General features: G+C 71.1%; 53 protein-coding genes, 1 other RNA gene and 1 pseudogene (1 of these 55 only partly in view). 6 read left to right on the forward strand and 49 right to left on the reverse strand.

Annotated elements, in window-relative coordinates:
- Positions 1–108 precede the first annotated feature (108 nt).
- The 3 genes from ACE3Q2_RS02040 to ACE3Q2_RS02050 form a co-directional block, all read right to left on the reverse strand.
- Positions 109–1,059 carry a Nudix family hydrolase gene (locus tag ACE3Q2_RS02040; RefSeq protein WP_374472375.1) on the reverse strand — a complete coding sequence of 317 codons (951 nt, stop codon included), beginning with the start codon at positions 1,057–1,059 and terminating at the stop codon, positions 109–111.
- Positions 1,060–1,077: 18 nt separating this feature from the next.
- The gene (secA, locus tag ACE3Q2_RS02045) at positions 1,078–3,822 is read right to left on the reverse strand and encodes a preprotein translocase subunit SecA (RefSeq protein ID WP_231695558.1); all 2,745 of its coding nucleotides are present in this window, start codon (positions 3,820–3,822) and stop codon (positions 1,078–1,080) included.
- 130 nt (positions 3,823–3,952) lie between these two features.
- Positions 3,953–4,867: a M23 family metallopeptidase gene (locus ACE3Q2_RS02050; RefSeq protein WP_374472377.1), complete on the reverse strand. Its 915-nt coding sequence runs from the start codon at positions 4,865–4,867 to the stop codon at positions 3,953–3,955.
- Between ACE3Q2_RS02050 and ACE3Q2_RS02055 the strand changes: the two genes are divergently transcribed.
- Positions 4,851–5,357, forward strand: a complete 507-nt coding sequence (locus ACE3Q2_RS02055) for a DciA family protein (protein ID WP_374472379.1) — start codon at positions 4,851–4,853, stop codon at positions 5,355–5,357. The two genes, ACE3Q2_RS02050 and ACE3Q2_RS02055, sit on opposite strands and share 17 nt — an antisense overlap.
- Before the next feature lie 69 nt (positions 5,358–5,426).
- Here the strand turns inward: ACE3Q2_RS02055 and lpxC are convergent, their stop codons facing one another.
- The 18 genes and pseudogenes from lpxC to rsmI all read right to left on the reverse strand — a co-directional run bounded on the left by lpxC (position 5,427) and on the right by rsmI (position 24,115).
- On the reverse strand, positions 5,427–6,338 hold the full coding sequence (gene lpxC / locus ACE3Q2_RS02060) for a UDP-3-O-acyl-N-acetylglucosamine deacetylase (RefSeq protein WP_043804737.1): 912 nt from the start codon (positions 6,336–6,338) through the stop codon (positions 5,427–5,429).
- 501 nt (positions 6,339–6,839) lie between these two features.
- Positions 6,840–7,883 (reverse strand): annotated as a pseudogene (gene ftsZ, locus ACE3Q2_RS02065) (cell division protein FtsZ); the annotation flags it as partial.
- 82 nt (positions 7,884–7,965) lie between these two features.
- Positions 7,966–9,201: a cell division protein FtsA gene (ftsA, locus tag ACE3Q2_RS02070; RefSeq protein WP_043804740.1), complete on the reverse strand. Its 1,236-nt coding sequence runs from the start codon at positions 9,199–9,201 to the stop codon at positions 7,966–7,968.
- Positions 9,198–9,923: a cell division protein FtsQ/DivIB gene (locus ACE3Q2_RS02075; RefSeq protein WP_374472382.1), complete on the reverse strand. Its 726-nt coding sequence runs from the start codon at positions 9,921–9,923 to the stop codon at positions 9,198–9,200. The genes ftsA and ACE3Q2_RS02075 overlap by 4 nt, the downstream gene beginning before the upstream one ends.
- Positions 9,920–10,885 carry a D-alanine--D-alanine ligase gene (locus ACE3Q2_RS02080; protein ID WP_374472384.1) on the reverse strand — a complete coding sequence of 322 codons (966 nt, stop codon included), beginning with the start codon at positions 10,883–10,885 and terminating at the stop codon, positions 9,920–9,922. The genes ACE3Q2_RS02075 and ACE3Q2_RS02080 overlap by 4 nt, the downstream gene beginning before the upstream one ends.
- A complete protein-coding gene (murC, locus tag ACE3Q2_RS02085; RefSeq protein ID WP_231695563.1) occupies positions 10,882–12,315 on the reverse strand; it encodes a UDP-N-acetylmuramate--L-alanine ligase in 1,434 nt (477 codons plus the stop codon). Before murC ends, ACE3Q2_RS02080 begins: the two co-directional genes overlap by 4 nt.
- The gene (gene murG / locus ACE3Q2_RS02090) at positions 12,312–13,397 is read right to left on the reverse strand and encodes an undecaprenyldiphospho-muramoylpentapeptide beta-N-acetylglucosaminyltransferase (RefSeq protein ID WP_374472387.1); all 1,086 of its coding nucleotides are present in this window, start codon (positions 13,395–13,397) and stop codon (positions 12,312–12,314) included. Before murG ends, murC begins: the two co-directional genes overlap by 4 nt.
- Positions 13,394–14,704: a putative lipid II flippase FtsW gene (gene ftsW, locus ACE3Q2_RS02095; RefSeq protein WP_374472389.1), complete on the reverse strand. Its 1,311-nt coding sequence runs from the start codon at positions 14,702–14,704 to the stop codon at positions 13,394–13,396. The genes murG and ftsW overlap by 4 nt, the downstream gene beginning before the upstream one ends.
- A 1-nt stretch (position 14,705) precedes the next feature.
- Positions 14,706–15,788: a phospho-N-acetylmuramoyl-pentapeptide-transferase gene (mraY, locus tag ACE3Q2_RS02100; RefSeq protein WP_231695566.1), complete on the reverse strand. Its 1,083-nt coding sequence runs from the start codon at positions 15,786–15,788 to the stop codon at positions 14,706–14,708.
- Entirely contained in the window at positions 15,778–17,160 is a 1,383-nt protein-coding gene (gene murF / locus ACE3Q2_RS02105; protein WP_374472391.1) for a UDP-N-acetylmuramoyl-tripeptide--D-alanyl-D-alanine ligase, read from the reverse strand. The genes mraY and murF overlap by 11 nt, the downstream gene beginning before the upstream one ends.
- A complete protein-coding gene (locus ACE3Q2_RS02110) occupies positions 17,157–18,632 on the reverse strand; it encodes a UDP-N-acetylmuramoyl-L-alanyl-D-glutamate--2,6-diaminopimelate ligase (protein ID WP_374472394.1) in 1,476 nt (491 codons plus the stop codon). Before ACE3Q2_RS02110 ends, murF begins: the two co-directional genes overlap by 4 nt.
- A complete protein-coding gene (locus ACE3Q2_RS02115; RefSeq protein ID WP_374472396.1) occupies positions 18,629–20,398 on the reverse strand; it encodes a peptidoglycan D,D-transpeptidase FtsI family protein in 1,770 nt (589 codons plus the stop codon). Before ACE3Q2_RS02115 ends, ACE3Q2_RS02110 begins: the two co-directional genes overlap by 4 nt.
- Positions 20,395–20,658, reverse strand: coding sequence for a cell division protein FtsL (gene ftsL / locus ACE3Q2_RS02120; RefSeq protein ID WP_374472538.1), 264 nt, complete (start codon positions 20,656–20,658; stop codon positions 20,395–20,397). Before ftsL ends, ACE3Q2_RS02115 begins: the two co-directional genes overlap by 4 nt.
- Positions 20,659–20,660: 2 nt before the next feature.
- On the reverse strand, positions 20,661–21,605 hold the full coding sequence (rsmH, locus tag ACE3Q2_RS02125; RefSeq protein ID WP_374472541.1) for a 16S rRNA (cytosine(1402)-N(4))-methyltransferase RsmH: 945 nt from the start codon (positions 21,603–21,605) through the stop codon (positions 20,661–20,663).
- A gap of 14 nt (positions 21,606–21,619) precedes the next feature.
- Positions 21,620–22,063, reverse strand: a complete 444-nt coding sequence (gene mraZ, locus ACE3Q2_RS02130) for a division/cell wall cluster transcriptional repressor MraZ (RefSeq protein ID WP_043804759.1) — start codon at positions 22,061–22,063, stop codon at positions 21,620–21,622.
- 304 nt (positions 22,064–22,367) lie between these two features.
- Positions 22,368–22,721: RNase P RNA component class A (gene rnpB, locus ACE3Q2_RS02135), an RNA gene on the reverse strand.
- Positions 22,722–22,760: 39 nt separating this feature from the next.
- A complete protein-coding gene (locus ACE3Q2_RS02140; RefSeq protein ID WP_374472399.1) occupies positions 22,761–23,285 on the reverse strand; it encodes a hypothetical protein in 525 nt (174 codons plus the stop codon).
- Positions 23,282–24,115 (reverse strand): 16S rRNA (cytidine(1402)-2'-O)-methyltransferase, encoded by an 834-nt coding sequence (rsmI, locus tag ACE3Q2_RS02145; RefSeq protein WP_374472401.1) that lies wholly within the window; start codon positions 24,113–24,115, stop codon positions 23,282–23,284. The genes ACE3Q2_RS02140 and rsmI overlap by 4 nt, the downstream gene beginning before the upstream one ends.
- A gap of 61 nt (positions 24,116–24,176) precedes the next feature.
- On the opposite strand from rsmI, the gene ACE3Q2_RS02150 reads away from it, so the two are divergent.
- The 4 genes from ACE3Q2_RS02150 (at position 24,177) to ACE3Q2_RS02165 (ending at position 28,436) form a co-directional block, all read left to right on the forward strand.
- A complete protein-coding gene (locus tag ACE3Q2_RS02150; RefSeq protein ID WP_374472403.1) occupies positions 24,177–25,913 on the forward strand; it encodes a penicillin-binding protein activator in 1,737 nt (578 codons plus the stop codon).
- Entirely contained in the window at positions 25,897–26,265 is a 369-nt protein-coding gene (locus tag ACE3Q2_RS02155; protein WP_374472405.1) for a YraN family protein, read from the forward strand. The genes ACE3Q2_RS02150 and ACE3Q2_RS02155 overlap by 17 nt, the downstream gene beginning before the upstream one ends.
- 189 nt (positions 26,266–26,454) lie before the next feature.
- Positions 26,455–27,843, forward strand: coding sequence for an FAD-binding oxidoreductase (locus ACE3Q2_RS02160; RefSeq protein WP_374472407.1), 1,389 nt, complete (start codon positions 26,455–26,457; stop codon positions 27,841–27,843).
- On the forward strand, positions 27,840–28,436 hold the full coding sequence (locus ACE3Q2_RS02165) for a uracil-DNA glycosylase family protein (RefSeq protein WP_374472409.1): 597 nt from the start codon (positions 27,840–27,842) through the stop codon (positions 28,434–28,436). Before ACE3Q2_RS02160 ends, ACE3Q2_RS02165 begins: the two co-directional genes overlap by 4 nt.
- Before the next feature lie 151 nt (positions 28,437–28,587).
- Here ACE3Q2_RS02165 and ACE3Q2_RS02170 read toward each other — a convergent pair whose 3' ends face one another.
- The 10 genes from ACE3Q2_RS02170 to glyA are packed head-to-tail and all read right to left on the reverse strand — an operon-like array spanning position 28,588 to position 36,033.
- Positions 28,588–29,076, reverse strand: coding sequence for a phosphatidylglycerophosphatase A (locus ACE3Q2_RS02170; protein WP_374472411.1), 489 nt, complete (start codon positions 29,074–29,076; stop codon positions 28,588–28,590).
- On the reverse strand, positions 29,073–30,035 hold the full coding sequence (gene thiL / locus ACE3Q2_RS02175) for a thiamine-phosphate kinase (protein WP_231695578.1): 963 nt from the start codon (positions 30,033–30,035) through the stop codon (positions 29,073–29,075). Before thiL ends, ACE3Q2_RS02170 begins: the two co-directional genes overlap by 4 nt.
- A complete protein-coding gene (gene nusB, locus ACE3Q2_RS02180) occupies positions 30,035–30,496 on the reverse strand; it encodes a transcription antitermination factor NusB (RefSeq protein ID WP_374472413.1) in 462 nt (153 codons plus the stop codon). Before nusB ends, thiL begins: the two co-directional genes overlap by 1 nt.
- Positions 30,493–30,960, reverse strand: a complete 468-nt coding sequence (ribH, locus tag ACE3Q2_RS02185; RefSeq protein WP_374472415.1) for a 6,7-dimethyl-8-ribityllumazine synthase — start codon at positions 30,958–30,960, stop codon at positions 30,493–30,495. Before ribH ends, nusB begins: the two co-directional genes overlap by 4 nt.
- A 28-nt stretch (positions 30,961–30,988) precedes the next feature.
- Positions 30,989–32,089, reverse strand: coding sequence for a 3,4-dihydroxy-2-butanone-4-phosphate synthase (gene ribB, locus ACE3Q2_RS02190; RefSeq protein WP_374472417.1), 1,101 nt, complete (start codon positions 32,087–32,089; stop codon positions 30,989–30,991).
- The gene (locus ACE3Q2_RS02195; protein ID WP_374472419.1) at positions 32,086–32,691 is read right to left on the reverse strand and encodes a riboflavin synthase; all 606 of its coding nucleotides are present in this window, start codon (positions 32,689–32,691) and stop codon (positions 32,086–32,088) included. The genes ribB and ACE3Q2_RS02195 overlap by 4 nt, the downstream gene beginning before the upstream one ends.
- Before the next feature lies 1 nt (position 32,692).
- Positions 32,693–33,784: a bifunctional diaminohydroxyphosphoribosylaminopyrimidine deaminase/5-amino-6-(5-phosphoribosylamino)uracil reductase RibD gene (ribD, locus tag ACE3Q2_RS02200; RefSeq protein ID WP_374472421.1), complete on the reverse strand. Its 1,092-nt coding sequence runs from the start codon at positions 33,782–33,784 to the stop codon at positions 32,693–32,695.
- Positions 33,781–34,260, reverse strand: a complete 480-nt coding sequence (locus ACE3Q2_RS02205) for a GNAT family N-acetyltransferase (protein ID WP_374472423.1) — start codon at positions 34,258–34,260, stop codon at positions 33,781–33,783. The genes ribD and ACE3Q2_RS02205 overlap by 4 nt, the downstream gene beginning before the upstream one ends.
- Positions 34,257–34,772, reverse strand: coding sequence for a transcriptional regulator NrdR (gene nrdR / locus ACE3Q2_RS02210; RefSeq protein ID WP_043805047.1), 516 nt, complete (start codon positions 34,770–34,772; stop codon positions 34,257–34,259). Before nrdR ends, ACE3Q2_RS02205 begins: the two co-directional genes overlap by 4 nt.
- Positions 34,773–34,782: 10 nt before the next feature.
- Positions 34,783–36,033, reverse strand: a complete 1,251-nt coding sequence (gene glyA / locus ACE3Q2_RS02215; RefSeq protein WP_374472426.1) for a serine hydroxymethyltransferase — start codon at positions 36,031–36,033, stop codon at positions 34,783–34,785.
- 242 nt (positions 36,034–36,275) lie between these two features.
- On the opposite strand from glyA, the gene ettA reads away from it, so the two are divergent.
- A complete protein-coding gene (gene ettA / locus ACE3Q2_RS02220; RefSeq protein ID WP_290977212.1) occupies positions 36,276–37,940 on the forward strand; it encodes an energy-dependent translational throttle protein EttA in 1,665 nt (554 codons plus the stop codon).
- Positions 37,941–38,046: 106 nt separating this feature from the next.
- Here ettA and ACE3Q2_RS02225 read toward each other — a convergent pair whose 3' ends face one another.
- The 18 genes in view from ACE3Q2_RS02225 to gspE are tightly spaced (at most 54 nt apart) and all read right to left on the reverse strand, a layout consistent with a single transcriptional unit that may run on beyond the window.
- Entirely contained in the window at positions 38,047–38,979 is a 933-nt protein-coding gene (locus ACE3Q2_RS02225) for a radical SAM/SPASM domain-containing protein (protein WP_231695587.1), read from the reverse strand.
- Positions 38,976–39,875, reverse strand: a complete 900-nt coding sequence (locus ACE3Q2_RS02230; protein ID WP_231695588.1) for a glycosyltransferase family 2 protein — start codon at positions 39,873–39,875, stop codon at positions 38,976–38,978. The genes ACE3Q2_RS02225 and ACE3Q2_RS02230 overlap by 4 nt, the downstream gene beginning before the upstream one ends.
- On the reverse strand, positions 39,872–40,711 hold the full coding sequence (locus ACE3Q2_RS02235) for a class I SAM-dependent methyltransferase (protein ID WP_231695589.1): 840 nt from the start codon (positions 40,709–40,711) through the stop codon (positions 39,872–39,874). Before ACE3Q2_RS02235 ends, ACE3Q2_RS02230 begins: the two co-directional genes overlap by 4 nt.
- 10 nt (positions 40,712–40,721) lie before the next feature.
- Positions 40,722–41,576 carry a glycosyltransferase gene (locus tag ACE3Q2_RS02240; protein ID WP_231695590.1) on the reverse strand — a complete coding sequence of 285 codons (855 nt, stop codon included), beginning with the start codon at positions 41,574–41,576 and terminating at the stop codon, positions 40,722–40,724.
- Complete coding sequence (locus tag ACE3Q2_RS02245; protein ID WP_231695591.1) at positions 41,573–42,763, reverse strand: ABC transporter ATP-binding protein; 1,191 nt, start codon at positions 42,761–42,763, stop codon at positions 41,573–41,575. The genes ACE3Q2_RS02240 and ACE3Q2_RS02245 overlap by 4 nt, the downstream gene beginning before the upstream one ends.
- The gene (locus ACE3Q2_RS02250) at positions 42,760–43,533 is read right to left on the reverse strand and encodes an ABC transporter permease (protein ID WP_231695592.1); all 774 of its coding nucleotides are present in this window, start codon (positions 43,531–43,533) and stop codon (positions 42,760–42,762) included. Before ACE3Q2_RS02250 ends, ACE3Q2_RS02245 begins: the two co-directional genes overlap by 4 nt.
- A gap of 54 nt (positions 43,534–43,587) precedes the next feature.
- Positions 43,588–44,958: a hypothetical protein gene (locus tag ACE3Q2_RS02255; protein ID WP_374472431.1), complete on the reverse strand. Its 1,371-nt coding sequence runs from the start codon at positions 44,956–44,958 to the stop codon at positions 43,588–43,590.
- Between the two features lie 31 nt (positions 44,959–44,989).
- Entirely contained in the window at positions 44,990–47,194 is a 2,205-nt protein-coding gene (gspD, locus tag ACE3Q2_RS02260) for a type II secretion system secretin GspD (RefSeq protein ID WP_231695594.1), read from the reverse strand.
- Positions 47,195–47,198: 4 nt separating this feature from the next.
- Positions 47,199–47,909: a hypothetical protein gene (locus tag ACE3Q2_RS02265; protein WP_231695595.1), complete on the reverse strand. Its 711-nt coding sequence runs from the start codon at positions 47,907–47,909 to the stop codon at positions 47,199–47,201.
- Complete coding sequence (gspM, locus tag ACE3Q2_RS02270; RefSeq protein ID WP_231695596.1) at positions 47,902–48,495, reverse strand: type II secretion system protein GspM; 594 nt, start codon at positions 48,493–48,495, stop codon at positions 47,902–47,904. The genes ACE3Q2_RS02265 and gspM overlap by 8 nt, the downstream gene beginning before the upstream one ends.
- Positions 48,479–49,612 carry a PilN domain-containing protein gene (locus tag ACE3Q2_RS02275; RefSeq protein WP_231695597.1) on the reverse strand — a complete coding sequence of 378 codons (1,134 nt, stop codon included), beginning with the start codon at positions 49,610–49,612 and terminating at the stop codon, positions 48,479–48,481. Before ACE3Q2_RS02275 ends, gspM begins: the two co-directional genes overlap by 17 nt.
- Positions 49,612–50,490: a type II secretion system protein GspK gene (locus tag ACE3Q2_RS02280; protein WP_231695598.1), complete on the reverse strand. Its 879-nt coding sequence runs from the start codon at positions 50,488–50,490 to the stop codon at positions 49,612–49,614. The genes ACE3Q2_RS02275 and ACE3Q2_RS02280 overlap by 1 nt, the downstream gene beginning before the upstream one ends.
- Positions 50,490–51,170, reverse strand: a complete 681-nt coding sequence (locus ACE3Q2_RS02285) for a prepilin-type N-terminal cleavage/methylation domain-containing protein (protein WP_231695599.1) — start codon at positions 51,168–51,170, stop codon at positions 50,490–50,492. Before ACE3Q2_RS02285 ends, ACE3Q2_RS02280 begins: the two co-directional genes overlap by 1 nt.
- Positions 51,167–51,622: a prepilin-type N-terminal cleavage/methylation domain-containing protein gene (locus ACE3Q2_RS02290; protein WP_231695600.1), complete on the reverse strand. Its 456-nt coding sequence runs from the start codon at positions 51,620–51,622 to the stop codon at positions 51,167–51,169. The genes ACE3Q2_RS02285 and ACE3Q2_RS02290 overlap by 4 nt, the downstream gene beginning before the upstream one ends.
- Positions 51,619–52,071: a GspH/FimT family protein gene (locus ACE3Q2_RS02295; RefSeq protein ID WP_231695601.1), complete on the reverse strand. Its 453-nt coding sequence runs from the start codon at positions 52,069–52,071 to the stop codon at positions 51,619–51,621. The genes ACE3Q2_RS02290 and ACE3Q2_RS02295 overlap by 4 nt, the downstream gene beginning before the upstream one ends.
- Before the next feature lie 19 nt (positions 52,072–52,090).
- Entirely contained in the window at positions 52,091–52,507 is a 417-nt protein-coding gene (gspG, locus tag ACE3Q2_RS02300; protein ID WP_374472436.1) for a type II secretion system major pseudopilin GspG, read from the reverse strand.
- A 3-nt stretch (positions 52,508–52,510) separates the two neighbouring features.
- Positions 52,511–53,725, reverse strand: coding sequence for a type II secretion system F family protein (locus ACE3Q2_RS02305; protein WP_374472438.1), 1,215 nt, complete (start codon positions 53,723–53,725; stop codon positions 52,511–52,513).
- Positions 53,726–53,729: 4 nt separating this feature from the next.
- Positions 53,730–54,957 carry the 3' portion of a type II secretion system ATPase GspE gene (gene gspE / locus ACE3Q2_RS02310; RefSeq protein ID WP_374472441.1) on the reverse strand. It continues 485 nt past the right edge of the window, so the window shows 1,228 of its 1,713 coding nt (coding positions 486–1,713); its start codon lies off the right edge, out of view; the stop codon is at positions 53,730–53,732.

The following is a 54,957-nucleotide window of genomic DNA, read 5'->3' on the forward strand; positions in this document are numbered from 1 at the left end:
CCCCCCCCCCCCCCCCAACCCCCCCACAAAACCCAACCACCGCGGGGATCCCCCCGCCCCCCCCGCCGGGATCCGGGGGGGGCCACCCCCCGCTCCTACAGGGGGCCCTCAACGCGGCCAGAAGGCCCGGATGCCCGCCACGCCCTGCCCGCCGTGCCGGCGCGCCGTGGCCACGTCGGCGGGGCGCATTCCGCCCAGGGCGTAGATCGGCAGCGACACCGCTTCGCGCAGCGCCGCGAACCGGTCCCAGCCCAGGGGCGCGGCCCCCGGATGGCTCTCGGTGGCCCGCACGGGGCCAAGGACGGCGAAATCCAGGCCCAGGCGCTCCGCATGGGCCAGTTCGTCCGCATCGTGGCAGGAGGCTCCCACGAGCTGCCCTGGCGGCAGCGGACGCGCCTGCAGGCCCATCAGCTGGCTGGAGCGCAGGTGCAGGCCCAGGCCCAGGTCGGCGGCCAGGCCGGGTTCGCCGTTGACCAGCAGTTCGGCGCCGGCGGCGTGGCAGCGGGTGCGGGCGTCCATGGCCAGGTCGGCCAGGGCGCGCGGCGGCAGGCCGCGGGCGCGCAACTGGATGCGGCGGATGCCGGCCTTCAGCGCCTTCTCCAGCTTGGCCAGCCACGCGGCCGGGTCTTCCGGCTCCGGGCTGATGAGGTAGCGCGCCGGGCTGGTCAGGGCCGCCACGACGGGGCGGTCGGCCGGGGGCATGGGGTAGTCGCGCAGCTTCTCGGGCGGGGTCCAGGCCAGGGCCTGGCGCTCGCGGCCGCGGGGCGTGCCCTCGAAGGCGGTGACGGTGTAGACGTCCAGCACGATGCGTTTGGACGGGTAGGCCTGGGGCACCGCCACCAGCGGTTCGGCCCCCACCACGCGGATGCCCAGCTCTTCGTGCAGTTCGCGGTCGAGCGCCTGCAGCGCGGTTTCGCCCGGCTCCACCTTGCCGCCCGGGAACTCCCAGGCGCCGGCCAGGTCGCGCCCGGCGGTGCGCCGGGCCAGCAGGATCCGGCCGCGGGCGTCCCGGAGGACGGCCGCGACCACGTGCACGGGCTTAGGTCGGTCGGCGGGCATCCGGCCGGGGTTCCTCGGTCAGTCGAGCTTGCCGTGGCACTGCTTGAACTTCTTGCCGCTGCCGCAGGGGCAAGGGTCGTTGCGGCCGACCTTGGGCTCGTCGCGGGTGAAGGTGCCGGCCAGCACGCCCTGGCCTTCCGCGGCCAGCGCCTGGGCCTGGGCGGCCTCGTCCTCGGTGCCGTAGCCGCCCGTCTCCGGGTGCTGGAACTGCATCTTGCGCTCCTGCGCCGCCAGGCGCTGGCGCTCGGCGGCCTCCATCGCGGCGACCTCCTCCTCGTTGCGGATGCGCACGCGGGCCAGCAGCGACACCACTTCCAGCTTCACCTTGTCGAGCATCTCGGTGAACAGCTCGAAGCTCTCGCGCTTGTACTCCTGCTTCGGCTGCTTCTGCGCGTAACCGCGCAGGTGGATGCCCTGGCGCAGGTAGTCCATGCGCGCCAGGTGCTCCTTCCAGTTCTGGTCGAGCACGTTGAGCATCAGGTGCTTTTCCAGGTGGCGCATCATCTCGGGGCCCAGCTGGGCCTGCTTGTCGGCGAACAGGCGCTCGCCGGCCTGCTGCACCAGCTCGAGGATGCGGTCGGCGTCGATCGCCTCCTCGGTCTTGGCCGGGCCCTGCAGGTCGACCACCAGGCCGTATTCGTCGGCCAGGGTGCGCTCGAGCAGCGGCAGGTCCCACTGCTCGTCGATGGAATCGGCCGGCACGTGGCGGCGGGTGATCTCGGCCAGAACGTCCTCGCGGATGGCGTTGACCGCCTCTTCCACCGAGTCGGACTCCAGCAGCTCGTTGCGCTGCTGGTAGATGACCTTGCGCTGGTCGTTGGCGACGTCGTCGAAGTCGAGCAGGTTCTTTCGGATGTCGAAGTTGTGCGACTCGACCTTGCGCTGGGCGTTCTGAATCTGCTTGGTGACCAGGCCCGACTCGATGACGTCGTCTTCCTTCATGCCCATGCCGCGCATCGCCTTCTGCACCCAGTCGGCGGCGAAGATGCGCATCAGGTTGTCTTCGAGCGAGAGGTAGAAGCGCGACGAACCCGGGTCGCCCTGGCGGCCGGCGCGGCCGCGCAGCTGGTTGTCGATGCGGCGGCTCTCGTGGCGTTCGGTGCCGATGATGTGCAGGCCGCCCAGGGCCTTCACCTCGTCGTGGCGCTTCTGCCAGTCGGCCTTCACGCGGGCCTTGTCGGCGTCGCTGGCGCCTTCGCCGAGCGCGTGCAGCTCGGCCTCGAGCGAACCGCCGAGCACGATGTCGGTGCCGCGGCCGGCCATGTTGGTGGCGATGGTGACCGCCTTCGGGCGGCCGGCGTTGGCGACGATCTGCGCCTCGCGCTCGTGCTGCTTGGCGTTGAGCACCTCGTGCGGGATGCCGGCCTTCTTGAGCTGGGTGGCCAGCAGTTCCGAGGTTTCGATCGAGGTGGTGCCCACCAGCACGGGCTGGCCGCGCGAGTAGCAGTCCTTGATGTCCTCGATCACCGCGTTGAACTTGGCCGGGCGGGCCAGGTAGACCAGGTCGGCGTGGTCCTTGCGCACCATCGGGCGGTGGGTCGGGATGACCACCACTTCGAGGCCGTAGATGGTCTGGAACTCGTAGGCCTCGGTGTCGGCCGTGCCGGTCATGCCGCCGAGCTTGGCGTACATGCGGAAGTAGTTCTGGAAGGTGATCGAGGCCAGCGTCTGGTTCTCGCGCTGGATCGGCACGCCTTCCTTGGCCTCCACCGCCTGGTGCAGGCCGTCGGACCAGCGGCGGCCCGGCAGGGTGCGGCCGGTGAACTCGTCGACGATCACCACCTCGCCGTCGCGGACGATGTAGTCCACGTCGCGCTGGTAGATGGCGTGCGCGCGCAGCGCGGCGTTGAGGTGGTGCACCACGGCCAGGTTGTTGCCGGAGTACAGGCTGTCGCCCTCGGCGATGATGCCGGCCTCGCGCAGCAGCTCCTCGGCGTGCTCCATGCCCTGCTCGGACAGGTGGGCCTGCTTGCCCTTCTCGTCCACCCAGAAGTCGCCCTCGCCGGTTTCCGATTCCTGCTTGATCAGCTTGGGAACGACGCGGTTGACCTTGATGTAGAGCTCGGGCGATTCGTCGGCCGGGCCGGAGATGATCAGCGGGGTGCGGGCCTCGTCGATGAGGATCGAGTCCACCTCGTCGACGATGGCGAAGAACTGGCCGCGCTGGAAGCGGTCTTCCTTGGCCAGCGCCATGTTGTCGCGCAGGTAGTCGAAGCCGTATTCGTTGTTGGTGCCGTAGGTGATGTCGGCGGCGTAGGCGCCCTTCTTGTCGGAATGCGGCATGCCCGGGTAGACCACGCCGACGCTCATGCCCAGGAAGTTGTACAGGCGGCCCATCCAGGCCGAGTCGCGCTTGGCCAGGTAGTCGTTCACCGTCACCACGTGCACGCCCTTGCCGGCGAGCGCGTTGAGGTAGGTGGGCAGGGTGGCCACGAGGGTCTTGCCTTCGCCGGTGCGCATCTCGGCGATGCGGCCCGAGTGCAGCACCATGCCGCCGATCAGCTGCACGTCGTAGTGGCGCAGGCCGAGGACGCGGCGGGACGCCTCGCGGCAGACCGCGAAGGCTTCCGGCAGCAGGTCGTCGAGGCTGGCGCCGGCGGCGATGCGGGCGCGGAATTCATCGGTCTTGGCCCGGAGGGCGTCGTCGTCGAGCTTTTCCAGCCCCGGCTCGAGTGCGTTGATCTTGGCGACGTTCTTCTGGAACTGGCGGAGCAGTCGTTCGTTGCGGCTGCCGAAGATGCGGGTGAGCAAGCTGTTGAGCATTGGAAAAGCCGGTTGGTGGCGGGACGCGCAAGGCGCGCAAGCAAAAAGGCCGCGGCTGCCCGGGGGGCGTCGCGGCCGTCTAGTCTAACTTGGGGACGGTGGCCGGGGTATCAAGCCCCGGCCCGGAACCTCAGCCGCGCGCCTTGTCCAGGTACTGGCGCGGGTTCACCTGGCGGCCGTTGAGCTGCACTTCGAAGTGCAGGTGCGAGCCGGTGGAGCGGCCGGTGGAGCCGACCCTGGCGATCTGCTGGCCGGCGCGGACGATGTCGCCCGAGCGCACCAGGTTGGCGGAATTGTGGGCGTACAGCGTCTTGTAGCCGTTGCCGTGGTCGATTTCGACGACGTTGCCATAGCCGCTGCGCACGCCGGAGTAGCTCACCACGCCCTCGGCGGCGGCGGTCACCGGGTCGCCGGTGTTGGCGTCGATGTCGATGCCGGCGTGGTGGGCGCGGCCTCGGCCGAAGGGGTCGTTGCGGCCGCCGTAGCGCGACGAGATGTAGCCCGGCGCCGGCATGCCGGCCGGGGTGCGCTTGTTCTCGAGCTTCTGGTTGAACAGCATCGATTCGAGCACGGAGAGCTGGCGGCCCGAGTGCGCGAACTGCGCTTCCAGCGCGTCGAGGCTCGAGAGCAGGTCGCCGGCGGGCACGTCTTCGGCGGATTCGGCGCCGCCCTGGCCGGGCAGCTCGTTGAAGTTGAATTCGCCGTCCTTGAGCTTGCCCACCTGGGTCAGGCGGTCGCCAAGGGCGTTGAGGCGGTTGGCCTGGGCCTGCAGCTCGCCGACGCGGGCGGCGATGGCGTTGACCTCGAGCTGGGCCTCGTCGCGGGCGGCGGCGAGTTCACGCGCCTGCTGGTCGAATTCGGCCTGGAGCTTGGCGATCTCGGCGCGGGCCGCGCCATCGGCGCCGCGGGCCAGGAAGCCGGCGGTGAAGGCCAGGCCCAGGACCAGGGCGACGACGCCCAGCGCCGTGGCGGCCACCTTGGGCTGGTCGAACGCCAATTTCTTTGGCGAACGGAGGAAATTTGCTGCGATGATGACATTCATCATGTCTAAGCCACCCAAACCTTTCGTCCGCGGCGCCGCGCCACCGACCACCCTGCCCCCGCGCGCCTTGGAAGCGCTGTCCGGGACCGGGTTGGCCAGCGTGGTCGAACGCGCCCGTTGGCTGGGCGAACTCGACCCCGTGCTGCGCCAGAGTCTCCCCGCCACCTTGGCCGACCAGTGCAGGCTGGCCAACGTGGATGAAAAGAACGTGGTGTTCCTGGTCAGCGCGCCGGTCTGGAAGGCCAAGCTGCGGCTGCATGCCGATGCCCTGCTGGGCGCGGCGGCCGCGGCTGGGCTCAAGGCCAGGACGCTGGTGGTGAAGGTGGTGCCGCCGGAACCCGCCATCCCCGCAGGAACCGGCTCGTCGAAACCACTTTCCGAGGAGGTCCGCGATTCACTGCGGGCCACCGCCCAGTCGGTTTCGGACCCGGGGCTGAAGGCCCAGCTTCTGCGGCTGGCTGCCTCGACCCGGCCAAAGGCCGACGGGGCATGATGCCCCGTGGAACGTAGCGTGTCGTTAACCGGGCGTTAAATCCGCGTTAAGGCGCGGACGAAGCGGTGCTCAGACCGCCTGGGCCGGGTGCGCGTAGGAGATCGGCGCCAGGGCCGGGTCCTCGAAAGTCACTTCTTCCCAGGCCGAGGTGTCGGCGAGGAGGGCGCGCAGCAGCTGGTTGTTGAGCGCGTGGCCGGACTTGTAGCCGTAGAAGGCGCCGATCAGGCTGTGGCCCAGCAGGTACAGGTCGCCGATGGCGTCGAGGATCTTGTGCTTGACGAACTCGTCCTCGTAGCGGAGGCCGTCGTCGTTGAGCACGCGGTAGTCGTCGAGCACGATGGCGTTGTCCATCGAGCCGCCCAGCGCCAGGTTGCGCTCGCGCAGGAACTCGATGTCCTTCATGAAACCGAAGGTGCGGGCCCGGCTGACTTCCTTCACGAACGAGGTCGTGGAGAAGTCGATCTCGGTGCTCGAGGTCGCCTTGTTGAAGATCGGGTGCTGGAAGTCGATGGTGAAACCGACCTTGAAGCCCTCGAAGGGCTCGAAGCGGGCCCACTTGTCCCCGTCCTCGACCTTGATCGGCTTCTTGATGCGGATGAAGCGCTTGGCCTTGTTCTGCTCCTCGATGCCCGCCGACTGCAGCAGGAACACGAAGGGACCGGCCGAGCCGTCCATGATGGGCACTTCGGCCGTGGACAGGTCGACATAGGCATTGTCGATGCCGAGGCCGGCCATGGCGGAGAGCAGGTGCTCGATCGTCATGACCCGGACATTGCCCTCGACCAGCGCGGTGCAAAGGCTGGTGTCCCCGACGCGCTCGGCCTTGGCGTGGATCTCGACCGGCTGGTCGAAGTCGACGCGGCGGAACACGATGCCGGTGTCGGGCGCAGCCGGGCGCAGGGTCATGTAGACCTTTTCGCCGCTATGCAGGCCGACGCCGGTGGCGCGGATGACGTTCTTGAGGGTTCGCTGTCTGATCATTTTTGTGGCGGTCTCCGGGGCGGGAGCGCGCAAAACCGTCGAGGACGATAACACACCGGCCAACAAACGAAAACCTAACATTCAAACGCTTGTCTCGATTCTGCAACGATATTGGCATTTCCGGCCGGTCGTTGCACACCGGGACCCTCCCCTCCGGCCCGGAAAAGGGCCCGCCGGCGGACCGGCGGGCCAAGGTTTCCCGACCCCTGGGGACACTGCCCGCGGGCCCGGGGCCCGCGGCTGAAGCCCGGCCACCCGTCCCGGGCGACCGGTGGTGGCGGCCTGGCGCCTGGTCGGGCGCCGGCGGCCGCCGGGTACGGCTCAGTCCGCCTGGCGGCGCAGGAAGGCCGGGATGTCCAGGTAGCTGTGGTCGTTGCCCAGGCCCGACAGCGCCGTGTCGGCACCCGACACCGGCTCCGAGGCCCGGCCCGCCCGCAGGCCCAGGTGGCCGCCGGCGGTCGGCGCGGCGTTCACGTTGGCCATGGCGCTGTCGTCGTACATGCCGGTGGTGGCATTGCGGACGAGCTTCACCGGCGCCCGGTAGGTTTCCTTCTCCGGGGTCCGGACCGGCTGGCGCACCACGCCGCGGTTCAGGCCGGTGGCCACCACGGTCACGCGCACCTCGTCCTGCATCTCCGGGTCCAGCGAGGTGCCGATGACGACGGTGGCGTCCTCGGAGGCGAAGTCCTCGATGGTGCGGCCGATCTCGTCGAACTCGGCCATGGTGAAGTCCGGGCCGGCGGTGATGTTGACCAGCACGCCGTTGGCACCCGACAGGTTGACCTCGTCGAGCAGCGGGTTGGAGATGGCGGCCTCGGCGGCGGCCTGGGCGCGGTCGTCGCCGCGGGCGATGCCGGTGCCCATCATGGCCAGGCCCATCTCGGACATGACCGTGCGCACGTCGGCGAAGTCGACGTTGATCAGGCCCGGGCTGACGATCAGGTCGGCGATGCCCTTCACGGCGCCCAGCAGCACGTCGTTGGCGGCGCGGAAGGCCTGCACCATGGTGGCCTGGCGGCCGAGCACGGTGATCAGCTTCTCGTTCGGGATGGTGATCAGCGAGTCGCAGTGGTGGCTCAGCTCCTCGATGCCCTTGAGCGCCACCTGCATGCGGCGGCGGCCCTCGAACGGGAACGGCTTGGTGATGACCGCGACGGTCAGGATGCCCATTTCCTTGGCCAGCTGGGCCACGACCGGGGCCGCGCCCGTGCCGGTGCCGCCGCCCATGCCGGCGGTGATGAACACCATGTCGGCACCCTCCAGGGCCTCGACGATGCGCTCGCGGTCCTCGAGCGCGGCCTGGCGGCCGACCTCGGGGTTGGCGCCGGCGCCCAGGCCCTTGGTGACGTTGCTGCCCAGCTGCAGCTGCAGCTTGGCGCCGCACTGCTTGATGGCCTGCGCGTCGGTGTTGGCGGTGATGAACTCAACGCCCTCCACGCCCGCGTTCACCATGTGCGCCACGGCGTTGCCGCCGCCGCCGCCCACGCCCACCACCTTGATCACCGCATTGGGTGCCAGCTTCTCGATCAGTTCGAAATGTGCCATGTCCTCGTCCTCCGTGATTCGAATCCAGGGATTGCTATAGGTTGTTGTTATTCGGGTGTCGCGGTTGTTGCATCGACGCGGTTCAGAACTCACCTCGGTACCAGTTCTTGAACTTCGTCCAAATCGTCCCGGCCTTGCCGGCCGACAGGGCCGGGCGGCGCGGGTTTTCAATCTGGCTGCCCCAGAGCAGCAGGCCGACGCCGGTGGCGTGCACCGGGTTGCCGACCACTTCGCCCAGGCCGGACACGTGCTGGGGAATACCCACCCGCACCGGCATGTGCAGCATTTCCTCGGCGAGCTCGACCACGCCTTCCATGCGCGAGGCGCCGCCGGTGAGCACCAGGCCGGCGCGCACCAGCTCCTCGAAGCCGGAGCGGCGCAGTTCGGCCTGCACCATCTCGAAGATTTCCTCGTAGCGGTTCTGCACCGCCTCGGCCAGCGCCTGGCGGGCCAGGCGGCGCGGCGGGCGGTCGCCCACGCTGGGCACCTGGATCGATTCCTCGGCGGTGGCCAGCTGGGCCAGGGCGCAGGCATAGCGCACCTTGATCTGCTCGGCTTCCGGCGTGGGCGTGCGCAGCAGGTGGGCGATGTCGTTGGTGACCTGGTCGCCGGCGATCGGCAGCGAGGCGGAATGGCGGATCGCGCCCTGCACGAACACCGCGATGTCGGTGGTGCCGGCGCCGATGTCCACCAGCACCACGCCCAGCTCCTTCTCGTCGCTGGTGAGCACGGCGGTGCTGGACGCCAGCGAGCTCAGGATCAGGTCGTCCACCTGCAGGCCGCAGCGCTGCACGCACTTCATCACGTTGCTGGCGGCCGACTGCGCGCCGGTGACCAGGTGCGCGCGCACTTCCAGGCGCACGCCGCTCATGCCCACCGGGTTGCGGATGCCTTCCTGGGAGTTGTCGACGATGTATTCCTGCGGGATGGCGTGCAGGATCTTCTGGTCGGCCGGCACGGCCACGGCCTTGGCGGCCTCGAGCACGCGGTCGAGGTCGGCGTAGGTCACCTCGCCGCCCGCCACCGGCACGATGCCGGGCGAGTTGCGGCACTGGGTGTGGCTGCCGGAAATCGAGGCGTAGACCGAGCGGATCTCGCAGCCGGCCATCAGCTCGGCTTCTTCCACCGCGCGCTGGATGGACTGCACGGTGGATTCGATGTCCACCACCACGCCGCGCTTCATGCCGCGCGATTCGTGCGAGCCGATGCCGATCACCTCGATCTCGTGGCCGGGCGAATATTCACCCACCAGCGCGGTGACCTTCGAGGTGCCGATGTCGAGGCCGACGATCAGCGACTTGTCGCCCTTGCGATTCATGTGTTTCCTTCCTGCGGGGTGGGCGCGGGAGCGTCCTGCCAGACGATCGCGAAGCCATTGGTGTAGCGGAGGTCGGCACGCGCCACGCGGCGGGCCTGGTCGGCGCGCAGCTGCGGCAGCATCCGCGCGAAGCGGGCCAGGCGGGCCTGCGGGTCGCCGCGCCCTGCCTCGATCTCGGTGCCGTCGTCGAGCAGCAGCGTCCAGCTGCCGCGGGCGCTCAGGCGCACCACCTCGACCTTCAGGCCCAGCGGCAGGAACAGCGGCCGCGCCAGGCTGTAGAGCGACATCAGTTCGGAGGCGCGGTCTTCCGGGCCTTCGAAACGCGGCAGGCCGGCACCGGCGCCTTCCGGCGCGGCGAACAGTTCACCGTCCTCGGAGAGCATCCGGTCCTCGCCCCAGCGCGCCACCGGGGTGTGTTCGCTCAGGCTCACTTCCAGGCGGTCGGGCCAGCGCTTGCGTACCTCGACCTTCTCGACCCAGGGCAACGCGGCCACGGCGGCGCGCACGCGGTCGAGGTCCACGGCGAAGAAGCCGTCGCGCACCATCGGCAGCACGGCCTCGCGCACGGCGGCCTCGTCCACCTGACGGAACTCGCCGGTGACGGCGAGGCGGCGCATCGGCCAGCGCTCGCCGGCGATCCAGCCATTGAGCACCGCCACCACGGGCAGGGCCACCAGGCCGATCGCCAGGATCCACGCAGCGATGCGCAACAGGGCGTTCATGCGCCGGCGCCCTCCTTCGGCAGGCTGGTCTCGAGCACGCGCCAGCACAGCTCCTCAAAGCCGATGCCGAGCTGGCCGGCGGCCTTGGGCACCAGCGAATGGCTGGTCATGCCCGGCGCGGTGTTCACCTCGAGCAGGTAGTTGTTGCCGGCGGCGTCGCGCATCACGTCCACGCGGCCCCAGCCGCTGCAGCCGGCGGCGCGGAAGGCGGCCAGCGCAAGCGCGCGGATGCCGGCCTCGGCCTCGCCTTCCAGGCCCGGGCACAGGTACTGGGTGTCTTCGGCCTGGTATTTGGCGTGGTAGTCGTAGTACTCGCCGGCCGGCACGATGCGGATGCTCGGCAGCGCGATGTCACCCAGGATGCCGACGGTATATTCGCCACCCACGATGAGCTGCTCCATCAGCAGTTCGCCCGGGTAGGCCGCGGCCAGCGCGACGGCGGCGTCGAGGCCGGCGTCGTCGAACACGCGCGACACGCCCACGCTGGAGCCTTCGCAGGAGGGCTTCACGATCACCGGCAGGCCCAGCGAACGGGCGGCGGCGTGCACGTCGTCGCCCTTGGCCAGGCGCACGTAGCGCGGCGTCGGCAGGCCCAGCGCCAGCCACACCTGTTTGGTGCGGATCTTGTCCATGCCGAGCGCCGAGCCCAGCACGCCGGAGCCGGTGACCGGCACGCCCAGCGCCTCGCACAGGCCCTGCAGCACGCCGTCTTCGCCCCCGCCCTTGTTGCCGTGCAGGATGTTGAACACGCGGTCGAAGCGCTTGGCCACCAGCGCCTGCACCAGCGCCGGGATGCCGTCCACGGCGTGCGCGTCGACGCCGCGGGACTGCAGCGCGGCCAGCACGTTGCGGCCGGAATCAAGCGACACCTCGCGCTCGGCGCTGGTGCCGCCCATCAGCACCGCCACGCGGCCGAAGGCGCGGGCGTCGGTGCAGCGCAGCGGGGGAACGGTCGGCGTCATGCCTGGGTCACTCCTTTGATGCCGTGGGCCGCGAGTTCCGCGGCGACGTGGCCGATGTCGCCCGCGCCCATCACCAGCAGCAGGTCGCCGTCGGCCAGCACGTCGGCCAGCACGCGCGGCAGCTCGCGGGCGGTGCCCGCCAGGACGGGGTCGATGCGGCCGCGGGCGCGGATGGCGCGGGCCAGCGACTTGGCGTCGGCGCCGGCGATGGGCGCCTCGCCCGCCGGGTAGACGTCGGTGAGCAGCACCGCGTCGGCGCTCGAAAGCACGGCGGCGAAATCGTCGAACAGGTCGCGGGTGCGGCTGTAGCGGTGCGGCTGGAAGGCCACCACCAGGCGGCGCTCCGGCCAGCCACCGCGGGCCGCGGCGAACACGGCCTCGAGCTCGCGCGGGTGGTGGCCATAGTCGTCCACCAGCAGCGCCTTGCCGCGGCCGAAGTCGAGTTCGCCCTTGAGGTTGAAGCGGCGGCCGATGCCCTGGAACTTCTCCAGCGCGGTGGCGATGGCGGCCGGCGTGACGCCCAGCTGCCAGCCGATGGCGGCGGCGGCCAGCGCGTTGAGCACGTTGTGCGCGCCCGGCAGGTTGAGCGTGACCGCCTGCGGTTCGGCCTCGGGCAGGTGCAGGGTGAAACGCATGCACGGGCCGTCCTGGCGCACGTCGGTGGCGCGCACGTCGGCCGGCTCGCGGATGCCGTAGGTGACCAGGTGGCGCGGCGTCAGCGCGGCCAGCGCGGCCACTTCCGGGTCGTCCACGCACAGCACGGCCAGGCCGTAGAACGGCAGGCGGTGCAGGAATTCGTTGAAGGCAGCCTGCACCCGGGCGAAGTCGCCGCCGTAGTTCTCGAGGTGGTCGGCGTCGATGTTGGTGACCACGGCCACCAGCGGGTTCAGGCGCAGGAAGCTGCCGTCGCTCTCGTCGGCCTCGGCCACCAGCCACTGGCCGCCGCCCAGGCGCGCGTTGGCGCCGGCAGAGAGCAGCTGGCCGCCGATCACGAAGGTCGGGTCCAGGCCGCCCTCGCTGAGCACGCTTGCGACCAGCGAGGTGGTGGTGGTCTTGCCGTGGGTGCCGGCGATGGCGATGCCGCGCTTGAAGCGCATCAGCTCGGCCAGCATCTCGGCGCGCGGCACCACCGGGATGCGGCGCGCGTGGGCCGCCACCAGCTCCGGGTTGTCGGCCTTGATGGCGCTCGAGACCACGACCACGTCGGCGCCTTCCACGTGCGCGGCGGCGTGGCCTCGGTGGATGCTGGCGCCCAGAGAAGCGAGGCGGCGGGTGGCGGCAGAATCGTTCGCGTCGGAGCCGGACACCTGGTAGCCCAGGGTCACCAGCACTTCGGCGATGCCGCTCATGCCGACGCCGCCGATGCCGATGAAGTGCACGCGCGGGAAGGCGCGGGCCAGGTCGCCGGTGTTCTGCAGGCGGCGGATCATGCGCGGGCCTCCTCGAGCACGATGCCGGCGACGCGCGCGGCGGCGTCGGCGTGGGCGATGCCGCGCGCGGCGCGGGCCATGGCCAGGCGCGCGCCGGCGTCGGGCAGCAGGCGCGCGGTGGCAGCGGCCATGCGCTCGGCGAAGCCCTCGCCTTCCGGCACCAGCACGGCGGCGCCGGCTTCGACCAGGTATTCGGCGTTGCGGGTCTGGTGGTCGTCCACCGCGGCCGGGAACGGCACCAGCACCGAACCGACGCCGGCGGCGCAGAGCTCGGCCAGGGTCAGCGCGCCGGCGCGGCAGACCACCAGGTCGGCCCAGGCGTAGGCGGCGGCCATGTCGGCGATGAAGGGTTCGACGCTGGCGGCGACGCCGGCTTCGGCGTAGATCGCGCGGGTGGCCTCGGCGTGGCGCTCGCCGCACTGGTGGCGAACTTCCGGGCGCTGCGTGGCGGGCACGCCCGCCAGCACCTTCGGCAGCACCTTGTTGAGCGCGTGCGCGCCCTGGCTGCCGCCCAGCACCAGCAGGCGCGCCGGGCCGGCGCGGCCCTGCAGGCGTTCGGCCGGCGCGGGCACGGCGGCGATCTCGGGGCGCACCGGATTGCCCACGACTTCCGCGCGGCCGGCCGGGAAGGCGCCGGGGAAACCACACAGCACGCGGCGCGCCAGGCGCGATAGCACGCGGTTGGTGAGGCCGGGCGCGCGGTTCTGTTCGTGCACCAGCAGCGGGCGGCGCAGCAGCCAGGCGCACAGGCCGCCCGGGCCCGCGGCGTAACCACCGAAGCTCAGCACCGCGCGCGGGCGCAGCCGGCGCACGATGGCCAGCGCCTGGCCGATCGAACGCAGCAGCAGGAACGGCGCCTTGAGCAGGGTCAGCGCGCCCTTGCCGCGCAGACCCGAGACGCTGATGGTTTCGATGGCGATGCCGGCGGGCGGCACCAGCCGGGTTTCCATGCCGCCGGCCGAGCCCAGCCAGACCACCGGCACCGCGCGCTCGCGCAGCGCCGCGGCCACGGCCAGGCCGGGGAAGATGTGGCCGCCGGTGCCGCCGGCCAGGATCAGCACGGGTGCGTTCGCGGCCGTCATGCCACCGCCCCGATCTTGGGTTCGATGCGCGGGCGCGAGCCGCGCGGGCCCGCGGCCACCGGGGCCGCCGCGGCAGGCGACGGCGACGGCAGCGGTTCCTCGCGGCCTTCGCCGTCCGGCATCGCCGCGCCGGCACCGCGCAGGCGCGCCACCTGGCGCTCGGCGCGGTCGAGCTCGTAGCTCACGCGCAGCAGCAGGCCGATGGCCACGCAGGTGCCCAGCACGCTCGAGCCGCCCGAGGACACCAGCGGCAGGGTCAGGCCCTTGGTCGGCAGCAGGCCCAGGTTCACGCCGATCGAAACGAAGGCCTGCAGGCTGATCCACAGGCCCACGCCGAAGGCGCAGAAGCCGGCGAAGTAGCGGCGCATCTCCACGGCGCGCAGGCCCAGGCGGAAGGTGCGCCAGGAGAACAGCGCGAATACCGCGATGATGCCCACCGAACCCACGAAGCCGAGCTCCTCGGCCGTGACCGAGAAGATGAAGTCGGTGTGCGCCTCGGGCAGGTAGAACAGCTTCTGCACGCTGCCGCCCAGGCCCACGCCGAACCACTCGCCGCGGCCGATGGCGATCAGCGCCTGCGTCAGCTGGAAGCCGTCGTCGAACGGGTCGGCCCAGGGATTGAGGAAGGACTTCAGGCGCGCCACGCGATAGGGCGCGGCCACCGCGATGGCGGCCAGCGCCGGCAGCGCCAGCGCGGCGATCGCCAGCAGGTGCTGGATGCGCGCGCCGCCCAGCCAGACCATGCCGCCGGTGATGGCCAGGATCAGCGCGGCCGAGCCGAAGTCCGGCTGCACCAGCAGGAAGGCCACGATCAGGCCGGCGATGCCCAGCGGCTTGAGCAGGGTGGACCACTTCTGGCCGATCTCGTCGCGGTAGCGCACCACGTAGCTGGCCATCCAGATGATCAGCAGCACCTTCACCGCCTCGACCGCCTGGAACTTCGACACGCCCAGGTTGATCCAGCGCTGGGCGCCGTTGACGCTGTGGCCGATGCCCGGCAGGAACACCGCCAGCAGCAGCAGGAAGCAGCCCAGCAGAAGCACGTGGTTGTACTTCTCGATCAGCTTGAGCTCGGTGCGCATCACCGCGAAGGCCAGGCCCATGCCGAGGCCCAGGAACAGCACGTGGCGGGTGACGAAATAGAACGGCCCGACGTTGAGCCCCTCGGCGATGGCGATCGAGCTCGAGGCCACCATCACCACGCCGAAGGCCGCCAGCAGCAGCGACAGGCCCAGCAGCACCGGGTCGTAGCGGCCGCCGATGGCGTCGAGCTTGGTGGCCTGGGTGCGGTCGTCGGTGAAGGCCATGTCAGCGCACCTTCAGGGTGGCGAGGCCGACCAGCACGAGCATCACCGAGATGATCCAGAAGCGCACGATCACGCGCGGCTCCGGCCAGCCCTTGAGCTCGAAGTGGTGGTGGATGGGCGCCATGCGGAACACGCGCTTGCCGGTGAGCTTGAAGCTGGCGACCTGGATCATCACCGACAGCGTCTCGATCACGAAGATGCCGCCCATCAGCACCAGGATGGCTTCCTGGCGCACGATCACGGCGATGGTGCCGAGCACGGCGCCCAGCGCCAGCGCGCCGATGTCGCCCATGAACACCATGGCCGGGTAGGTGTTGAACCACAGGAAGCCCAGGCCGGCGCCGGCGATGGCCGCGCAGAAGATGGTGATCTCGCCGGCGCCCGGTATGGCCGGGATCTGCAGGTACTGCGAGAACACCGCGTTGCCCGAGGCGTAGGCGAAGATGCCCAGCGCCGCCGCCACCAGCACCGTCGGCATGATGGCCAGGCCGTCCAGGCCGTCGGTCAGGTTCACGGCGTTCGAGAAGCCGACGATCCAGAAGTAGGCCAGCACCACGAACAGGCCGCCCAGCGGGATGGCCACGTCCTTGAGCAGCGGCAGGAACAGCGTGGTGTTGTTGGCGTGGTCGGCGGTGAAATACAGCACCAGCGCCGCCACCAGGCCGAACAGCGACTGCAGCGCGTACTTGTGCCGCGACTTCAGGCCGTTCGGGTCGCGGCGCACGATCTTGATCCAGTCGTCGAGCCAGCCGATGGCGCCGAAGGCCACCATCACCGCCAGCAGCACCCAGACGTAGCGGTTGCGCAGGTCGGCCCAGAGCAGGGTCGAGAGCGTGATGGTGAGCAGGATCAGCGCGCCGCCCATGGTGGGCGTGCCGGCCTTGGAGAAGTGCGACTGCGGGCCGTCGGTGCGGATCGGCTGGCCGCCCTTGAGCTTGGCCAGCCGCGCGATCACGCGCGGGCCCAGCCACAGCGAGAGCAGCAGCGCCGTCAGCGCGCCCAGGATGGCCCGGAAGGTGATGTAGCCGAACAGCGGCGGCATCCAGCCCATCTCGTACAGCCAGCGGGCGAGTTCAAGCAGCATCGGTGGCGCCTCCTTGCCGGTCGGCGGCCAGCAGCGCGGCCACCACCTTGTCCATCGCGCTCGAGCGCGAACCCTTCACCAGGCAGCGCAGCCCGGCCGGGGCGGCGCGCAGCGCCGGCCCCAGCGCGGCCAGCAGGCCGGCCTGGTCCTTGAAATGCGCGGCGCCGTCGCCGAAGGCGCGGCTGGCCTCGGCGCTGAGCGCGCCCACCGTCCACAGCCGCTTCAGGCCGGCGCGGCGCGCGCGTTCGCCCACTTCGGCGTGCAGCACGGCGGCGCCCTCGCCCAGCTCCATCATGTCGCCCAGCACCAGCCAGGCCTCGCCGCCCGCCTCGGCCAGCGCGGCGATGGCCGCACCCACCGAACCCGGGTTGGCGTTGTAGCTGTCGTCCACCAGCACCACGCCGTTCGTCAGGCGGTGGGGCACCTGCCGGCCCGGCACCGCGGGCGCCGACTGCAGGCCTTCGACCACGTGCTGCAGGGTCGCGCCGGCGCCCAGCGCCAGGCCCGCCGCGGCGAGTGCGTTCATCACGCTGTGGCGGCCGGCCAGCGGCAGCACCACGTCGGCGTCGCCGGCCGGGGTGTGCAGGCGGAAGGCCGAGGATTCGGGCGACAGGCGGATGGCGCTGGCGCGCAGCTCGGCGTCGTTCTCCAGGCCGAAGCGCAGCACGCGACGGCCGCCGATGCGCTGCAGGAACCAGGGCGCGAAGGCGTCGTCGGCGTTGACCACCGCCACGCCGTCGTCGGGCAGCGCCTCGTAGATGGCGCCCTTGGTCTCGGCGATGCCCAGCAGGCTGCCCATGCGCTCGATGTGCGCCGGCATGATGTTGTTCACCAGCGCCACCTGCGGCGGGGCGATGGAGGCCAGGTAGGCGATGTCGCCCGGCTGGCCGGCGCCCATTTCGTAGATGGCGAAACGCGCGTCTTCCGGCGCGTCCAGCACCGCGAGCGGCAGGCCGATCTCATTGTTGCGGTTGCCCGGGTTGGCGTAGGCCAGGCCGGCGCGCGAGAGGATGGACAGCACCAAGGTCTTCACCGAGGTCTTGCCGTTGCTGCCGGTGAGCGCCACCACCACCGCCGGGCGGCCCTGCTGCACGCCGGCGGCGAGTTCGCCGAGCGCGTCCTGGGTGTCGGCGCACAACACCTGCGGCAGCGGGCAGTCCACTTCGCGGTGCACCAGCAGCGCCACGGCGCCGTTGGCCATGGCCTGTTCGGCGTGCGCGTGGCCGTCGTGGCGCTCGCCGCGCAGGGCCACGAACAGGCTGCCGGGGCCCAGCGTGCGGGTGTCGGTGCTGACCGAACGGATCTCCACGTCGGCGCCGAGGTGGCGGCCTTCGACCCAGCGGGCCACCTGCGAGAGCATCAGCGGCCTCACGGCGCACGCTCCAGCAGGGCGCGCGCCACCTGCAGGTCGTCGAACGGGTGCTTCACGCCGGCCACTTCCTGGTAAGGCTCGTGGCCCTTGCCGGCCACCAGGACCACGTCGCCCGCGCCGGCGCCATTGAGCGCCTCGGCGATGGCGAGCGCGCGGTCGCGCTGCACGGTGACGGCGTCGCGGCGGCTGAAACCGGCCAGGATGCCGGCGACGATGGCGTCGCCATCCTCGCCGCGCGGGTTGTCGTCGGTGACCACCACGCGGTCGGCGCCGGCCTGGGCGATGGCCGCCATCAGCGGGCGCTTGCCGGCATCGCGTTCGCCGCCGCAGCCGAACACGCAGGTGAGGCGGCCCGGGGTGTGTTCGCGCAGCCCGGCCAGGGCCTGCTGCAGCGCGTCCGGGGTGTGCGCGTAATCCACCACCACCAGCGGCCGGCCGTTTTCACCGCCGACGCGGCTCATGCGGCCACCCACCGGCGACAGCCGCGGCAGCATCGCCGCCACGTCGGCCAGCGACCAGCCCAGGGCGCGCAGCGTGCCGGCCACGGCCAGCAGGTTGTCCACGTTGAAGCGGCCCAGCAGCGGCGAAGCTACGGCGTGGCGTTCGCCGGCTTCGGCCAGGACGAAACGCAGGCCTTCCGGCGCGAGCACCACGTCTTCGGCACGCAGCGTGGCGTCGGCCGCGCCGCGCGCGCTCACGCCGATACGGCGCACGCCGCGGGCATCCAGGCCCAGGCGGGCGCCGAAGGGGTCGTCCAGGTTCACCACCATGGCCTGCAGCGTCGGCCAGGCGAACAGTCTGGCCTTGGCGGCGCCGTAGGCTTCCATGGTGCCGTGGAAGTCGAGGTGGTCGCGGGTGAGGTTGGTGAACACCGCCACCCGGAAGGCCACGGCGTCCACGCGGCCCTGCTCGAGCGCGTGCGAGGACACTTCCATGGCCACGTGGGTCGCGCCCTGGTCGCGCATTTCCGCCAGCAGGCGGTGCACGGCGATCACGTCGGGCGTGGTGCGCTCGCCCGGCACCACGCGGCCATGCAGGCCGGCGCCCAGGGTCCCGATGCTGCCGGCGGTGGCGCCGGCCAGGCTCAGCGCCTGCGCCAGCAGCTGCACGGTGGAGGTCTTGCCGTTGGTGCCGGTGACGCCCACCAGCTGCACCGAACGCGAGGGCGCGTCGTAGAAACGGTCGGCCAGTTCGCCCTGGTGGCCGCGCAGGCCCGGCACTTCGACCGCGTTGGCCGGCAGCGCCTGGCCTTCCGGCGCCGGGGCTTCGAACAGGATGACGCTGGCGCCGGCGGCTTCGGCTTGGCCGGCATGGCGCAGGCCGTGCGTGCTGGCACCCGCGAGCGCGACGAAGGCGTCGCCGGTGCGCAGCGCGCGGCTGTCGGCGGACAGGCCGGTGACCACCGGGTCGAAGCCCGGCGGCGGCGTGGCGATGCCGCGCAGCAGCGCGTGCAGGGGCATGGCGCGCGTCACGGCGCACCTCCCGCGGGTGCCGCGGCGGGCGCGGCGGGCGCGGCCGGGGCAGCGGCCGGCGCCGCCGGCTTGGCCTTGGCCTGCGCGGCGAACCACTGCTCGATGTTGTCGGGCGGCACGTCCATCAGGCGCAGCGCGCCGTCCATGACGCGGTGGAACACCGGCGCCGCCACCGCGCCGCCGCCGTATTCCAGGCCCTGCGGCTCGTGGATGACCACGGCCATGGCGAAACGCGGCTGGCTGGCCGGCACCACGCCAACGAACACCGCGACGTGGCGCTTGGCGGCGTAACCGCCAGCAGCGGCCTTGCGCGAGGTGCCGGTCTTGCCGGCCACGCGGTAGCCCAGCACGGCGGCGCGCCGCGCCGTGCCTTCGGGGCCAATTACCGTCTCAAGCATGCCCATCAGCTGCTTCGCGATGGTCGGGTCGATGATCTGCGTGCCCTCGCCCGCGCCGCCCTTCACGAAGGTGGGCTCCATCACCCGGCCGCCGTTGCCGATGGCGGCGTAGGCGCGCGCCAGCTGCAGCGGCGTCACCGACAGGCCGTAGCCATAGGAAATGGTGGCCTTCTCGGTCGGGCCCCAGCGGTTCGGCGCCGGCAGCACGCCGGCCAGCTCTCCCGGGAAGCCACTGCCGCTGCGCTGGCCCAGGCCGAAGCGGGTGTACATGTCGTACTGATGCTCGGCGGTGAGCTCGTTGGACACCTTGATGGCGCCGACGTTCGAGCTCTTGGTCAGGATGCCGGTGAGGGTGAGCGTGCCGTAGTTGCGGAAGTCGCGCGGCGTATAGCCGCCCGGCAGCGAGATGTAGCCCGGCGCGGTCTCGATCAGCGAATCGGGGGTGAACTTGCCCGCCTCCAGCGCCGCGGCGATGGTGAGTGCCTTCATCACCGAGCCCGGCTCCACCACGTCGGTGACCGCGCGGTTGCGGCGCGATTCGGCGTCGGCGCCGACGCGCGAATTCGGGTTGTAGGACGGCAGGTTCACCATCGCCAGTACTTCGCCGGTGGGCACGTCCAGCACCACCACCGAGCCGCTGGTGGCGCCGGTTTCCACCAGCGCGGCCTTGAGCTCGCGGTAGGCCAGGTACTGGATGCGGCGGTCGATGGACAGCGCCAGGTCCTTGCCTGGCTCGGCGGCCTCGACCAGATCCACGTTCTCGACGATGCGGCCGCGGCGGTCGCGGATGACGCGCTGGCTGCCCGGCTTGCCGGTAAGCCAGTCGTTGAACGCCAGCTCCAGGCCTTCCTGGCCGATGTCGTCGATGTTGGTGAAGCCCAGCACGTGCGCCATCACCTCGCCGTGCGGGTAGAAGCGGCGGAACTCGCGCTGCGCGTACACGCCGGGGATGCCGAGGTCGGTGATGGTCTCGGCGATGTCCGGGTTGAGGTGGCGCTTGAGGTAGACGAACTCCTTGTCGGCGCGCTCGGAAACGCGGCGGGTGAGCACGTCCAGCGGCAGGTTCAGCGCCGAGGCCAGGGCCGGCAGGCGGTCCGGGTGCTGCAGCAGCTCCTTCGGGTTCGCCCAGATCGACTCCACCGGCGACGACACCGCCAGCGGCTCGCCGTTGCGGTCGGTGATCATGCCGCGCGAGGTGGCGATGGGGATCTCGCGCAGGAAGCGGGCGTCGCCCTGCTGCTGGTAGAACTCCTCGCTGATCACCTGCAGGTGCGCGGCGCGCGCCACCAGCACGATGAAGCAGGCGCCGAGGATGCCGCCGACCACCAGCAGGCGGTTGCGCGGGCTGTAGTTGCTACGCGCGCTCATGGCTGCAGCACCACGATGTCTTCGTCGGTCGGGAACTTCATGCCGATCCGGGCACCGGCCACCTGCTCGATGCGGTTGGCCTCCGACCAGGTGGCCTGCTCGAGCTGCAGCCGGCCGAATTCGATGTTGAGCTCGTCGCGCTCGTTCTCCAGCGTGCTCAGCGCGATGTAGGCCTGGCGGTGCAGGTGCCGCGACCAGACCACGCCGATGGCGCTGCCGATGACAGCCACCGAAAGCACCAGCAGCAGGAAGTGGCGCAGGCTCATGCTCTCCCCCCCGCCGGCAGCTTTTCGGCCACGCGCAGCACGGCGCTGCGGGCGCGCGGGTTGCTGGCGGTTTCCTCCGGCGTGGCGCGCTGGGCGCCGCCGAGGTCGAGCAGGTCGGGCGTGAACGCCACTTCCACCGGCATGCGGCGGTTGCCCGGGGGCGCCTTGGCGTGGCGGGCGATGAACTGCTTGACGATGCGGTCTTCCAGCGAATGGAAGCTGATCACCGCCAGCCGGCCGCCGGGCTTGAGCCGCGCCAGCGCGGCGTCGAGCCCGCGCTCGAGGTCTTCGAGCTCGCGGTTGATGAAGATGCGGATGGCCTGGAAGCTGCGGGTGGCCGGGTGGATCTTGCTGTCGCCGCGGCCGACCACCGAGGCGATCAGCTCGGCCAGCTGGGCGGTGCGCAGCAGCGGGGTCTCGTCGCGGCGGGCAACGATGGTGCGGGCGATCTTGCGGCTGAGCTTTTCCTCGCCGTAGGTCCACAGCACGTCGGCGATCTCGCGCTCGTCGGCGCGGGCCAGCCAATTGGCGGCGCTTTCGCCCGAGTCCGGGTCCATGCGCATGTCCAGCGGGCCGTCCTTGCCGAAGCTGAAGCCGCGCTCGGCGACGTCGAGCTGGGGCGAGGAGACGCCCAGGTCGAACAGCACGCCGTCCAGGCCGGGGGCGGTTTCATCCCAATTGGCGAGGTCGGCGAAGGAGCCGCGGTAGACGGCGACGCGCCCGTCCGCGCCGAAAAGCGCGTGGGCGGTGGCGATCGCTTCCGGGTCCTTGTCCATCACCAACAGCCGTCCATCCGGCCCCAGCCGGTCGAGCACCCCGCGCGCATGCCCGCCGCGTCCGAAGGTGCCATCGAGGTACCTGCCATTCCCCAACACGCGCAGGCCGTCCAGCACCTGGGCGTACATCACCGGGAGATGGCTGGGCTGCGACTGTTCCCGCATCCCGGCCACGCCCGTCACAGCCTGAGGTCGAGCATGTCCTCGCTGATCTCGTCTTCCCCGATGGTCTGACGGATCTGCGCGAGGTGCGCCTGCTCGCTCCACAATTCGAACTTCCCACCCATGCCGAGCAGCACGGCTTTCTTTTCAAGGCCCGCGGCGTGGCGGTGGCTGGCCGGCAGCGTCACGCGGCCGTTGCCGTCGGGCTCGACGATCGTGGCCGAGCCCACCAGCTTCAGCTGCAGGTTGCGCACGACCTTCTTGACGTTGGGCATGGCCATCACCTGGTCGCGCACGGTTTCCCACGCCGCTTCCGGGTAGAGCCACAGGCAGCCGGTTTCGTAGGGGTTGTAGGTGACGACCAGCCGGTTCCCGGCGCGCGCGACGACGTCGCGGACGGCGGTCGGGATCGCCAGCCGGCCCTTGTCGTCGATCGTGATCGCGGTTTCGCCCTGGAACATCGCTTCGGATCAGTCCTTGTCCACCCAAACCCACGAAAAACCCGGATTTCCCTCTGATGTCCACGTTAGACCCGCCCCCATGGGGTGTCAAGGACAAAATCAGGGGAAATTCGCTAGGTGGATCAAGACCTTGCGCGATACTTGAGAGTCTTGTTTAAGAACCATTCGGCAAGGCTTGTTTCACATGGATTTGATCCGGAAGCGTGAAACACATCGCAGAGCCGGCACCAGGAACGGCGCCGGCGCCGGCGCAGGCCGGCCGGGCCCCGGGCCGGGGCCGACTGCGCAAAAACGGGAGAGGAAGTGGCGGAGCCGGCCGCTAAGCCGGGTTCTGTCGTGGACAGTCATTCCTCTGGGACCTGCGTCACCGCAGGCCTCAAGCAGCCAACCCGGGTGCGGCACGAGCCATGCCATGGCACCCCTATTTGGCCTTGCTCCGGGTGGGGTTTGCCGTGCCCCGGGGCGTTGTCCCCCCGGGCGGTGGGCTCTTACCCCACCGTTTCGCCCTTACCACGCACCCTTGCGGGCCGTTCGGCGGTTTGTTTTCTGTTGCACTTTCCGTCGGCTCACGCCGCCCAGGCGTTACCTGGCACCCTGCTCTGTGGAGCCCGGACTTTCCTCGGCGCATTGCTGCGACGCGACTGTCTTGGCCGGCTCCGCCGCCGGGGATTGTCTCACAGCCGGGGCGCGCCGCCGTTCAGCGTCCGGAAGTGCCGGAAAACCGGCCCCGGCGCTCGCTGCGGCTGAACTCGAAGACGAAGGCCATGCGCAGCGGCACGGCCTTTTCCACCACGCCCTCGCCGGCGCAGTCCTCGTTCTTCTCGACGCCCGGCGGGAAGGTGCAGACGGCGGCCGCGGTGAATTCCCAGCGGCGCACCGCCTGCTCCACCGCGCGTTCGAACGGCGCCAGCGCGGGCAGCGCTTCCGGCGGGCACTGCGGGCCGCCGCGCAGCGGCGCCGTCCATGCGACCGCGCCGTTTTCGTCCACCACCAGCTCGGCGCACACGGTGGCGTTCTCGGGCCCGTCGGCGAGCAGTTCGGCGGGATAGTCCGGCAGCACGTCCGGGTTGAGGTGCGAGGCCATCAGGAACAGTTCCTGCGTCTGCATCTTCATCTGCGGCGCCATCGGCGGCAGGATCATTTCCGCGCCGACGCGCGTGCGCTGGCTGCCGGCGCAGGCCGAAAGCAGCAGCGCGGCAAGGATCGCGATTCCCTTCTTCACTCACCCCCCCCGTAAAGCGCCTTGCGCGGCGCACCGCTGATGTCGGCCGCCAGCTTCGCGGCCAGCGAGGGCTTGAGGTGCTCGGCGAGCTTGGCGTAGAGCCGCTGGCCTTCGAGCAGCTTCGCTTCGCCGTCGTCCTCGCAGCCGCGCACGACCAGCACGAATTCGCCCTTGCGCTGGTTTTCGTCGACGGCCACCTGCCCGGCGATGCCGCCCAGGGTGTCGCCGAGCACCGTTTCGAACAGTTTGGTGAGTTCACGCGCCAGCACCGCCTCGCGTTCGGGTCCGAACATCGCCACCAGGTCGGCCAGGCTTTCCTCGATGCGGTGTGAGCTTTCGTAGAACACCAGCGTGCGGGGTTCGCGCGAGAGCGCCGCCAGGCGTTCGCGCCGGGCCGAGGATTTCGCCGGCAGGAAACCTTCGAAGCAGAAGCGGTCGCTGGGGATGCCGGCCACCGACAGCGCCGCGATGGCAGCGCAGGCGCCGGGCACCGGCACCACCTTCAGGCCCGCCGCGCGCACCTCGCGCACCAGCCGGTAGCCGGGGTCGCTGACCAGCGGGGTGCCCGCGTCGGACACCAGCGCCAGGCGGTCGCCGGCCTTCAGGCGCTCCACCAGTTTCCAGGCCATGTCGGCCTCGTTGTGTTCATGCAGCGCCAGCAGCGGCCGCTCGATGCCGAGCGCGCCCAGCAGCTGGCGCGTGTGGCGGGTGTCCTCGGCGCAGATCGCGTCCACCTCGCCCAGCACGGCGCGCGCGCGGGCCGTCAGGTCGCCCAGGTTGCCGATCGGCGTCGCCACCACGTAAAGCGCCCCTGCCTGTGTCGTCGCCATGACCGCGCCCTCCTTGTGCACCGGGTATCATCTTACGCGGCATCCCACCCGGACCCCGACCATGCTGCGAACCGCCCCCCTGCTGCTCGCCCTCGCCCTGACCGCCGGCTGCGCCAGCGTGTCGGTGCAGAGCGAGCCCAGCGCCCCCCAGCGCTCCGCCGAACAGCTGGCCGAGGCCGGCCAGCATGCGGAAGCCGCGCAGGCCTGGACGCAGGTGGCCGAAGCGGGCCGCGGCAGCGCCCGCGACCGCGCCTGGCTGCAGGCCGCCGAACAGGCCCGCCTGGCCGGCGAACCCGAACAGATGCGCGCGGCATGGTCGCAGTCCAACCGTCGCAGGCTCGAAGGCAGCGACACCTGGCGCCACGACCTGATCGGCGCGCAGCTGCAGGTGGAAGCCGGCCGCGCCAACGAAGCCCTCGCCCTGCTCGGCCAGCCGCGCGACGCCGTGCCGGCCGCGCTGCGCGGGCGCTGGCACGCACTGCGCGCCGCGGCGCTGCAGGCCGCCGGCCGCGGTTTCGAAGCCGCCGGCGAGCTGGCCTGGCTCGACGCGCGGCTCGAGCGCAGCGAACGCGTGGACAACGCCCGCCGCATCGAGCGCCTGCTGGCCGCCGAATCCGACGCCAGCCTCGCGGCCAACAGCGCCGCGCTGCCGGTGGGCCACCCGCTGTACGCCTTCGCCGGACGCGCGCTGGGCCAGCGTGGCCTGCCGCTGCCGCGTCCCTACGACCGCGGCGCCGCGGCGCCCGGGCTCGCCACGCTGCCGCCGGCCGAAGCCGATGGCTACCGCCCGCCCGAGCGCCTGGCCGTGCTGCTGCCGCTCACCGGCCCGCTGGCCGCCGCCGGTACGCCGGTGCGCGACGGCGTGCTGGCCGGCTACTACGCCGAACAGCGCCGCCGCCCCGAGCTGCGCTTCTACGACACCGGCGCCGCCGGTGGCGTGGCCGACGCGCTGGCCAAGGCCAGCGCCGACGGCGCCCAGATGATCCTCGGCCCGCTCAGCCGCGACGAAGTGAACGCGCTGTTTGGCTCGCCGCAGCTGGTGCTGCCGGCGGTCGCGCTCAACCGCGGCAATATGCCGCCCCCGCCGGGCAGCGCCGCATTCGCGCTGGCGCCCGAGGACGAGGGCGTCGCCGCCGCCGACCGCCTGCTCGAGCGCGGCCTGCGCCGCGTGCTGGTGGTCACCCAGGCCGACGAAAACGCCCGCCGCGCGCTGGCCAGCTTCCGCGAGCGCCTTAAGGAGCGCGGCGGCGAAGTGGTCGGCGAAGTCACCGTGGACGAGAACAACCCCGACTACGTGCCGGCGCTCCAGCAGGCCACGGCCGGAATTCGCCCCGAGGCGCTGTTCCTGGCGCTGAAGGCGGCGCAGGCGCGCCTGCTCTCGAGCCAGGTCGAGCCCGCCGGCCTGGTGGGCGTGCCGCGTTTCGCCACCTCGCTGATCCTCTCGGGCGCGAACCTGCGCATGGACGTGGAGCTCGACGGCATCGAGTACCCGGAGCTGCCCTGGCTGATCGGCCTGCGCGGCGGCCTGCCCGACCCCGACACCATCGGCGACACCCTGCCCAGCGCGCAGGGCGGCGGCGCCCGCCTGTTCGCCTTCGGCGTGGACGCCTGGCGCCTGGCCGGTTACCTCGACCAGCTGGTGTCCGACCCGGGCGCGCAGGTGCGCGGCGCCACCGGCGAACTGCAGCTCGACCCGGTGGGCCAGGTGCAGCGCAAGCCGGCCTGGGCCGTGTTCAGCGGCGGCCGCCCGCGCCCGGCGCCGGACGGCGCGCTGCTGCCCGATGCCGGCACGCCCTGAGAAGCGCGCCACCGGCGACGCGGCCGAAGAGGCCGCGCGCCGCCTGCTCGAGGGCGAGGGCCTGCGCCTTATCGCCCGCAACGTGAACTACCGCTTCGGCGAACTCGACCTGGTGATGCGCGACGGCGACACCCTCGCCTTCGTGGAGGTGCGCTACCGCGCCGACGACCGCTACGGCGGCGGCCTGGCCTCGGTGGACCGGCGCAAATGCCGCCGCATCGCCCTCGCCGCCCGCGCCTGGCTGCAGCGACACCCGGCCCTGGCCGACGCGCCCTGCCGCTTCGACATCGTCGCCGCTTCTCCCGCCGGCCTCGAATGGCACCGCGGCGCCTTCACCCTCGATGATTTGTAAGAGCGGTTTTTGCCACGGATTTACGCGGATGAACGCGGATAGGGCAAAAGCGTTTGAGTAGGGGGCAGCAGTATGTTTTCGCCGCGCGGCGAAAATGTACTCTGACCCCCATTGCTTCCCGCTCTATCCGCGTTCATCCGCGTAAATCCGTGGCAAAAAACTTCTCCCCCAATCCCCTAGACTGAGGCCATGGCCGAACTGCCCAAGAACCTGCTGGAAGCGCTGCAAGCCCTGCTGCCGCCGGGTGGGCTGCTGCTGGATGCGGCCGAGCGGCTGGCGTATGGGTATGACAATTCGCGGCGGCAGGGGCTGCCGCTGGCGGTGGCGCTGCCCACTGACGCGGTGCAGGTGCAGGGCATCGTGCGACTGTGCCGTGCGCACCGGCTGCCGATCGTGGCGCGCGGCCGCGGCACCAACACCACCGGCGCCAGCGTGCCCGGCGAGGATGCGCTGGTCGTGTCGTTCGAGCGCATGAACCGCGTGCTGGCCATCCGCCCCGGCGACCGCGTGGCCGTGGTCGAACCCGGCCTGCTCAACGGCGAACTGCAGTCCGCGCTGGCGCCGCATGGCCTGTTCTGGCCGCCCGACCCCACCAGCGCCGGCTTCTGCAGCATCGGCGGCAACCTGGCCTGCAACGCCGGTGGCCCGCGCGCGGTGAAATACGGCGCCACCCGCGACAACGTACTCGCGCTCAAGGCCGTCACCGGCACCGGCGAACTGGTGGAATTCGGCGCGGCCACCACCAAGGGCGCCAGCGGCTACGACTTCTCGCGCCTGCTCATCGGCTCGGAGGGCACGCTGGCGCTGATCGTCGAGGCCACGCTGCGGCTCACCCCGCTCGCTCCCAAGCGCCGCGCCCTGCGCGCGCTCTATGCCGACGTGGAAAGCGCGGCCGCCGCCGTGGCGCGCCTGATGGCGCAGCCGGTGACACCCTCGATGCTCGAGTTCATGGACGGCGACTGCGTGCGCCTGGCGCGCGAGGTGGGCGGCGCCGACCTGCCCGCCGACGCCGGCGCCCTGCTGATGATCGAAGCCGACGGCGACGAAGCCGTGCTCGACGCCGCCGAAGCCGCGCTGCGCGCCGCGGCCCAGGGCCCCGGCTGCCTCGGCGTCGGCGCCGCCGCCGACGAGGCCGCGCGCGAAAAGCTCTGGGCCGCGCGCAAGGCGCTGTCGCCGGCGCTGCGCACGCTGGCGCCGGGCAAGATCAACGAAGACGTGGTGGTGCCGGTCTCGCGCATCCCCGAACTGGTGGCCGCGGTGCGCGCCGCCGCCGCCGCGCAGTCGCTGGCCATCGTCTGCTTCGGCCACGCGGGCAACGGCAACCTGCACGTGAACATCCTCTACGACCCGGCCGACGCCGCGCAGGTCGCGCGCGCCGACGCCGCGCTCGAGGCGGTGTTCGATGCAGTGATCGCGCTCGGCGGCCTGGTCTCGGGCGAGCACGGCATCGGCCTGGCCAAGCGCGAACTGCTGGCGCGTTCGCTGTCGCCGCCCACGCTGGCGCTGATGCGCGCGGTGAAGGCGCAGTTCGACCCCGACGGCATCCTCAACCCCGGCAAGGTGCTGCCGCCCGCATGAACCGCCGCGCGCCCAGCGAACTGGACCTGCTGCTTACCGACATCCGCGCCTGCCGCCTGTGCGAGGCGCAGCTGCCGCTGGGCCCGCGTCCGGTGCTGCGCGCCAGCGCCACGGCACGCCTGCTGGTGGTGGGCCAGGCGCCGGGCACGCTGGTGCACGGCAGCGGCATTCCCTGGGACGACGCCAGCGGCGTGCGCCTGCGCGGCTGGCTGGGCCTGGACAAGGCGGCGTTCTACGACGAATCGCGCATCGCCATCGTGCCCATGGGTTTCTGCTACCCCGGCCGCGGCGCCTCCGGCGATTTGCCGCCGCGCCCGGAATGCGCGCAAACCTGGCACCCGCGCCTGCTGCCGCTGATGCCCGACATCGGCCTGGTGCTGGCCATCGGCCAGTACGCGCAGGCCTACTTCCTGGGCGCCCGCCGCAAGAAAACCCTCACCGACACCGTGCAGGCCTGGCGCGAATACGCCCCGCGCGTCTTCCCCCTGCCCCACCCCAGCCCACGCAACACCGGCTGGTTCCTGCACAACCCCTGGTTCGACGCGGAAGTGGTTCCCGCGCTGCGGGCCAGGGTCCAGGCGGTTTTGGGGTAGAAGATTCTTGCCACGGATTTACGCGGATGAACGCGGATAGAGCAAAAAGAAAAGAAGTGGGCGTCAGAGTACATTTCCACCGCGCGGCGAAATCGTACTCTGACCCCCATTTCCTGATGCTCTATCCGCGTTCATCCGCGTAAATCCGTGGCTAAAAAACCAAAGCCCCAACCTGCAGCACGGCCAGGGCGTACGCGCCGGCCAAGGCGTCGTCGAGCATGGCGCCGAAGCCGCCGTGCAGCTTGCGGTCGGCCCAGCCCACGGGCCAGGGCTTGGCGATGTCGAACAGGCGGAACAGCACGAAGGCCGCCAGCATCCAGGGCCAGCCGGCCGGCGCCGCCAGCAGCGCGATCCAGAGGCCGATGAATTCGTCCCAGACCACCAGCGAGGGGTCTTCGATCTTCGTTTCGCGGATCACCCAGTGCGCGGCCCAGCAGCCCAGCGCGAAACCCGCCGCCAGCACCGCCAGATAGGCCGGCAGCGACAGGTCCTTCATCAGGAACCACCAGGGCAGCAGCGCGGCGGCGCTGCCCACCGTGCCCGGCGCCCAGGGCGAGAAGCCGCTGCCGAAGCCCGCGGCCAGCCAGCCCAGCGGGTGTTTCATCAGGCGGCGGCGAACGCCGAGCGGAGCGACCGTCACGCGTGGCCCCCATCGAAATGCTGGTAGCCGGCCGCTGCAGGCGCGTAGGCGCCACCATCCGGCGTGCCGAAACGCAGGCCCGGTTCGGCCTCGACCTGGCCCACCACGGTGGCGGGCAGGTCCAGCGCCGCCAGCGCCTGCTCGATCTCGAAGGCGCGCGCGGCGGGCGCGGTGAAGCACAGCTCGTAGTCGTCGCCGCCAGAGAGCTGCAGCTCCCAGCGCCGCGGTTCGGCGAAATGGTCGGCCAGCGTGCGCGAGGTGGGCAGCCGGCCCAGCTCCAGCCGCGCGCCCACGCCGCTGGCGGCGAGCACATGGCCGAGGTCGGCGGCCAGGCCGTCGCTGAGGTCGATGCCCGCCGTCGCCAGCCCGCGCAGCGCCAGGCCGGCTTCGATGCGCGGCGTCGGGCGATCGAGCCGCCAGCGCAGCTTGGCCGAGGCCGGGCCGCGCGCGCGCCATTGCGCCAGTGCGCCGGCGGCGTCGCCGATCGTGCCGGTCACCCACACGTCGTCGCCCACGCGCGCGCCGTCGCGGCGCAGCGCCTGCCCGGCGGGCACCAGGCCGAAGGCGGTGACGGTGATCGAGAGCGGGCCGCGGGTGGTGTCGCCGCCGACGAGCGAGACGTCGTGCTGGTCGGCCAGTTCCAGGAAGCCGTCAAGGAAAGCGTCGAGCCAGGCGTCGTCGGCGCCCGGCAGGGTCAGTGCCAACGTGCACCAGGCCGGCGTGGCGGCCATGGCGGCCAGGTCGCTCAGGTTCACGGCCAGCGCCTTCCAGCCCAGGTCGGCCGGCGCGGTTTCTACGGGGAAATGCACGCCGGCCACGAGCGTGTCGCTGGTGACCACGAGCTGCTGGCCGGGCGCCGGCGCCAGCACGGCGGCGTCGTCGCCGATGCCCAGCACCACGTCGTCGCGGCGCCGGGCGCGGGCCCGGATGCGTTCGATGAGGGCGAACTCGCCCGGCATCAGGACCGGCGGCTGGCCTGCGCCTCGGCCGCGCGCCAGGCGGCGGCGGCATGGTCGAGCACGCCGTTGACGAAGGTGTGGCCGTGCTCGGAGCCGAAACGCTTGGTGGTTTCGATGGCCTCGTTGATCACCACGCGGTAGGGCACGTCCACGCGGTGGCGCAGCTCGTAGGCGGCGATGCGCAGCACGGCGCGCTCGATCGGGTCGACCTGGGCGATGTCGCGGTCGAGGAATTCCTGCAGCGCCTCGTCGAGCGAGCCAAGGTTCTTCTCGACGCCGCGCACCAGGTCCTCGAAGTACTCGAGGTCGGCCACTTCCATGTCCTGCTCGTTGCGGAACTGGTCGATGACCTTGTTGATGGCCGTGTTCGACAGCTGCCAGGCGTACACGGCCTGCAGCGCGCGGCGGCGGGCGCGCGAACGCGCGTGCGGGTCGATGCCGTCGGGGCGGGAATGCTTCATGCCAGTTTTCCAATCAGGTTGGCCATCTCGATCACCACCAGCGCGCACTCTTCGCCCTTGTTGCCGTGGGTGCCGCCGGCGCGGGCTTCGGCGTGGGCGTAGTCGTCCACCGCCAGCACGCCGTTGACCACCGGCACGCCGGTGTCGAGCGCCACGCGCATCAGGCCGCGGGCGCACTCGTCGGCCACCTGCTCGAAGTGGCGGGTGTCGCCGCGCACCACGCAGCCCAGCACGACCAGGCCGGCGTAGCCGATGCGGTCGAGCGCCTGGGCGGCGGCCACGGGCAGCTCCCAGGCGCCGGGCACGCGGATCACGTCCACGGCCTCGGCCGGGACGCCATTGCCGGCGAACGCGCGCCGCGCGCCTTCGACCAGCGCATCGGTGATGCGCGGGTTCCAGCGGCTGGCGAGGATGGCATAGCGGGCCGAGCCGGGGCTCTGGACGTCGCCTTCGAAGTGGGCCATGGGGTGGGATCCTGCGGGGGGCGCCAGTTTACCCCGCGCCGCCCGGCGGCACGTACTCCACGACCTCCAGGCCGTAGCCGGCCAGGCCCACCTGGCGCCGCGGCGTGCCCAGCACGCGCAGCTTGCCCAGGCCCAGGTCGGCCAGGATCTGGGCGCCGGCGCCGTTGCGGCGCCATTCCCGGGCCCGCGGGGCGTCGGGCTGGGTGGTTTCGGTGATGCGGGCCAGCAGGTCGTCGGGCGTCATCGGCTCCGACAGCACCACCACCACGCCCTCGCCCGCCGCGGCCACCGCGGCCAGGGCCTCGCCGGCGCTCACGCCGAAGTCGGCGCGGCGCCACTGCAGCACGTCGGAAAGCGGGTTCTTCACGTGCACGCGCACCAGGGTGGGCGTGTCGGCCCTCGGCTGGCCGTGCACCAGGGCGAAATGCAGGTCGCGGCTGAGGCGGTCGCGGTAGGTGAGCAGGCGGAAGGCGCCGTGCGCGGTGTCCACCGTGCGCTCGTCCACGCGCTCGACGGTGTGCTCGTTCTCGAGCCGGTAGCGGATCAGCTCCTCGATCGAGCCGATCTTCAGGCCGTGCTCGGCCGCGAACTTTTCGAGCTCGGGGCGGCGCGCCATCGAGCCGTCGGGATTCAGGATTTCCACCAGCACGCCGGCCGGCTCCAGGCCCGCCAGCAGGGCCAGGTCGCTGGCGGCCTCGGTGTGGCCGCTGCGGGTGAGCACGCCGCCGGGCTGGGCCATCAGCGGGAAGATGTGGCCCGGCTGGGTGAGGTCGTCGGCGCTGGCGTCGGGGCGCACGGCGGTGCGGATAGTGTGGGCGCGGTCGTAGGCGCTGATGCCGGTGGTGACACCCTCGGCGGCCTCGATCGAGACGGTGAAGTTGGTGTGGTAGGGCGAGTTGTTGTCGCGCACCATCGGGCCCAGGCCCAGCTGGCGGCAGCGCTCGCGCGTGAGCGACAGGCACACCAGGCCGCGCGCGTGCGTGACCATGAAGTTGATGTCGCTGGGCTTCACCAGCTCGGCGGCCATGATCAGGTCGCCTTCGTTCTCGCGGTCCTCGTCGTCCACGACGACGACCATGCGGCCCTGGCGGATTTCCTCGAGCAGTTCGGGAACGGTGGCGAAGCTCATTTCGATTCCTCGCGAGCCGCCAGCAGGCGCTCGACGTAGCGGGCGACGGTGTCGACCTCGAGGTTGACGGCGGCGCCCACGGCGGTTTCGCCGAAGGCGGTGTGGGCCACGGTGTGCGGCACCAGGCTCACTTCGAACCCGGCCGCGTCCATGGCGTTGACGGTGAGGCTGGTGCCGTCCACGGCGATCGAGCCCTTGGGCGCAACGTAGCGCAGCACCGATGCCGGGGCCGTGAAGCGCCAGCGCTGCGAGCGGCCGTCGTCCCAGACCTTCTCCACCGCGCCCACGGCGTCCACGTGGCCCGAGACCAGGTGGCCGCCGAGGCGGTCGGTGGGCAGCAGCGAGCGCTCGAAGTTCACCGCGGCGCCTACCGGAAGCTTGCCCAGCGTGGTGAGCGCAAGGGTTTCGTTGGAAACGTCGGCGTCCCAGCCGGCGTCGTCCCAGGCCACCACGGTGAGGCAGCAGCCGCTGACGGCGATCGATTCGCCCAGCGCGATGTCGTGGTTCGGCAGGCCGCCCCAGGCGAAGCGCAGGCGCTGGTCGCCGCCGCGGATGTCGCGCGCGGCCAGGCGGCCGACGGCCTGGATGAGTCCGGTGAACATGTCAGGCACGCTCCAGCAGCAGGCGCAGGTCGGGGCCGACCTGGCGGGTTTCGAGCAGTTTCAGGCCGATGCGTTCGGCCATGGTGGAAGGCGTCAGGCCGGCCAGCAGCGGGCGGCCGCGGTCGCCGAGCAGCACGGGGGCGATGTAGACCAGCAGTTCGTCCACCAGGCCCGCGGCCATCAGCGCGCCGCTGAGGGTGGCGCCGGCTTCCACCTGCAGTTCGTTGACGCCGCGCTGTCCCAGCTGAGACAGCACCGCGGCGAGGTCGAGGCCGGGGCCGAGGCGGCGCACGGCGAAGGCGCTCACCTCGTCGCCGTAGTCGGGCACGATGTCGTCGCCGTGCACGGCCAGGGTGGGCGCGGCGCCATCGGTGAGCAGCGCCGAGGCCGCCGGCAGCCGGCCGCGTTCGTCCAGCACCACGCGCAGCGGCGGCACGAAGGCCTCGCCTTCCGGCAGGCGCACGGTGAGGCGCGGGTCGTCGGCCAGCACGGTGCCGATGCCGGTCATGATGGCGCCGGCGCGGGCGCGCCAGCGCATCACGTCGGCGCGGGCGGCGTCGGAGGTGATCCACTTCGATTCGCCGTTTTCCAGGGCGGTGCGGCCGTCCAGGCTCATCGCCAGCTTCACCCGCACCCAGGGCCGGCCGCGCTCGATGCGCGAGAAGAAGCCGCGGTTGATGCGGCGCGCGGCGGCTTCCATCAACCCGAATTCGACGTCGATGCCGGCGGCGGCGAGCTTGGCGAAACCCTGCCCCGCCACCTGGTCGAAGGGGTCGCGGCAGGCCGCCACCACGCGCGTCACGCCGGCGGCCACCAGCGCGTCGGCGCAGGGCGGCGTGCGGCCGTGGTGGGCGCAGGGTTCGAGCGTGACGTAGGCGGTGGCGCCGCGCGCCCGTTCGCCGGCGGCGCGCAGCGCGTGCACTTCGGCATGCGGTTCGCCGGCGCGCTGGTGCCAGCCTTCGCCAAGCACGCGCGCGCCGTCGGCGACCACGCAGCCGACCATCGGGTTCGGGTGGGTCGTGAAGGCGCCGCGCTCGGCCAGCTGCAGGGCGCGGGCCATGTGGGCGTGGTCGTGGGAGGAAAAGCCGCTCATGCGGGAAGGATGTCCATCAGCTGCACCGGGACGCCGCGCAGTGTCGCCGATCCGGCCGGGCGCCAGCCCAGGGCGGCGTAGAACGATGCGTGTTCGGGCGTGAACAGCCACAGCCGGCGCACCCCTTCACGCGCCGCCAACGCCACGCATTCGCGCACCAGGCGCGCGCCCAGGCCCTGGCCGCGGGCTTCGGGGCGCACGTACAGGCTGGCCAGCCAGGCGTCGCCGACGTCGCCCAGCTCCGGCGCGTCCTCGTCCACCAGGCTCACCGAGCCCAGCAGCTGGTCGCCCTCGAGCGCCACCAGGGTGGTGGGGCGGCCGCGGCGGGTGGCGTGGTCGCGCAGTTCGGCGGTGGCGATGGCCAGGTCCCAGTCGGCGGGGTCGTAGAAGTGGCCCCAGTGCGCGTGGTGCCAGCGCGCCAGCGTGGCCGCGTGGCCGGGGCAATCGGCCAGCGGCAGGATGCGCGCCGCGGTCACCGCTTGGCCTTGTCGGCCGCGGCGTCCAGCAGGGGCAGCTGCAGGCCCTCGAGGCCGGGCAGGTCGCGCTCGAGGCGCTCGATCTCTTCGCGGAAGGCCTGCACGTCCTCGAACTTCCGGTACACCGAGGCGAAGCGCACGTAGGCCACCTGGTCGAGCTTCTTGAGCTCGGCCATGACGAACTCGCCCACGCGCAGCGAGGGCAGTTCGCGTTCGCCGGTGAGGCGCAGGGCGTGCACCACCGCGCGCACGGCGCCGTCGATCTGCTCGGCCGAGACCGGCCGCTTCTGCAGCGCGCGGTCGAAGCTCACGCGCAGCTTGCGCTCGTCGAAGGCCTCGCGGCGGCCGTCGCTCTTCACGATGGCCGGCAGCTTCAGCTCGGCCACCTCGAAGGTGTTGAAGCGCTCGCCGCAGTGCTCGCACTCGCGGCGGCGGCGGATGGTGCTGCCGTCCTCGGACACGCGCGAATCGATCACGCGGGTGTCGGTGTGCTGGCAGAACGGGCAATGCATTGCGTTGGTATCAGCCGTAGACGGGGAACTGGCGGCACTGCTTTGTCACGTTCTCGCGCACGCCGGCGATGACGTTGTCATCGGTGGGCGCGTCGAGCACGTCGCAGATCCAGTTGGCCAGCGCCACGCAGTCGGGCTCCTTGTAGCCGCGGGTGGTGACGGCCGGGGTGCCGATGCGCAGGCCCGAGGTGACGAAGGGCGAACGCGGGTCGCCCGGCACCGAGTTCTTGTTCACGGTGATGTGGGCGGCGCCCAGCGCGGCCTCGGCGTCCTTGCCGGTGACGTCGCGGCCGATCAGGTCGATCAGCATCAGGTGGTTCTGCGTGCCGCCGGAAACCACCTTGTAGCCGCGCGCCATGATGGCCTTGGCCATGGCCTGGGCGTTTTTCACCACCTGCTGCTGGTAGTCCTTGAATTCCGGCTCCAGCGCTTCCTTGAACGCCACCGCCTTGGCGGCGATCACGTGCATCAGCGGGCCGCCCTGGGTACCCGGGAACACCAGCGACTGGAACTTCTTCTCCAGCTCCTCGTTGGCGCGGGCCAGGATGATGCCGCCGCGCGGGCCGCGCAGGGTCTTGTGGGTGGTGGAGGTGACCACGTCGGCGTGCGGCACCGGGTTCGGGTACAGGCCCGCGGCCACCAGGCCGGCGACGTGCGCCATGTCCACGAAGAACCAGGCGCCGACCGACGTGGCGATTTCCGCCATGCGCGCCCAGTCCACCACCTGCGAATAGGCGCTGAAGCCGGCGACCAGCATCTTCGGCTGGTGCTCGGTGGCCAGGCGCTGCACTTCGTCGTAGTCGATCAGGCCGTTTTCGTCCACGCCGTACTGCACGGCGTTGTAGATCTTGCCGCTGAAGTTCACCTTGGCGCCGTGGGTGAGGTGGCCGCCGTGGGCCAGGCTCATGCCCAGCACGGTGTCGCCCGGCTGCAGCAGGGCCATGTACACGGCGATGTTGGCCGACGAACCCGAATGCGGCTGCACGTTGGCGTAGTGGGCGCCGAAGAGCTGCTTCACGCGCTCGATGGCCAGCTTCTCGGCGATGTCCACGTATTCGCAGCCACCGTAGTAGCGCTTGCCCGGGTAACCCTCGGCGTACTTGTTGGTGAGCACGCTGCCCTGGGCCTCGAGCACGCGCGGGCTGGCGTAGTTCTCCGAGGCGATCAGCTCGACGTGGTCCTCCTGGCGCTGGAGTTCCCGGGCCATGGCCTGGGCCAGGTCGGGGTCGTAGCCGGCGATCTTCATATCCTTGGCGAACATCTGGGGGCCTTCCTCGGGGCGGATGCAGGCCGAAATTGTAGCCCCGACGCGGGTTTGCGGCCAGAACGGCGGCCCGCGCGGGCCCGCGGGCAAGGGCCACGGCCCCCGGGATGCGCCCACCCCGCCGGGTGCGCGATAATGGGCGACCCTCCGAATCCCGGACCGGCTGCGCGGCCTCCCGCGCGGTCCCACCCCGTCCCGGCCGCGCCCACCGCCCGCGCGCCCCCTGAACGAGAGATCCCATGTCGCAATACATCTACACCATGATCGGCGTCAGCAAGACCGTGCCGCCGAAGCGCCAGATCATCAAGGACATCTCGCTGTCGTTCTACCCGGGCGCGAAGATCGGCCTGCTGGGCCTCAACGGCGCCGGCAAATCCACCGTGCTGCGCATCATGGCCGGCGTGGACACCGATTTCACCGGCGAAGCGCGCCCGCAGCCGGGCATCAAGGTCGGCTACCTCGAGCAGGAGCCCAAGCTCAACCCGGAGCACACCGTGCGCCAGGCCGTGGAGGAAGGCGTGGGCGACCTGCTGCACGCCCAGGCCCTGCTCGACCAGGTCTACGCGGCCTACGCCGAGGAAGACGCCGATTTCGACAAGCTGGCCGCCGAGCAGCAGCGCCTGGAGGCCATCCTGGCCACCGGCGACGCCGCCACGCTGGAACTGCAGCTGGAAATCGCCGCCGACGCCCTGCGCCTGCCGCCCTGGGACGCCAAGGTCGGCCCGCTGTCGGGTGGTGAAAAGCGCCGCGTGGCGCTGTGCCGCCTGCTGCTGTCCAAGCCCGACATGCTGCTGCTCGACGAACCCACCAACCACCTCGACGCCGAGTCGGTGGAGTGGCTGGAACAGTTCCTGGCCCGCTTCCCGGGCACCGTGGTGGCCGTCACCCACGACCGCTACTTCCTCGACAACGCCGCCGAGTGGATCCTCGAGCTCGACCGCGGCCGCGGCATTCCCTGGAAGGGCAACTACAGCGAGTGGCTGCAGCAGAAGACCGAGCGCCTGAAGCAGGAAGAGGCCCAGGAAAAGGGCCGCCAGAAGGCGCTGCAGAAGGAACTCGAGTGGGCCCGCCAGAACGCCAAGGGCGGCCGCAGCAAGGGCAAGGCGCGCCTGCAGCGCCTCGAGGACCTGCAGTCGGTCGAGTACCAGAAGCGCAACGAGACCAACGAAATCTTCATCCCGCCGGGCGAGCGCCTGGGCGACAAGGTGATCGAGTTCAAGAACGTCTCGAAGAGCTTCGGCGACCGCCTGCTGATCGACGACCTCAACATCACCATCCCGCCGGGCGCCATCGTCGGCATCATCGGCCCGAACGGCGCCGGCAAGTCCACCCTGTTCAAGATGATCACGGGCCAGGAAAAGCCGGACAAGGGCGAGGTCAACATCGGCCACACGGTGAAGATCGCCTACGTCGACCAGAGCCGCGACGCGCTGGAAGCCGACAAGAACGTCTGGCAGGCGGTGTCGGGCGGCAGCGACATCATCACCATCGGCAAGGTGGAAGTGCAGTCGCGCGCCTACATCGGCCGCTTCAACTTCAAGGGCAGCGACCAGCAGAAGCTGGTGGGCACGCTCTCGGGCGGTGAACGCGGCCGCCTGCACATGGCCAAGACCCTGCTGCAGGGCGGCAACGTGCTGCTGCTCGACGAACCGTCGAACGACCTGGACATCGAAACCCTGCGCGCGCTCGAAGACGCCCTGCTCGAGTTCCCGGGCTGCGCCCTGGTCATCTCGCACGACCGCTGGTTCCTGGACCGCATCGCCACGCACATCCTCGCCTTCGAGGGCGATTCGCACGTGGAGTTCTACCAGGGCAACTACCGCGAGTACGAGGAAGACAAGAAGCGCCGCCTCGGCGAGGAAGGCGCCAAGCCGCACCGCCTGCGCTACAAGGCCCTCAAGTAACGACCTCTTGTAGGAGCGGCTTCAGCCGCGAAGCCCTTCGCGCGAAAGATTGGGGGTCAGAGTACTAATTCGCCGCAGCGAATTGGTACTCTGACCCCCTTTCTTTTCAGCTGTCGAGGGCGGCTTCCTGCGGGGGGCCGGCTTCGCGGGCGGGACCCACTTCGCAGCCGCCGCAGATGCGCATCTCGCCGCGGCGGGTGCGCAGGGCCTCGACGAAACCGGCGCGGGCGGCGCCGGCCAGCACTTCGTTGTAGGTCTGCTGGCGCAGGTTGCCCAGCATGCCGGCCTGCGGGTGCACGCAGCAGGGCACCACGGTGCCGTCGGCGTCGGCGTAGAGCTGGTTCACCTCGCCGTCCCAGGGGTGCTCGGTGAATTCGGAGGGGTCGGCCATGAACAGGCACACGCCCTGCCCCGGCCGGGTCTCGCGGCCGGTCATGTTCTGGCTCGATTCCGGCAGCCACATCCAGCGGCGGAAACGCGGCGTCCAGCCGCGCGGCAGCAGGAAGGCGTTCCAGCGCTCGCGCGCGGCCGGGTCTTCGCACACGGTCATGGTGCGCAGCTCGATGTCCTGGCCGTGTTTGTCGCACAGGGCCTTGGTGCGTTCGAGGAACTGTTCCAGCTTCGCCCAGGTGGAAGGCGGGCGCAGGCGTTCGTAGTCTTCCGGCGTGCCGTCGCCGTCGCAGCTGGCGATGATGCGCGTGAGCACGCCACTGGCGATGGCGCGCTCGAAATCGTCCCAGTACACCTTCTGCGCGTTGGTGGAGAGCTCCACCTGCTCCACCGTCCACTTCTGCCGCGGGATGTGCGCCAGCAGGCCGGACAGGTTGCGGTGCAGCAACGGCTCGCCGAAGTTGAACAGGCGCAGCAGGTGGATGCGCTGCACGTCGATGTTGGCGAGGATGGCCGCGAAATCGGCCTCTTCCACCTGCCGCACCTTCGGCTGCAGCACCGAGTTCGGGCAGCCGACGCAGCGCAGCTGGCAGCCGTGCACGATGTCCACGTGCGCAAGGAAGATGCTGGTGGCGGGTGCGCGGTTCATGACTTGCCAGCCTGCCGCCGGCGCTGCCAAGCCTGCGTGAGCAGCGCCAGCGGGAAGTGCAGCCACAGCGCCACGAACACCAGCGGCCGCTGCCAGGCCGGGACGTGCGCCGCCTCGAATTTGCGGAAATAGCGCCACAGCCCGCGATGCTTCTGGAATTCCACCCAGGCCGGCCGGCGCCGGCTGGACACGCCGCGCAGGTGGGTGACGGCCAGGTCGTTGGCCACCACCACCTCGTAACCGGCCTCGCGCACGCGGCGGCACAGGTCCAGGTCCTCGGCGTGCAGGCGGTAACCTTCGTCGAAGCCGTCCAGGCGCGCGAACAGCACCGCCGGCAGCAGCATGAGCGCGCCGGACACGGCATCGACCGCCTGCACGTCCTGCGCCGGGTCGCGGCCCAGGAACAGGTTCTCGCGCCGGCCCAGCGTGAACAGCTGCTCGCGCAGCGAAGGGTCGGCGCGGCGCGAGGCCGGGTCGGGCAGGCCCTGCTCGTCGCGCTGCTCCACGCCCAGCAGGCCGGCGCCAGGCCGCGCGATGGCGTGTTCGACCAGGCGCGAGAGCGTGTCGCGCGCCACGAACGCGTCGGGGTTCACGAAGGCGATCCAGGGCTGGGCGATGGCCGTGGCGCCCTGGTTGCAGGCGGCGGCGAAACCGCGGTTCTCGAGGTTGCGCACCAGGCCCAGGCGCGGGTCGCGGCGCACCATGCGCTCGACGCGCTCGGCGGTGTCGTCGGGCGAGGCGTTGTCCACCACCAGCAGGCGCACCACGTGGCGCGCGGCCAGCAGCGCTTCCAGGCAGGCTTCGATGGTGGAGGCGCTGGCGTGGGTCACCACCACCACGCCGATGTCGCGGGCGCCGAAATCGAGCGCGGGCTGGGCTTCGTGCGGGGTGTTCACGATCCGCCCCGCAGGCGCGCCAGCTCGGCTTCGAGGTGGGCGATGTGGGCGGCGGCGGCGCGGTTGCGGCGCACTTCGTCGCGGTAGTCGGCGTACACCCCCTCGGCCTGGTCGCCGTGCAGCGACAGCGCCGGCAGTGCGTCGAGCGCCCCGGGTTCGCGCGCACAGGCCGCGAGCAGGTACATCGGTTCGTAAGCCAGTCCGTCCACCAGCCCGGCGGCGGTGGCCGTGCTGGCCTCGGCCGGGCCGGTGCGCTCCAGGTCCCAGAGCACCGACTGGAACAGCAGCTTCTGCCCGAACAGCCGGCGCGCCGGGAAACGCGGCGCCAGCAGCGCCTCGAACTCGGCGCGATAAAGCTCGCGCACGTGGTGCGGGTTCTGCGTGCCGGCCAGGTCGGTGTAGACGCGTTTGTCGGGCGTGGACACCAGCAGCAGGCCACCCGGCGCCAGCAGGCGGGCGAAGCCGTCGAGCAGGCGTTCCTGCGCCTCGACGTGCTCCAGCGTTTCGAAGCTGACGATGAGGTCGAAGCTGGCCGCCGGCAGCGCGTCGAGCGCGGTCACGTCGGCCTGTTCGAAACGCAGCCCCGGCTCGCCGCCGTAGCGGGCGCGGGCGTGGGCGATGGCGTCGGCGCCGAGGTCCAGGCCCAGCACGTGGCCGCCGGCGCGGGCCAGCAGCGCACTGCCGTAACCCTCGCCGCAGGCCGCGTCGAGCACGCGCCGGCCGGCGGCCAGCGGCCGCGCCAGGGCGTAGCGGTGCCAGTGCTCGTAGGCGATCTCGCGCTCGCACTCGGGCGTGTAGCGCTCGCCGGTGAACGGCAGGACGGGCGTGGGGGACATGGTGCGAATGCTAGCCGAACAGGTCCCGCTGCGGGCCGGAACGGGCCAGTTCCTCGATTTTTTCCTGCAGCCGCGCCCGCAGCGGCCGCAGCGGGTCGGCCATGATGAAACGCGCCACCCGCTCGTTGTAGTCGGGCCAGCGCGCCAGCAGGCGGGCCAGGTTGTCGCCATTGGGGGCGATGTCGAGCGGGCCGAACGAAGCGCCGCCCTGGTGCACCACGTAGGCCGCGTCGCAGAGCACGTTGCGCCAGCCCATGGCGGCGGCGCGCAGGCAGAAGTCGTTTTCCTCGCCGTAGCCCAGGCCGAAGGTGGCGGCGTCGAAGCCGCCCAGCTGGCGCAGCGCGGCGCGCCGCACGTACATGCAGAAACCCACGGCCGTGGGCAGCTCCGGGTACTGCGGCGGCAGCGCGGCCGCGGCCTCGGCGATGGCGCCGGGGTGCTCGGGCACCGGGTTGGCTTCGCAGAAGCGCGGGAAGGAGCAGATCTCGGCGTTGTTCGACCAGGGCGTGATGGTGGCGATGCGCGCGTCACTGGCGGCGCAGCGGGCCAGCTGCTGCAGCCAGCCGGCGGTGGGCACGGTGTCGGAATTGAGCAGCACCACGTCCTCGTCGCCGGTTTCGGCGAAGGCGGCGTTGCAGTTGGCCGGGAAGCCCATGTTCAGCTCGCGCCGCACGTAGCGGGCCTTGAGCGGGCTGCGGTAGCACCAGCTGCGCGCCATGGGGTTGATGCGCGGGTCGCTGGAGGCGTCGTCGGCCAGCAGCACTTCGGTGCCGGCCGGCAGGGTGCGGTCGAGCGCGGCCAGGCAGGCGTCGAGCGCCTCGAGCGCGTTGTGGATGGGCACGATGACGGTGGGCAGGCGGTTCATGGCGCCCTCCAGGCATGCGGCAGCCGCACCAGGCCGAATTCGCGCGATTCGCCGCCGACCACCAGTTCGCGTTCGCGCTGGTCGAACAGGCGCAGGCCCTCGGCGTCGAGCGCGATGGTGCGCAGGCGGTAGCGGCCCGGCAGCAGCGGCAACGCCGGGAAATCCACCACGAAGCGGAAGCGGCCGTCGCCCAGGGCCTCGGGCGCGGCGCCGTCCATTTCCGAGCTGACGCCGTAAACGGGCGTGCCGTCGGCGTGCAGCCAGCCGAGCATGGCCACCGGCGGGCGGCCGTCGCGGCTGCCCAGTTCGATCTCGCAGCGCAGCGCGCCGCCCTGCCCCAGCGCCACCGGGCCGTCGCCGGCGTCGCCGTTCACGCGCACGGCGGCGATGCTGACTTCGCCCGGAACGCGCGCGGCGGCCGCGGCCTCGCTGGCGGCTTCACCGGCGGATTTCTCCGCCTGCGCGGCCTCGTAGGCCTGGCTCACTTCGAACACGTCGCCCAGGGCGCGCACGCGGCCGTGCTGCAGCCACAGCGCGCGCCGGCAGAGCTTGCGCACGTGGTAGAGGCTGTGCGAGACCAGCAGCAGGGTGCCGCCGCCGGCCAGGTAATCGTCGAGCCAGCGGATGCACTTGCGCTGGAAGGCTTCGTCGCCCACCGCCAGCACTTCGTCGGTGACCAGCAGCGCCGGCCGCACCGCGGCGATGATGGCGAAACCCAGGCGCACCACCATGCCCGACGAATAGTGTTTCACCGGCTCGTCGAGGTAGCTTCCGATGTCGGCGAAGGCTTCGATCTCGGGCAGTTTCGCCGCCAGCGCCTTCGCGTCCAGGCCGTGCAGCGCGGCCGAGAGCCGCACGTTGTCGCGGCCGCTGAGTTCCGGGTGGAAACCCGCGCCCAGCTCCAGCAGCGCGCCGATGCGGCCGCGCGTCTGCACGCTGCCCGCGCTCGGCGTCAGCACGCCGGTGACGAGCTTGAGCAGCGTGGACTTACCGGCACCGTTCTCGCCGATGATGGCCAGCGATTCGCCCGGCTGCACGGAAAAATCCACGCCCTCGAGCACGCTCACGTGGCGGCGCGCCGGGCGCCCGCGCAGCACGTCCCAGAGCGCGCTGGCGCGGTCGCCGCGGTGGCCCAGCACCGGGTAACGCTTGCCCAGGCCGCGGGCTTCGACCAGCGGCGTGCTCACAGGAAATCCTCCAGGTGCGCGCGGCCGCGCCGCAGCAGCGCCTGCGCCGCCAGCAGCAGCAGCGCCGCCGCCAGCGCGCAGGTGGCCAGCGCGGCCCAGTCCACCGGCAGGCCGGAGAACGCGGCGCGCACGGTTTCCACCGGCACCACCATCGGGTTCAAGGCCAGCCAGGGCGCCACTGCCGCCGGCAGCACCGCGCGGTCGTAGAGCACGGGCGTGAGGAAAAACAGCAACACCAGGCCCTGCCCGGTGACCGCGGCGATGTCGCGCAGGAACACCTGCAGCACCGCCAGCAAGCGCGCCAGCGCCAGCGCCAGCACCGCCACCACGCCCAGCGCGGCCAGCACCGCCGGCAGACCCGAGGCCGCCAGCGGCACGCCGAAGGCCAGCAGCGCCAGCAGCACCAGCACGAAGCCGCCCAGGTCGATCAGCGCGCTGGCCGCGACCCGGCTGTCCACGTACAGGCCGTGCGGCACGGCCACCTTGCCGATCAGCGCGGCGTTGTCGGTGAGCGCGGTGACGCCGCGGTTGGCGGCGTTGGCCAGCAGGTTCCAGGGCCAGAGCCCGAGCGCGAGGAAGGCCGCGTACGGCAGTTCGCCGCCGCCGGTGGCGCGCGCCGGCAGCAGCGTGCCGAACACCAGGGCCAGCACCGCCAGCTGCAGCAGCGGCAGCAGCACCAGCCAGGCGGCGCCGAGCAGGCTGCCGCGGTAGCGCTCTTCCAGTTCCCGGCGCAGCAGCTCGCCAAAGACCGCTCTAGAAGCGATGCTCACCTTCGGTCGGACAAAATTTCGAGCTGTGCGCGCTTCACGACCACGAGCTCTATTCTAGGGAAATGTCAGTCGCGAAAGCGCAACCGGAAAGGCTGAAGAACCGCGAGTCCAGTCGCTAAGATTTCCCTCACCGAGAAACCAACCACTATCTGACTCCAGGCGCAAGCCGAGCTCTCCAACGGGCGTCGAGACACGAGAAACTGGCTCGAACATACACTGCGGACAAAGCCCTGTACTGGTGTAGCGAAAGATCGGGAATGAGACACCACCCTCGGGATCGGCTTGGCCGGAAGCATATGCCCACACTGGCTCCGTGCCGTCATAGTAGAACACCGTCAGAGAGGTGGAGGAGCCAACCTCATGGTCGACACTAAAGCCCCATCCGGGGAGACTCGGCTCGTACCACATGCCCGTGTAGCCTTGCCCGCCTGTCAGAAATTGCAGAGGCTCACCCCCATCGAACCCTGACGAATCGCCATCACTGTAGAAATCCCACATGAAGTTCAATTTCGTGGCACTCAATGACTCAAGGCGGACGTCGCCAATTTGAGTTCCGGGATTGCGGGAGTTTGTTGCTGTATTCCAAGTGAATTTATAGAGCGGCGCTTGCCACACCCCGCCGACATGGAACGCGATGTCGCTCATGTACCAAACAGGCTCTCCGTTTGGAAGGAACGTATACCAAATAAGGCTGTATTGCCCATCCGGAGCTTTCGAAATATGAAGACCTTGCCCGCTTCGCGATGGATTGTAATAGCCACCAGCTTTTGGCTTGGCCTGAGATAGCACCGGCAACTCAAACCTCACAGAATCGATGTATGCAAGCGTTGGCGCTTGGTCATAGCCGACTCCACCAACTTGCCCAGAGGTACTACCCTGGAATTTCAATCTCGCTGATCTACCCCAGAACTTTGAGATGTCGACATCTCGCGGAACGCCAACAGGTGCGCAGGAAGGAGAATTTGCGTTGCAGTTGCTTCCTGAAGCTGAGAAAAGAGTTTTTTCGACACCGAGCTGAACATCCCTGGCGTAGGCCGATAACCTTCCAGGGCCGCTTGTGTAGGTGTACTCCGGATCCCCGATCCGTAGGTCAAACTTAAGCCTTGCGCCGATAGGCACAAACACCGTTTGTTCGATCTGTCCACAGCTATGGTAGGACCCAGACGAGCCGGCTGCCGTAACGCGCGCGGCCCGATCACTCCCGATTTTGAATTGAGGCGTGTTGACAAAATTGGCGGAGAAAGTAGCCAAGGAGTCACATGCCCCGATTCCAGCGGTGATTGCCTGCTTCCACTCCCAGTTAGCCGGACCTAGCTCGAACTCCCCGTTCATCAAATCCTGCGCACACACCGCATTGCCTGCGGAAAGAGCGACCGTAAGCGCAACCATCTTAAGTCGTGAACTCAAGCTGCTTCTGCAGTTCATCGGAGCACCTCTTTTAAGGACTAGTCACACCTTACTGGCTGTTGCCTTCCGGGCGCAGCGGGTCGAGCGCGCGGAAGCGTTCGCCGTATTCGTCGGTCAGGCGACGGGCCTCGTTCGGGTCGCGGATGACGCGCGGGGTGACCAGGATGATCACTTCCGAGCGGTCATTGGTCTGGGACTTGCGGCCGAACAGGCCGCCCACCACCGGAAGCCGGCTCAGCCCGGGCACGCCGCTGCTGCCCTGGGACTGGTTGTCCGTGATCAGGCCCGCCAGCATCACGGTTTCGCCGCTCTTGATTGCTGCCTCCGTGATCAGGGAGCGCTTGTTGATCTCCCTGTTTCCGCCCGGATTGTCGGGATCGGGCGGACTGGGCGTGCTGACTTCCTGGTCGATTTCCATGAAAACAGTGCCATCGCGGCTGATACGCGGCGTCACCGTGAGGATGACGCCCGTGTCCAGGTACTGCACCTGCGTATAAGTGCCAGTGCCGGTACCCGGCGTTTCGCCGATGATTGGGTTGAAGCTGGTGCTGTTGACGGGGATCTTGGTGCCCACGTCCAACTTGGCTTCGGCGTTGTTGCGCACGACCACCGACGGTGTCGACAGGACGCGTACGTCCGAGACACGATCAAGGGCGGTGATGACTGCGGCTGCGTTCCGACCCAGGAAGGTCCAGGCCAGCCCGCTGCCATCGTTGCCTTGCGGGCCAATGCTGCCGGCGATGTCCCCCCAGATACTGCGTCCTTGGGCGTTGCCGAACTCCTCGGGCACCGCGTTCTCAAAATACCAATTCACGCCGTAGCTGAGAGATCCGGTGAGCTGCACTTCCACCACCTGCGCCTCGATATGCACCTGCAGCGGCATGGTGTCCAGGCGCTCGATGGTGCGGCGGATCGATTCCCACTGGCCCGGCGTGGCGCGCACGAGCAGCGCGTTGCTTTCTTCGACCGCGCTCACCGACACGTCGTCGGAGGCGCCGATGGCGATGCCGCCGGACGCACCGCCGCCGGCATTGCCCGCATTGCCCGACGCCGCGGCGGCCGCCTCGGCGCGCGCCTTCGGATCGGCGGCGTCGGGGGCGGGCGTGCTGGTCGAGCGAATCTGCACCGGCTCCAGGCCGGGCATCAGCGAGGGCGGGCCGTCGCTGGCCGACGAGCCACTGCTGTAGCTACCGCCGAACACCTGGCTCAGCTGCTCGGCCAGGTCGGTGGCCTTCATGTACAGCACTTCGTAGGTGTACAGGCGCGCGCCTTCGCCGCCGCCCGCGTCCAGGCGCTCGATCCAGGTCTGCGCCTCGCGCAGGTATTTCGGCTGCGGGGTGATCACCAGCACGGCGTTCTGGCCCTGCAGCGGCATGAAGCGGAACATGCCCGAGACCGGCGTGCTGCCGCCTTCGCCGAACACCGCCTCGAGCTCCTGCACCACCGCGTCGGCTTCCGCCGACAGCAGCGGGAACACGCCCACCGACATGCCGGCCAGCCAGTCCACGTCGAAGATCTCGACCGTGCGCAGGTAGTTCTGCAGCTCGGCGCGGCTGCCGGCGAGCACGATCAGGTTGCGGGCGTTGTCGGTGCTCACCACCGCGTTCGGGCGCGCGTAGGGTTCGAGCACCTTCTTCATCTCGGTGGCCGAGATGAACTGCAGCGGCACCGCGCGCACTTCGTAACCGCGGGCGTCGCCGGCGGCGCCGGTGCGCGGCGACAGGTTGCCGGCAATGGCCTGCTCGGTGGGCAGCACGTTGTAGCGGCCGTCCATCCACACCAGGCGCGCGTTGTTCCAGCCCAGCACCATCTCCAGCAGGCCCAGGGCCTGCTGCGCGTTCACCGGGCGCGGCGTGGCCAGCGTCACCTGGCCCTGCACGCCGGGCGCGATCACGTAGTTCTGCTGCAGAAGGTCGCCCAGGATGACCTTGACCACCGCGTGCACGGGCTCGCCTTCGAAGTTGAAGGTGGCCTCGCCCGGCTGGTCGAGCGAGGGCGGCGGCGTGGCGGCGACGCGCTGGTTGATCACCTGGCCGGTGCCGGGCGTGAGCGTGGCGGCGGACGGGTCCTGCGCGGGCGGCGCGGCGGCGTCGGCCTCGCCTTCGCCGGTCGTGGCCTCGCGGCTGATCACCGGGGTGCCGGCCATCGGGTCGGCGCCGCGGCGAAGCACGGGCGTGGCGGGCGTGGCGCAGCCGGCCAGGAAGGCCAGCAGGGCCAGCGCGAGCACGGGGACGGGACGGAGTCGGGAATTCATGCGGCTACTCTACCTTCTGGCCATTCCGGCGCGCGGCGTCCTCGCGCATCTGGGCGCGCCGCGCCTCGATGCGACGGCGGATCGCCTCCACCTGTTGTTCCTGCGAAAGCTCGCCCTCGGCGGCCGGGGCAGCCGGCGCCGGTGCCGCGGCGGGCGCGGCCGGGGTCGTGGCGGGGCCGGCGGTGGCGCGCGGCGCGGACGCCGGCACCGCGGAAGGCTTGGCCTCGCCGCTGCCGTCGAAAACGCGCAGGTCGAGCTCGCGTCGGCCCTGCGGGCCCTCGAAGCTGGCGCGGCGTGGTTCCAGCGCCACCAGGCGCCAGGCCGTGCCTTCCACCAGCTCGCCGGCGCGCACGCGCTGGCTGCGGCTGCCGTCCGGCGACTGCAACATCGCGGCCTTGAAGTCGCCGGCCAGCAGCACGCCGCTGAGCACCCAGTCCAGCGGCGCCTCGCTGTCGCCGGCGGCGGCCACCGCGGCGGGGCGGCGGTCGGCGTTGAGCAGCGGGCGGTTGCCGACCTCGGCGTAATCGGAAGCCGGACCCAGGCGCGAGCCGACTTCCGCCAGCTCCACGCGCGGCATCGGCGGCGCCACGGCGGGGTCGTCGGGATGCGGCGCGAAGCGCGCGCCCAGGCCGGCCAGGGCCAGCAGCAGCAGGCCGACCGACCAGGCCGCGAGCGCCGCGAGCAGCGCGCCGGCGGGGCGCAGTTGGTCAATCACGCGGCGCCTCCGGGGTGGCCAGCAGGTAGCCGTAGAGGTCGAAGCTGGCGTCGAGCGCGCCGTCCTCCTGGCCGGTGCCCAGGTAGCTGCGGCGCGCGAGCAGGTCGACGTTGTCCACGAACAGCTGCGGGCTGCCGCTTTCCAGCGCGTGCAGCACTGCGCCCAGCTCGGCCATGCCGCAGCGCAGGCGCACCTGCACGCTGGCGCGCACGAAGGGTTCGTCGGTGCGCGCGTCGGACGGCGTGCGCGCGGTGATCTGGCAGCGGCCCGGCTGCGGGCTGGCCGCGCCCACCACCGATTCCAGGCGCTGCACCAGCGCGGCGGTGGCGAGCTGGCGGTTGGTTTCGGGCAGGAAACCGGCGTTGCCGGCTTCGAATTCGCGCACGCGGGCCAGCTCGGCTTCCAGCGCCGGGCGCTGGGCGATTTCCATGCGCAGGGCCAGGTGTTCGTCGCGCAGTTTCGCGATCTCGTCGCCCATGGCCAGCATCGGCGCGGTCCACCACCAGTGCAGCAACAGGAAATACGCCAGCGCCAGCAGCGCGGCGCCGGCCAGCAGCCAGCGGGCACGATCAGCGGCCGGTGTCATTGGCGTCCTCCGGGGCCTGGCCGCGCACGCTGGCGGCAAGCGTGAAGCGGTCGCGGCCGCTGCGCGGGTCGGCCTGCACGGCACCCGAAAGCGCCGGTTCGGCCAGCAGCGGCGAGTCCTGCAGCAGGCCCACCAGCGCCGGCGCGGCGCGGCTCTGGCCCACCAGCACGAGCTTGCCGTCGTTGACGGTGAGCTTGTCGATGGCGGTGTCGTCGGGGATGCGGCGGGTCAGGTCGTCGAGCAGCTCGAGCATGGTCGGGCGGCTGGCGCGGGTGCTGGCCAGGAAGTTCGCGGCCTGCACCTTGGCCTGCAGCTGGTTGCGCGCCAGCCGCGCCTGGCGGGCTTCGGCGGTGGCGGCTTCGACCTCGGCGCGCAGCGCGTCGAGCGCGCTGGCGCGGTTGTGCAGGGTGAGCGCGAGCGTGCCCAGCAGCGCCACGGCGGCCACCGCGGCGAGGATGGCGTTGAGTCGGCGCACGGGGTCGCGGCGGGTTTCGCGGCGCGCGGCGGGCAGCAGGTTCAGGCCGAGGCGGCGGCCGTCGGCTTCCACCACGTCCACGCCTTCGAGCAGCGCGGCCAGCGGTCCCAGCGCCTGCATCTCGGCCTCGAGGCGCGCGCGCGGCAGCACCAGCAGTTCTGCCTGGATCTGCTGGCTGGCGACGTCGCGCGAGACCACGCGGCCCTGGAACGTCACCTGCTCGGGGCTGAAAGGCGTCTGGCGGTCGAGTTCATGCGCGAGCACGTCGCGCAGGCGCGGCTCGGCGGCGGCGGGCAGCGGCAGGCGGCGGCGCAGCACGGCACCGGCGGGCAGCAGCAGCCAGGCGGGCACGGAGGACGCCGCGAGGCGCGCGTGCAGTTCGGCCAGCAGTCCGGCGTCGCCGAGCGGCACTTCGCCCAGCGGCTGGTCGCCGTTGGCGTCGGAAACGGTGAGCGCGAGCCCCTGGTCGCCGCGGGCCAGGAACAGGCGGCGGGCTTCGCCGCGGAACAGCCGGCGCCAGGACGGCGGCAGCAGCGACAGCGCCGCGTCGGCCATGGAACGGCCCCAGCCCGGCAGCGGCGTGCGCGCCAGGCGCAGCCGGAGCGTTTCGAGCGATGTGGCGAGTTGGTCGACAGCGGGCATCAGTCGGGTTCCCCTACCCGCCAGGCCAGCGGTGCGTAGAGCTGGCCGAAGCCGGCCGCCGCGCCCATGCGCAGGGTGGCGGTGACCTCGACCTGCTGGCCATCCGGACGGACGGCGCGGCTGGCCACACTATACGTGCCGGACCCGACGACGGCGAGGGTGTCGCCGCCCGGCAGCACCGGCAGCGGCAGCCCCGGCTGCCAGGCCGCGCGGGCGGCCAGCAGCTGCGCCACCTGGTCGGGCGGCAAGCCCAGGGCCAGCAGCACCGAGGCCTCGGCGAAATCCGGGCGCGGGCGCGGTTGGCCGCCGTGGATGGTGACGTGCGGCACCAGCAGGCGATAGGTGGCCTCGTCCATGCCCAACAATTGCTGCAGTTCGGAAACCGTGGTGAAGGGTGCGTCCCTGGCGCCGTATTCGCGGCGCGCGGCGGCGTAGTCGCGATCCTCGGCGCCGCCTTCCATCGACACCAGGTCGTCGGGGTCGCGCCAGTCCTGGATCACGGCGGCCAGCTGGCGCGCGCGGGTGTCCTCGATACCCAGCGCGCGCATCAGGTTCGCCAGCAGCGCCACGTCGGCGGCATTGAGGTCCACCTTGGCGCTCTCGTCGACGATGCGCAGCTCGATGCGGTGGCCTTCGAATTCGAAACCATAGGGCCGGCCGTCGGGCAGCCAGCGATTGGCGGGGTCGGGCTGGTTCAGGCGCAGCGCCGCCACTTCGATGCCGGCCTCGGCGGCCAGCCGTGCCAGCGCCTGCGAACGCAGCGCGCTGCCCTGCATCGCCTCGATGCGCGCGCTGAAGGCGAACACCGCCACCAGCCCCGCCATCAGCAGCAGCAGCCAGAGCACCAGCAGCAGCGCGGCGCCACGGTTCGCGCGCATCAGCGCTCCTCCCCCGGCGAATCCACGTCCTGCGGGCCGCCCACGGGGATCGCGCCCGCCGGGGCCACCGGCGACTGCCCCAGCCGCGGCGCCACCACCAGCTCCGGCCAGCGCGCCCGCGGTTCGGCGAAACGCGCCTGCAGCCGCACCAGCCGCGGCACCTGCCCGGGCTGGTCCCACTGGCCCTGCCAGTCGGTGGGCTCGCCGCGGTCATCCAGCGAGCGCACCGAGAACGCCGCCTCGGCGAGTCCGTCGAGCAGCACCTCCGGCTCGCGCTCGGAGTCCACCGGGCCTTCCGGCGTGAGCAGCTGGTGTTCGAATTCGATGCGCAGGCCGCCGGCGCCGCGGCGGATGCGGAAGGTCTGCACGTAGGGGCCGCCGCGCGAAAGGTAACCCGGCATCGGCGCGACGAAACGCAGCAGGTCGGTTTCGGCCTGGAACACCACCAGCTCCTCGCCGGCCCGCGGCGTTTCCACCGGCATCGCCAGCGCGCCTTCGAGCTGGCGGCGCAGGAACCCCTGGGCCGCGCGCAGCTGCTCGGCCCGGCGCGATTCCGCCTCGGCGGCGCCGGTGGCGCGCGTGGTGTTGCGCAGCGCGGTGAAGGCCAGCGCCAGGCCAGCCGCCAGCAGCACGGTGGCCATCATCACTTCGACCAGGCTGAAGCCCCGGGTGCGGCTCACGGCAGCGCCTCCAGCGGGCTTTCCGGGTAACGCGCGCGCAGGCTGGCGAAACGCAGTTGTCGTGCGTAGTCGCCCTCGCCCCAGCCCACGTCCAGCTGCAGGCGGTAGAGCACCGGCGCACCGGCCTGCTGCAGGCCCACGGTTTCGATGGGCGCGGCGCCTTCCACCGGCGCGGCCTGCGGCACCGGGTCTTCGACTTCGGTGATCTCCAGCGTCCAGCGGTAGCGGCCGTCGGCGAATTCGCCCTGGGCGCGGCCGGGTTCGATCGGCGCCAGCACGCCCACCTCGGAAAGCAGCGACTGCGCGTGCAGCGTGGCCTCGCTGGCGTCGCCCGCCTGACGCACCTGGGCCAGGCCGCCGCCGAGGATGGCGATCAGGATGCCCATGGCCACCGCCAGCAGCGCGAAGGCCACGATTACTTCGATCAGGCTGAAGCCGCGCTGCCGCCTCATGGCCGGCCCTCGCCGCGCGTGAGCGTGACTTCGCCGGTGAGCCAGGCCACGTCGACGCGCCAGGCCGCGTCGCCGCGCCTGAGCACGATGCGGCCGCCGGTGGAGGCGCCTTCGGGGAAGAAGCGCACCACGGCTTCGGTGCGCGCGGGCTGCTCCTCGCGCGCGGTGGTGGCGACGAGTTCGATCTCCGCCGGCAGTTCGCCGCTGCGCTTGCCGGCGGAACTCCAGCGGCGCTCCTGCACGTCGAGGCGGAACACCTGTTCGCGGCCGGTGGCCAGGGCCTGGGCGCGGGTGAAGCGCAGCTCGTGGGCCACTTCGCGCGCGGCGTTTCGCAGCTGCTGGCCGGGCATGGCGCGGCCGACCACCATGGCGCCGATGCCCGCCAGCGTGGCGACGAGCGCCACGACCACCAGCAGTTCCAGCAGCGACAGGCCGCGCGCGCGGTTCATGGCGGCGGCGCCTGCCCGGTCAGGGCTTGCGGATGTCCGCGTTGACGCTTTCGCCGCCGGCCTGGCCGTCGGCGCCCAGGCTCACCAGCTCGTAGGGGCCGTCGGTGCCCGGGCGGCGGAACTGGATCGGGTTGCCCCAGGGATCCTTGAGCTCTTCGGCCTTGGCGTAGGGGCCGAGCCAGTTCGGCTGGCCGGGGGAAGTGACCAGCTGCTCCAGCGAGTCAGGCAGGCGGCCGGTGTCCATCTGGAACTGGTCCACCTTGCCGGCCAGGGTGATCAGCTGGGTGTTGGTGAGGCCCACGTTGGCGCGGTCGCGGCCGCCCAGCACGCGGCTGGTAACCAGGGCCAGCACGCCGCCGATCAGCACGATCACGATGATGATTTCGACAAGGCTCATGCCGCGCGCGCGGCGGGGGGAAGCAGGGATTGAACGCATGGGTCAGCCTATGGAGTTGGTGAGGTCGTAGATCGGCAGCAGCACCGACAGGATGATCACCGCGATCACCGCGGTCATCAGCACCGTCAGCGCCGGCACCAGCGCCGCCATCAGGCGGTCGAGCGCGTTGGCGGTTTCCTGGTCGAAGGTGTCGGCCACCTTCAGCAGCATGGTATCGAGTTCGCCGGACTCCTCGCCCACCTGCACCATCTGCACGGCCAGGCGCGGGAACACCTTCTGCCGGCCGAGCGCGTAACCGAGGCCGCTGCCGGTTTTCACTTCCTCGGCGGCGGCGTCCACCGCCTCGGCCAGCACGCGGTTGCCCAGCACCGGGCGCGAGAGGTTGATGGCGCTCAGCAGCGGCACGCCGTTGCGCACCAGGGTGCCCAGCGTGCGCGCCAGGCGCGCGGTGTCGAGCCGGGCCACCAGGTCGCCGACGTAGCGCAGGCGCAGCAGGCGGGCGTCGAGCGCGCGCCGCGCCTCGGGCCGGCGCAGCCGCGAGGCCAACCACAGCGCGGCCAGCACGGCCGCCAGCAGCAGCGCCCACCACCAGGCCCGCACGAACAGGCTCAGGTCGAGCACCAGTTGCGAATACCAGGGCAGTTCGGCGTTGAGGCTTTCGAACAGCACCTGGAACTGCGGCACCACCACCGCCATCAGGAAACCCACCGAGCCCACCACCATCACGCACAGGATGACCGGGTAGATCAGCGCGTTGATGACGCGGCCGCGCAGCTTGGCGCTGCGCTCGAGGTAGTCGGCCAGGCGGCGCAGCGCCTCGTGCACGTTGCCACCCGCCTCGCCGGCGCGAACCAGGTTCACGTACAGGCGCGAGAACAGCCCGTGCTGCTGCTCGAGCGCGGTGGACAGCGGCGTGCCGCCGCGCACGGCTTCGCGCACGCGTTCGATGACGCGGCGCGCCTGCAGCGAATCGGGCAGTTCGAGCAGGATGCCGAGCGCGCGGTCCAGCGGCTGGCCGGCGCCAAGCAGCGTGGCCAGCTGCTGGGTGAACTGCAGCACCTGCTCGTCGCCGAATTCCTTGCGCCGCAGCAGGCCGGCGAAACCCTCGCCGCCGCCGGCGTCGGCGCGGCGCGCTTCCACCGGCAGGTGGCCCTGGTCCTGCAGGCGCACCACCACCTCGTCGGCGCTGGCGGCCTCCATCTGGCCGTCGAGTGGTTCGCCGGTGGCGGACAGCGCCTTGTAGCGGAACAGCGGCATCGGCCTACGCTTCCTGCGTGACGCGCAGGACTTCCTCGAGGGTGGTCAGGCCCTGCATGGCCTTGAGCAGGCCGTCTTCGTACATGGTGCGCATGCCGCGGGCGCGTGCGGCCTCTTCCAGTTCGCCCATGCCGGCGTGCTGCATCACCAGGCGGCGCAGGCTGTCGTCCATCACCAGGAACTCCATGATGGTGGTGCGGCCCAGGTAGCCGGTGGGCGTGAGTGCCGAGGGTTTCGGGCGGTACAGGTAGATCGGGCCTTCCGGCTGGAAGCGACGCAGGCCGAATTCTTCGATCACCTCGGGCAGCGCTTCGTACTTCTCGGCGTGCGTGGGCTCGATGCGGCGCACCAGGCGCTGGGCCAGGATGCCGTTCACCGTGGAGGTGAGCAGGTAATCCTCGACGCCCATGTCGAGCATGCGGGTGATGCCGCCGGCGGCGTTGTTGGTGTGCAGCGTGCTGAGCACCAGGTGGCCGGTGAGCGCCGACTGGATGGCGATGCGCGAGGTTTCCAGGTCGCGCATTTCGCCGATCATGATGATGTCCGGGTCCTGGCGCACGATGCTGCGCAGGGCCTGGGCGAAGTCCAGGCCGATCTGCGGCTTGGCCTGGATCTGGTTGATGCCTTCGATCTGGTATTCGACCGGGTCCTCGACGGTGATGATCTTCACGTCGGGCGTGTTGAGCTGGCTGAGCGCCGCGTACAGCGTGGTGGTCTTGCCCGAGCCGGTGGGGCCGGTGACCAGCAGGATGCCGTGCGGCTGCTCGAGCACCTTCACGAAGTCGGCCAGGAATTCGTCGGTGAAGCCCAGCGCCTTGAAATCGAGCACCACCGATTCGCGGTCGAGCAGGCGCATCACCACGCTTTCGCCGTGCGCCGTGGGCACGGTGCTGACGCGCAGGTCCAGCTCCTTGCCCTGCACGCGCACCATGATGCGGCCGTCCTGCGGCAGCCGGCGCTCGGCGATGTTGAGCTTGGCCATGATCTTGATGCGCGAAATGACCGCCGCAGTGAGGTTGGCCGGCGGCGACTCCGCTTCCTCGAGCACGCCGTCGACGCGGTAGCGCACCTTCAGGCGGTTTTCGAAGGGTTCGATGTGGATGTCGGAGGCGCGCAGCTCGACCGCGCGCTGGATGACCAGGTTCACCAGGCGGATGACCGGCGCTTCAGAAGCCAAGTCGCGCAGCTGCTCGACGTCGGCCTCGTCGCCGGCCGATTCGTCGCCCAGGTTC

The sequence above is a fragment of the Arenimonas sp. genome (genome assembly GCF_041913985.1).
Lineage (GTDB): Bacteria > Pseudomonadota > Gammaproteobacteria > Xanthomonadales > Xanthomonadaceae > Arenimonas.

What these genes read in the sequence shown, in the direction of transcription:
- ACE3Q2_RS02040 (WP_374472375.1), bottom strand. Translation starts at nt 1,059, where the DNA reads ATGCCCGCCGACCGACCTAAGCCCGTGCACGTGGTCGCGGCCGTCCTC.
- secA (WP_231695558.1), bottom strand. Translation starts at nt 3,822, where the DNA reads ATGCTCAACAGCTTGCTCACCCGCATCTTCGGCAGCCGCAACGAACGA.
- ACE3Q2_RS02055 (WP_374472379.1), top strand. Translation starts at nt 4,851, where the DNA reads ATGATGACATTCATCATGTCTAAGCCACCCAAACCTTTCGTCCGCGGC.
- ACE3Q2_RS02050 (WP_374472377.1), bottom strand. Translation starts at nt 4,867, where the DNA reads ATGATGAATGTCATCATCGCAGCAAATTTCCTCCGTTCGCCAAAGAAA.
- lpxC (WP_043804737.1), bottom strand. Translation starts at nt 6,338, where the DNA reads ATGATCAGACAGCGAACCCTCAAGAACGTCATCCGCGCCACCGGCGTC.
- ftsA (WP_043804740.1), bottom strand. Translation starts at nt 9,201, where the DNA reads ATGAATCGCAAGGGCGACAAGTCGCTGATCGTCGGCCTCGACATCGGC.
- ACE3Q2_RS02075 (WP_374472382.1), bottom strand. Translation starts at nt 9,923, where the DNA reads ATGAACGCCCTGTTGCGCATCGCTGCGTGGATCCTGGCGATCGGCCTG.
- ACE3Q2_RS02080 (WP_374472384.1), bottom strand. Translation starts at nt 10,885, where the DNA reads ATGACGCCGACCGTTCCCCCGCTGCGCTGCACCGACGCCCGCGCCTTC.
- murC (WP_231695563.1), bottom strand. Translation starts at nt 12,315, where the DNA reads ATGATCCGCCGCCTGCAGAACACCGGCGACCTGGCCCGCGCCTTCCCG.
- murG (WP_374472387.1), bottom strand. Translation starts at nt 13,397, where the DNA reads ATGACGGCCGCGAACGCACCCGTGCTGATCCTGGCCGGCGGCACCGGC.
- ftsW (WP_374472389.1), bottom strand. Translation starts at nt 14,704, where the DNA reads ATGGCCTTCACCGACGACCGCACCCAGGCCACCAAGCTCGACGCCATC.
- mraY (WP_231695566.1), bottom strand. Translation starts at nt 15,788, where the DNA reads ATGCTGCTTGAACTCGCCCGCTGGCTGTACGAGATGGGCTGGATGCCG.
- ACE3Q2_RS02115 (WP_374472396.1), bottom strand. Translation starts at nt 20,398, where the DNA reads ATGAGCGCGCGTAGCAACTACAGCCCGCGCAACCGCCTGCTGGTGGTC.
- rsmH (WP_374472541.1), bottom strand. Translation starts at nt 21,605, where the DNA reads ATGCGGGAACAGTCGCAGCCCAGCCATCTCCCGGTGATGTACGCCCAG.
- mraZ (WP_043804759.1), bottom strand. Translation starts at nt 22,063, where the DNA reads ATGTTCCAGGGCGAAACCGCGATCACGATCGACGACAAGGGCCGGCTG.
- rsmI (WP_374472401.1), bottom strand. Translation starts at nt 24,115, where the DNA reads ATGGCGACGACACAGGCAGGGGCGCTTTACGTGGTGGCGACGCCGATC.
- ACE3Q2_RS02150 (WP_374472403.1), top strand. Translation starts at nt 24,177, where the DNA reads ATGCTGCGAACCGCCCCCCTGCTGCTCGCCCTCGCCCTGACCGCCGGC.
- ACE3Q2_RS02155 (WP_374472405.1), top strand. Translation starts at nt 25,897, where the DNA reads ATGCCGGCACGCCCTGAGAAGCGCGCCACCGGCGACGCGGCCGAAGAG.
- ACE3Q2_RS02160 (WP_374472407.1), top strand. Translation starts at nt 26,455, where the DNA reads ATGGCCGAACTGCCCAAGAACCTGCTGGAAGCGCTGCAAGCCCTGCTG.
- ACE3Q2_RS02165 (WP_374472409.1), top strand. Translation starts at nt 27,840, where the DNA reads ATGAACCGCCGCGCGCCCAGCGAACTGGACCTGCTGCTTACCGACATC.
- thiL (WP_231695578.1), bottom strand. Translation starts at nt 30,035, where the DNA reads ATGCCGGGCGAGTTCGCCCTCATCGAACGCATCCGGGCCCGCGCCCGG.
- nusB (WP_374472413.1), bottom strand. Translation starts at nt 30,496, where the DNA reads ATGAAGCATTCCCGCCCCGACGGCATCGACCCGCACGCGCGTTCGCGC.
- ribH (WP_374472415.1), bottom strand. Translation starts at nt 30,960, where the DNA reads ATGGCCCACTTCGAAGGCGACGTCCAGAGCCCCGGCTCGGCCCGCTAT.
- ribB (WP_374472417.1), bottom strand. Translation starts at nt 32,089, where the DNA reads ATGAGCTTCGCCACCGTTCCCGAACTGCTCGAGGAAATCCGCCAGGGC.
- ACE3Q2_RS02195 (WP_374472419.1), bottom strand. Translation starts at nt 32,691, where the DNA reads ATGTTCACCGGACTCATCCAGGCCGTCGGCCGCCTGGCCGCGCGCGAC.
- ribD (WP_374472421.1), bottom strand. Translation starts at nt 33,784, where the DNA reads ATGAGCGGCTTTTCCTCCCACGACCACGCCCACATGGCCCGCGCCCTG.
- nrdR (WP_043805047.1), bottom strand. Translation starts at nt 34,772, where the DNA reads ATGCATTGCCCGTTCTGCCAGCACACCGACACCCGCGTGATCGATTCG.
- glyA (WP_374472426.1), bottom strand. Translation starts at nt 36,033, where the DNA reads ATGTTCGCCAAGGATATGAAGATCGCCGGCTACGACCCCGACCTGGCC.
- ettA (WP_290977212.1), top strand. Translation starts at nt 36,276, where the DNA reads ATGTCGCAATACATCTACACCATGATCGGCGTCAGCAAGACCGTGCCG.
- ACE3Q2_RS02225 (WP_231695587.1), bottom strand. Translation starts at nt 38,979, where the DNA reads ATGAACCGCGCACCCGCCACCAGCATCTTCCTTGCGCACGTGGACATC.
- ACE3Q2_RS02235 (WP_231695589.1), bottom strand. Translation starts at nt 40,711, where the DNA reads ATGTCCCCCACGCCCGTCCTGCCGTTCACCGGCGAGCGCTACACGCCC.
- ACE3Q2_RS02240 (WP_231695590.1), bottom strand. Translation starts at nt 41,576, where the DNA reads ATGAACCGCCTGCCCACCGTCATCGTGCCCATCCACAACGCGCTCGAG.
- ACE3Q2_RS02255 (WP_374472431.1), bottom strand. Translation starts at nt 44,958, where the DNA reads ATGAACTGCAGAAGCAGCTTGAGTTCACGACTTAAGATGGTTGCGCTT.
- gspD (WP_231695594.1), bottom strand. Translation starts at nt 47,194, where the DNA reads ATGAATTCCCGACTCCGTCCCGTCCCCGTGCTCGCGCTGGCCCTGCTG.
- gspM (WP_231695596.1), bottom strand. Translation starts at nt 48,495, where the DNA reads ATGACACCGGCCGCTGATCGTGCCCGCTGGCTGCTGGCCGGCGCCGCG.
- ACE3Q2_RS02275 (WP_231695597.1), bottom strand. Translation starts at nt 49,612, where the DNA reads ATGCCCGCTGTCGACCAACTCGCCACATCGCTCGAAACGCTCCGGCTG.
- ACE3Q2_RS02280 (WP_231695598.1), bottom strand. Translation starts at nt 50,490, where the DNA reads ATGCGCGCGAACCGTGGCGCCGCGCTGCTGCTGGTGCTCTGGCTGCTG.
- ACE3Q2_RS02290 (WP_231695600.1), bottom strand. Translation starts at nt 51,622, where the DNA reads ATGAGGCGGCAGCGCGGCTTCAGCCTGATCGAAGTAATCGTGGCCTTC.
- ACE3Q2_RS02295 (WP_231695601.1), bottom strand. Translation starts at nt 52,071, where the DNA reads ATGAACCGCGCGCGCGGCCTGTCGCTGCTGGAACTGCTGGTGGTCGTG.
- gspG (WP_374472436.1), bottom strand. Translation starts at nt 52,507, where the DNA reads ATGCGTTCAATCCCTGCTTCCCCCCGCCGCGCGCGCGGCATGAGCCTT.
- ACE3Q2_RS02305 (WP_374472438.1), bottom strand. Translation starts at nt 53,725, where the DNA reads ATGCCGCTGTTCCGCTACAAGGCGCTGTCCGCCACCGGCGAACCACTC.